Source organism: Streptomyces sp. NPDC006193 (assembly GCF_040613915.1).
In the GTDB taxonomy this organism is placed as follows: domain Bacteria; phylum Actinomycetota; class Actinomycetes; order Streptomycetales; family Streptomycetaceae; genus Streptomyces.
This window is the reverse complement of sequence record NZ_JBEXTB010000022.1, coordinates 1-55,499: the sequence shown is the minus strand read 5'-3', so window position 1 is coordinate 55,499 and position 55,499 is coordinate 1. Positions and strand designations below refer to the sequence as shown.

The following is a 55,499-nucleotide window of genomic DNA, read 5'->3' as shown; positions in this document are numbered from 1 at the left end:
AGCGACGTAGGCGGCAGCGAGGTCGCGGGTCGTCGCCAGCGCATCGGGGCGGGGGGTGCCGGCGAAGCCGGGGTGCGTCGGCGTGAGGACGCGGGAGCGGGTGCGCTCCGCGAGCAGTCCGGCGAAGCCGGTCATCGTGCCCTGGCCGCCGCCGCCGTGGAGAAGGAGGAACGACCGGGTCCGGTCCTGTTCCTCGACCGTGATCTCGACGTCGGCCGGGGCCTCACCCAGGGTGATGGTCGCGGTGCGGACGGGAGACGGCGGGCCGGTCGTTGCTATCGGTGTTGTCCAAGTCATATAAGGAACCTTATACAAGGATCCTTAGACACGCAACCGGAACCCTCGGCTGCGCCGGGCGCCCCGAACCGGACGGCCCGCGGGACTAAGGTTCCTTGTATAAAGATGCGGAAGTATGGTGTCTGCGTGAACACCTCCCTCCAGGACGTGGGTCTGGCCGTCAAGCGCCTCCAGTGGCTGCATCACCGCGAGGCCAATCGCAGGCTGCTCTCCACAGCGGGACTGTCCTTGGTGCAGTGGGATGTACTGCGCCACCTGCACAGCCGGCCGGACGCCTCGCTGCACACCCTGTCCGAACTCACGTTCCAGTCCGACCAGTCGATGGGAGAGCTCGCCAAACGGATGGTGGGCTGCGGACTGCTGGAGCGGGTCCCCGGGCCCGGCCGGGCCGTCCGGCATCGCCTGACCGCAAAAGGCCAGGAGGCCTACGAGCGGGGTTCCGGCGTCGTCGACGACGTGCTGGCCGAGTCCCTGGGCGTGCTGACGACACAGGAGAGGGCAGTGCTGCACGACCTGCTGCTGAGGGCGGCGGAGCACGCGAAGTCCACTTGGTGAGGATCCTCCGCCGCACCCGGGCGGGCTCAGGCCGCCGAGAGCCGGAGTGATGGTGCGCATCGGCTCCGCCGGGCGCGCACAGGCCGAGCGCGCCGGCATGTTTATCCGCCTCCGCGGCGACGGGTTCCCGAATTACCACCCCGGCCTTCGCTGCTTTCGCGGGGCGATGTCTCCGCTTTTCCGGTTTGGACGGCGCCGGAACGGCAATCCGACAAGCGACCACAGACCGCGTCGACGTTGGGATGTGACACGCGATGGCTGACGATCAGAAGGCCAAGGGCAAGATGGAGCAGGCCAAGGGCAAGGTCAAGGAGGCCGCCGGTCGCGCCGTCGGCAACGAGCGCCTGGAGGCCGAGGGCCGCATGGAAGGCGCGGCCGGTGACGCCCGGCAGGCGAAGGAAAAGGCGAAGGACGTCTTCAAGCACTGACGTCCGGCATTGCCGGCGCCACCCACCGGGGCGTGCGTCGATTCGGATCCGGAACGGGCCCGGGAAAATCCGCGGAAGCGGTTTTCCGGGCCCGTTCCGTGTGTGCGGCCACCCGGCCCCCGGTCGCGGCGCACGCGGCCGCCGCCCGCCGTGCCGCCCCCTCACCAGCCGTTCACGGGCATCCGGAGGATTCCTCGTGAACGGCCTTTGACCGGCGGCCCAGCGGGTAGCCGGGGAGTGACGGCGCGACCCGTTGTGCACAGGAAGGGACCCTCACCCCAGAGGAAAAGGGCGACGAGGTATGGACATCCCGCTCAGGACGCACGCGACGACGCAGGCCCGCCCTGCTCCCCTGCGCTACAGCCGCATCTGGGACTCGGGCATATCCAGCATCGCCGAGGCGAGAGACGCCGTCGCGGCCCTGCTCTCCCGGGCCCGGCCCGCACCCGGACGGCGCGCGCTGCAGGACGCCCAGCTCGTCGTGAGCGAACTCGTCACCAACGCGGCCAAGCACGCCCCCGGCCCGTGCACGCTGCGCCTGGAGCTGCTGCCCGACGCCACCGCGTTGCGCGTCGACGTCACGGACACCTCCCGGCAGCCGCCGCGCAGGCGCCCTCCCGATCCCGGCCGGGTCGGCGGCCACGGGCTGCATCTGGTGACGATGCTCTGCCGGGACCTGGGAGTGACCTGGCTGCCGCACGGCAAGCGCGTCACCGCGACCGTGCCGCTCACGCCCGCGGCAGCCGGCTGACCCCGGTCAGACGACCCTGATGCCGACGATGCAGGTGTCGTCGTCGGTGTCCGACCTGCTGTAGGTGAGCAGCCGGTCCAGCTGCTGGTCCAGGGTGCTGGGCGCGGAACGCGCCGTGTCCAGCAGATGGGTCAGGGACTCCTCCACCGAGCGGTCCCGGCGCTCGATCAGGCCGTCGGTGTACATCAGCAGGGTGTCCCCGGCGGCCAGCTGCACCTCCGTCTCCTCGTAGCCCGCCTCCGGCACGGCGCCGAGCAGCATCCCCTTGACCGGGGGCAGCGCGGTCGCCTCCGACTCCCGGACCAGCACCGGGGGCAGATGGCCCGCCCGCGCCCAGCGCAGGGTGCGCCGCTCGCCGTCGTAGAGGCCGCACACGGCGGTGGCGGTGACCGCGCCCGTCAGATGATGGGCGACGATGTTCAGCCACGACAGCAGCTGCGCCGGTCCGGCGCCGGTCACCGCCAGGCCGCGCAGCGCGTTGCGCAGGACGACCATGCTGGTGGCCGCCTCGATGCCGTGCCCGGCGACGTCGCCGACGCACAGCAGGACCAGCCCGGACGGCAGCACGACGGCGTCGTACCAGTCGCCGCCGACGAGGTTCTCGGTCTCGGCGGGCCGGTAGCGCACCGCCACCTGGAGGTCCGGCATCTCGAGCGGGGCCTGGGCCGGGGGCATGATGGCGTGCTGGAGCTGGAGGGCCAGCCGGTTGCGCTCCACCGCCTGCTGCTCGGTGTGGGCGAGCTGGTCGCGGGTCGCGGCGAGGGCTACCTCGGTCCAGTGCTGGGCGGAGATGTCCTGGTAGGCGCCGCGGACGCCGAACAGCTGGCCGTCGGTGTCGAGGACGGGTTCGGCGACCACGCGCATGTGCCGGGTCACGCCGTCCGGGCGCTGCAGCCGGAACGCGGCCGAGGCGGGCCTGCGGTGGTGCAGCAGGGTGCGCAGGAAGCGGCGGAGGGTGACGGTGTCGTCGGGGTGGGCGTGGGCCGGCAGGTCCTGCAGGGCGACCGCAGGGCTGCTGGTCGGACGCCCGTAGAGGTCGAACAGCTGGCCGTTCCAGGTGATCTCGCCGGTGAGCAGGTTCTCCTCGAAGCCGCCGATCCGGCCGAGCCGCTGGGCGTGCTGGAGCAGGCTGGCGAGCCGTGCCGTCTCGTCCTCGATCCGCCAGATCAGCAGCACGCCGGCGCCGTGCCGGCTGATGCTGATGTCGGCGACGGCGGACAGCGGCACCTCGTCGACGAGCGCGGTCAGCCGCATCCGCTGGGCGCGGAACGGCTCGCCGGTGGCGTAGACCCGTTCCACCCGCTGGAACAGCTCGCTGGCGCCGGCGGCCATCGGATAGGCCTCCAGCAGCAGGGCGCCGCCCACGACGGCCCGGGGCCGCCCCGCCGGGTCCAGGAAGCGGTTGTTGACGTGCTGGATGCGGAAGTCGACCAGCTGCCCGGCGTCGTCCAGGTGCGGCACGAGCACCAGCGCCGGGTCGTGCAGCCCGTCCGCCAGGTCCATCAGCTCGACCACGTCGGGCAGCAGCCGGGGCTCCGACTCGGAGCCGGGCGGTGCGCCGAAGGTCTCCAGACTGTGCGCGCACAGCTCGGCGAGGGCCTCCACCTGCCGCACGACCGGCCGCGGCAGCGGGGACTCGGGCTTGGGCCAGGCGATCTCCAGGACGCCGTGGATCCGGCCGCCCGCACCGGCGGGTACGGCGATCCGGGCGCCGTCGGTGTACTCCCGCCGCCCGATCGTGGGCAGCCCGGACGCGGCGAGCGAGGACAGCCACTGCCCGTCGGGCTCGGTCAGGCCGCGGCGGGCCACGGTGACCACGTCGGGCGGCACGTAGTGCCAGCGGGCCGCCTCGCTCGCCGAGAAGCCGGCGCTTCCGGCGAGGGTGAGGGAGCCGTCCGAGCCGGCCGCCCAGATGGCCACGGCGACCGCGCCGAGGGGGCGCAGGGCGTGCTCGAGCAGCGAGTCGGCCATCGCCTGGGTGTCGTGGGCGGCCAGCACACCGCTCTCGGCGGTGCGCAGCCGCACGGCGGCGGACTCCTCGACGGGCCCGGCCGGGTCCGCGGCCGTGGACAGGAACGCCTCGGTGACCTCCGTGACGCGGTCGCGGGCCGCCTGGTTGATGACCTCCACCGCGAACTCCAGCGGGGTCATCCGCGCCTGCTCGGTCAGCTCGGCGAGCTGGCGTGCGGCCTGGGCGGGGCCGCAGCCGAGGCGTTCGACCAGGATGCCCTTGGCGAGTTCGATCAGCGCCCGGCCCTCGGCCTCGGCCTGGGCCGACCGCACCTCCCGGCGCAGCCGTTCCACGGTGGCGGCGAGCCGGCCCACCGGAGTGGAGGCCGGCACGTCGGGCACCGACATGTCCACGGCCGGGAGCTGGACGGGCACGCCGGCCGGCGTGCCCGTCTCGGCGGGCGTTTCGTGCGTGGTCACCGGATCGGTACTCCTCGGCCTGCGGACGGGCGGACGGGCGGGCGGACCGTCATGCGGGGAGCCAGCGCCGGACGCAGGCGATGAGGTCATGGGTGTCCACCGGTTTCGTGACGTAGTCGCTGGCGCCGGAAGCGAGGCTCTTCTCCCGGTCGCCCTGCATGGCCTTGGCGGTCACGGCGATGACCGGGAGGTCGGCGTACTGCGGCATCTTGCGGATCTCTGCCGTGGCCGTGTACCCATCCATCTCGGGCATCATCACGTCCATCAGAACGAGTTCCACGTCCGGGTTGTTCACCAGCGTCTCGATGCCCTTGCGGCCGTTCTCGGCGTGCAGCACGCGGAAGCCGTGCAGTTCCAGGATGCCGCTGAGCGCGAACAGGTTCCGGGCGTCGTCGTCGACGACGAGGACGGTACGGCCGCGGGTGTGCTCGTCGATCAAGTGGGGTGCGGTGAGCTGGGGTTCGTCGCCCCGGACCAGGGTGAGCACCTCCCCGGGCTCCTCGGCCGACAGGTGCAGCGCGATCCGCTCGCGCAGCTCGTCCAGGCTGAAGAGGTACTCCAGCGAACCGCCGGCGGTGTTCTCCGGGAGCGGCTCGGAGCGGTGCGAGCCGTGCACCAGCACCGGGACGCTCGCCAGGGCCGAGTCGCCGCGCAGCGCCTCCAGGAAGCGGGCCGACTCGCCGTCCGGCATGCCCATTTCCACGACGACGCAGTGGCAGGGCTCGGCGGCGAGGGCGCCGGCGGCCTCCTGGGCGCCGACCGCGGTGATGATGTCGACCGGCGGGTCGCCGCCGTCGGCGCGGCTGTGCGCGAGGTCCCCGACGACGCTCTCGGCGACCAGCGTCAGCAGCCCGCGCGGGCGTTCCTCCACGACGAGCAGCCGGCGCGGGCGCTGCCGCTTCGCGCCGGCCGGGGGCAGGTGCCGCGGCAGCTCGGGCCCGGTCGTGCCGTCCGTCCGCTCCAGCTCGGCGGGCTTCGGGGCGGGCCGCGTGCGCAGGGCCTCCTCGAAGTCCGGCCGGGCGACGGGCAGGAAGAGGGTGAAGGTGCTGCCCTTGCCGGGGGTGCTGTCCACGCTGACGGCGCCGCCGAGCAGGTAGGCGATCTCCCGGGTGATGGACAGGCCGAGCCCGGTGCCGCCGTACTTGCGGCTGGTGGTCCCGTCGGCCTGCTGGAACGCGCCGAAGATGGTCTCCAGCTGCTGTTCGGGAATGCCGATGCCGGTGTCCTTCACCCGGAAGGCCACGATGCCGCCGCCGCGCACCACGCCCTCGGGCACCTCGTCGTCCGAGGCGGGCTCGACCCGCAGTTCGACGCCGCCCTGTTCGGTGAACTTCACCGCGTTGGACAGCAGGTTGCGCAGGATCTGCCGCAGCCTGGAGTCGTCGGTGAGCAGGTCGGCGGGGGCGCCGGGAGCCGTGGTGACGGTGAAGTCGAGGCTCTTCTGGGTGGTCATGGGCCGGAAGGTGGCCTCGACGTAGTCGATGAGCTGGCGCAGCGAGACGCGCTCGGGCGTCACGTCCATCTTCCCGGCCTCGACCTTGGACAGGTCCAGGATGTCGTTGATCAGCTGGAGCAGGTCGGAGCCGGCGGAGTGGATGATGCCCGCGTACTCGACCTGCTTGGGGGTGAGGTTGCGGGAGGGGTTCTGGGCCAGCAGCTGGGCGAGGATGAGCAGGCTGTTCAGCGGGGTGCGCAGCTCGTGGCTCATGTTGGCGAGGAACTCGGACTTGTACTTGGAGGCGAGCGACAGCTGCTGGGCGCGTGCCTCCAGTTCCTGCCGGGCCTGCTCGATCTGCAGGTTCTTCGCCTCGATGTCCCGGTTCTGCTCGGCCAGCAGCGAGGCCTTCTCCTCCAGTTCGGCGTTGGAGCGCTGCAGCTCCTCCTGCCGGGCCTGCAGCTCGGCGGAGCGGGACTGCAGCTCGCTGGTCAGGCGCTGCGACTCCTCGAGCAGTTCGTCGGTGCGGGCGTTGGCGACGATCGTGTTCACGTTGACGCCGATGGTGTCCACGAGCTGCTGCAGGAAGTCCCGCTGGATCGGGGTGAACGGGGTGACGGCGGCCAGTTCGATGACGCCGAGGACCTGCTCCTCGAAGACGATGGGCAGCAGCAGCAGCGTGGTGGGCTCCACCTGCCCGAGGCCGGAGGAGATGGTGACGTAGCCGGGCGGCAGCTCGTCGACGGCGATGGTGCGGCGGCTGCGCGCGGCCTGGCCGACCAGGGAGCGGCCGAACGGGATGCGCACGGGCCGGCGGTCCTCCTCGGGCCGGCCGTAGGAGCCGACGAGCCGCAGCTCGGGCCCGGCCTCGCCCTCCTCGGCCAGGTAGAAGGCGCCGTACTGGGCGGACACCTGCGGCGCCAGCTCGTCCATGATGAGTTCGGCGACGACGGGCAGGTCGCGGTGGCCCTGCATGAGGCCGGAGATCCGGGCGAGGTTGGTCTTGAGCCAGTCCTGTTCCTGGTTGGCCCGGGTGGTCTCGCGCAGGGACTCCACCATGGAGTTGATGTTGTCCTTGAGGTCGGCGACCTCGCCGGAGGCGTCGACGGTGATGGACCGGGTCAGGTCGCCCTCGGCGACGGCGCTGGCCACGTCGGCGATGGCGCGGACCTGCCGGGTCAGGTTCCCGGCGAGTTCGTTGACGTTCTCGGTCAGGCGCTTCCAGGTGCCGGAGACGCCCTCGACCTCGGCCTGGCCGCCCAGGCGACCCTCCGTGCCGACCTCCCGGGCGACGCGGGTGACCTCGTCGGCGAACGCGGAGAGCTGGTCCACCATCGTGTTGATGGTGGTCTTCAGCTCCAGGATCTCGCCGCGGGCGTCGACGTCGATCTTCTTCGACAGGTCGCCCTTGGCCACGGCGGTGGTCACCAGCGCGATGTTGCGGACCTGGCCGGTGAGGTTGTTCGCCATGGAGTTGACGTTGTCGGTGAGGTCCTTCCAGGTGCCCGCCACGTTGGGCACATGGGCCTGGCCGCCCAGGCGGCCCTCGGTGCCCACCTCGCGGGCCACACGGGTGACCTCGTCCGCGAACGCCGACAGCGTGTCGACCATGGTGTTGATGACGTCGGCGAGGGCGGCGACCTCGCCCTTGGCCTCGACGGTGATCTTCTGCGAGAGGTCGCCCTTGGCCACCGCGGTGGCGACCTGGGCGATGGAGCGGACCTGGCCGGTGAGGTTGGAGGCCATCACGTTGACGTTGTCGGTGAGGTCCTTCCAGGTGCCGGCGACGCCGCGCACCTGCGCCTGTCCGCCGAGTCGGCCCTCGGTGCCCACCTCGCGGGCCACGCGGGTGACCTCGTCCGCGAACGCGGAGAGCTGGTCCACCATCGTGTTGATGGTGTTCTTCAGCTCCAGGATCTCGCCCCGGGCGTCCACGGTGATCTTCTGCGACAGGTCGCCCTGCGCCACCGCGGTGGCCACCTGGGCGACGTTGCGGACCTGCGCGGTCAGGTTGCCGGCCATGAAGTTGACCGAGTCCGTCAGGTCCCGCCAGGTGCCCTTGACCCCCTTGACGTCCGCCTGGCCGCCGAGCCGGCCCTCGGTGCCCACCTCGCGGGCCACACGGGTGACCTCGTCCGCGAACGCGGAGAGCTGGTCCACCATCGTGTTGATGGTGTTCTTCAGCGCGAGGATCTCGCCCCGGGCGTCCACGGTGATCTTCTGGGACAGGTCGCCCTGCGCCACCGCGGTGGTCACCTGGGCGACGTTGCGGACCTGGGCGGTCAGGTTGCCGGCCATGAAGTTGACCGAGTCCGTCAGATCCCGCCAGACACCGGCCACGCCGGGCACCTGGGCCTGGCCGCCGAGCCGGCCCTCGGTGCCCACCTCGCGGGCCACGCGGGTGACCTCGTCCGCGAACGCCGACAGCTGGTCCACCATCGTGTTGACGGTCTCCTTCAGCTGAAGGATCTCGCCGCGCGCGGGTACGTCGATCTTCTGGGACAGGTCGCCCTTGGCCACGGCGGTGGCGACCTGGGCGATGTCGCGGACCTGCGTGGTGAGGTTGCCCGCCATCGCGTTGACGGAGTCGGTCAGGTCCGCCCAGGTGCCGGAGACGCCGGGCACCTGCGCCTGCCCGCCGAGGGTGCCTTCGGTACCGACCTCGCGGGCCACCCGGGTGACCTCGGAGGTGAACACGGACAGCTGGTCGACCATGCCGTTGAAGACGGTGGCGATGTCGCCCATGAGTCCGGTGGAGTCGTCGGGCAGCCGGGTGCCGAAGTCTCCGTCGCGTACCGCGGTCAGTCCCGCGAGCAGTCTTCTCAGTTCGTGGTCACCCGGGACCGCCTCGGTCGTCCCGGTCGCCTTGCCGGCCATGCGCACCCTCGATCCGCTCCCCAGGAGCCCCCGGGCGAGGGCTCCGAACCGCTGCCGGGAGCTTCTGGCGCCCGGCCGTTGGCGTGTGCATTTCCGCAGTTCACGGATTTGCATGATGAGAAAATACGCCGCAGGCTAACCCACCTCCACGTCGGCGGACAAAGCAATCGGCCACGCCCCTGCTCCGCCGGGAGCGGCCGTCGGACGGCAGGTGTGAGGCGCGCACGGGCGGGTACCCGACAGAGTTCGCCGTGTGCGCCCCTCTCCATGGTGGCAGGCGGCGTCCCGCAGCGCCTGTGGTGACGGTCGTACGTACGCGCCGGCCGGTCGGTCCCGCGGCGCGGCCCCGCCGCCCACCCGGGCGGGCCCCTCGTGCCGGACGCCTCCCGCGAGCGCGCCGGCCAGGCCGGCGGGCCGGTGCGCGTGGACCCACTCGGCGTACGGCAGGGCGGGGTTGGCGGATGTCCGGAAACAGCGGTTCGCCCCGATCGGCTCTCCCCGGACCGGGGCCCGGCCCCGAGCGCGCCCTGGTCCGGCGGCCGCGCTCGGGGCCGGGCCGAACGCGGCCTGAGGCGCCCACCACCGCTCCGGCCCGGCCTCGAGGCCGGCCCGGCGGAAGACCCGCCGCCGAGAGGCCGGGGGTCCGGGCCGGGGTCCGGTGACGTTCGTCACGAGTCCCGGCCGCCAGGGGTCGTCCGGCGGGGCGTCTCCGCCACCCGGCGCGGGCACCGTCCGAGCGGGGCGGCGCGGATGCCGTCGCGCGGGATCGGGGGTGTGGCGCCGGCCGTGCGGCCCCGCGGGGCGGGCGGGGCGCCGGGGGCCGTCGGTGGTGAGCGGCGGCCCACTGACGCGGCTCCGCGCCTCGGCTGCGGTGCGCTCGTCGGCCGGGCGGCGCCGGACGTTGGCGTGGGCCGTCGCACGGGTACTCGGCGCCGCATGAAGGATCACGAGAACGACCGGCAGGACGAGAACGACCGGCAGGACGACAACGCGACGGCGGCCGAGCGGGCCGCGAACCGGCAGCGCGAGGCGGACCGTGAGCGCGCCGCCTCGCAGCCGTTCGACTACCCGTACCCGGAGCGCCGGGCCGGGGTCCGGGCCCGGCGGCACATCAGCGAAGCGGCGGCTGCCGCGGACACGCCGCCGGGCATCCCCGGCGGCTACGGCACCACCGGCGGCGGCCAGCCCGCCGGCCCCGGCGCCGCCCACCCGCCGTCCCGCGCCCCGCAGGACGTGGAGGAGGGGACCCCGGCGGCGGAGCCGGGGAGCGACGACGAAGGGCCGGTCGACCGGTCCGGGCGGTGACGGCGCGCTGCCGCAGGCGGTTCACGGCAATCCGGCCTGCCGGGGCCGGTCGCCGTCCGCTCCGTCCTGCGGCCGGGGCGGCGGGGGCTCGCCCGCGGTGAGGTGTTCGAGCACCTCGGCCAGCTCCTGGCAGGCCTTCTCCACCGAACGCCGGGTGTTGCGCTGTTCGGTGATCACGGCGGACAGCAGCAGCGCGGTCAGGGCCAGGGCCCCGTTGAACGCCTGCAGCTTCGCCATGACCTCGATCCGGTTCAGCCCCGCGAACGCCCCGGCGCCGTCGGTCGCGGCGAGGGTGGCCGCCACGGACGCCGCCAGAGCGCACAGGACGCTGCCCGCGAGCTGGAACCGCAGCGCCGCCCAGATGATGAGCGGGTAGACGAGGAAGAGCATGCTGAGGGAGCTGTAGGCCGCCAGCGGCACCAGACCGCAGGCCACCACGGCCAGCGCCGTCGCCTCCCGCCACCGTCCCCGCGGCAGCGGCCGGCGGGCGCGGTGCAGCAACAGCAGCAGCGGGGTCACGAGCAGCACGCCCATCGCGTCGCCCACCCACCAGGCCAGCCACACGGGCCAGAAGCCGTGGGGGGCGAGACTGCCCGTCAGGACGAGGAGGCCGACGCCGACGGTGGCGCTGATCAGCATGGCGGTCAGCGCACCCAGGAACACCAGGGCGAGGCCGTCGCGCAGCCGGCCGAGGTCGGTGCGGAAACGGGCGCGGCGCAGCAGGAGCGCCGCGCACACGGGCGCGGCGGTGTTGCCGAGGAGGACGCCGAGGACGGCGACGTCGGGTGTGGTCAGGGACAGCACGGTGAAGAAGGCGCCGAGCGTGATGCCCGGCCAGCAGCCCGGGCCGAGGAGCAGCAGGGCGGCGACGGCGACGCCGGTGGGCGGCCAGATGGGGGTGACGACGGCGCCCTCGACCGTCAGCTCGCGCAGCAGGCCGAGCCGCGCCGCCACGTAGTAGCTGGCGGCGACGGCCAGGATCCGGACGGCTCGGCCGCCCGGCCGGCGCAGTTCCTCGGTACCGACCACAGCAGCAATCTCACACCGGTGAGCGGGGGTCGGCGAGGTGAGGCGGGTCCCGTCCGGCCCTTCGGCGGAACGCCGGGCCGCCGCTGCGGCCGGCGCCGTGCGCGGCCGCGCCCCGCGGTGAGCGCCTCAGGGCGCGGCGTCCGGCCCGTCCAGGCCCACGACGAGGACGGCGGCGTCGTCCTCGTGGCCGACGCTCGCCGCGCCTTTGATCACCGCCGCGGCCAGCGCACGGGCCGGCAGGCCGGCGACGGCGGCGACGCCCGCGAGCCGGACCACCTGCTCCAGGCCGTCGTCGATGTCCAGCGAGGGTCCCTCCACCACCCCGTCGGTGAGCAGCACGAACACTCCGCCGGTGGTGAGCCGGTGCCGGGACACGGGGTACCGCGTGCCCTGCTCGACGCCGAGGGGCGGTCCGCCTTCGTCGTCGACGACCCCGGACTTCCCGTCGGCCGTGGCCCAGACGTACGGGATGTGCCCGGCCCGGGCGCTCTCCAGCACCCCGGTGGCCAGGTCGAGCCGCAGAAAGGTGCAGGTGGCGAACAGGTCGCTGCCCAGGGAGAGCAGCAGGTCGTTGGTGCGGGCCAGGAGTTCGCCCGGGTCGCCGGTGACGGAGGCGAGCGCCCGCAGTGCCGCCCTGACCTGGCCCATGAAGGCGGCGGCCTCGATGTTGTGCCCCTGGACGTCGCCGATGGACAGCCCTATCCGGCCGTCGGGCATGACGAAGGCGTCGTACCAGTCGCCGCCCACGTTGAGGCCGAGATTGGCCGGGGCGTACCGCACCGCCAGGTGCAGACCGGGCGCGGTGGGCAGGTCCCGCGGGAGCATGCCGCGCTGCAGGGCGACGGCCAGCTCCACCTGGGTGCGCTGGAGCTCCGCGCGCCGGCGCGCCTGGGCGATGAGCGAACCGAGTCGGGCCAGCAGCTCATCGCCTTCGTCCGTGGAGCGCTTGCGGGGCATGGATCACTTCCGCCGGGGCGGTGACTCACGGGGAGCCGGCCGCCTGCGAGGGGGCAAACGCCTAGATTTTACCGTTTTACGATGATCGCACCCCCGTTCTCGTCCCGCTCAGCGGACCTCGGAGTCGATGCCGGTGATCGCCGCGGGCCCGAGCGGCGCGCTCCGCTCGTCCAGTCCGGCGTCCCTGAGCGCGGAGCCCGCGAGCCGGCGGGCCTCCTGCTCGGCGTGCGGGCCGGTGTCCGCCTCGACGGTCAGGCGGAGGGTGAAGGTGTTGTCGTCGTTGACGGTGAGCACGTCCAGGTCCTCCGCGTCGCCCATCCGCGTGCCGTGCGGATCGGCGGGCCGGAGCGCCCTGGCCAGCCGGGTCCGGGTGTCGGCCCCGATGCCGCTGGTGAAGGTGCCGGGGACGCTGATCACGTAGGTCGTCATGAGACGGTCCTTTCCTTCCTCGGGGTCCCCTCGCCTACCCGGAATCGGGGCCTTCGCACAGCCGGTCCCCCGGCCGGCCCCTCCGCGCCGGGCGGCGCGGCCCGTCCACGCCCCACGTCAGCATCCCTGCGTCTCCGTCCCCCGGACGGTGGATGTGCCCGTGTCGGCCTCCGGGCCGGGCCCACCGCGGTGGGAGATTACGGGTGCGGCCCGGTCCGCTCCTCCCTGTCACCGTCGACCAAGGACACCCGTATGCGTCTGTGTCGTCCGTTCGCCGCCGTTCTCGGCGGACTCGCCCTCGCTCTGACCACCACCGGTTCCGCGCTCGCCGCCGACGGCACGTTCGCCTGGATCGGCCCCCGGGGCAAGGCCTACTCCATCGCGAACCCGCCGGACAGGAAGTGCTTCGACATGGCCCAGGAGGCGCGCGGCGCCCGCAACGGGACGAAGAAGCCGCTCGTCGTCTACACGAAGAAGAAGTGCAAGGGGTCGGCGCTGCGGCTCGCCGCCGGCCGTTCGGCGCCGAACGGCGCACGCTTCGCCAGCGTCGTCTTCAACCCGCGCTGACGTCAGGACCCCGGCGCCCCGGGGGGCGTGAGCCCCCCGTCAGATCCAGCCGTCCAGCGCCCCGATGAACCCGTCGAAGTCGTCCCGGTAGAGGGTGTGCCCGGCGCCCTCGACCGTACGGACCTCGAAGCCCCGCCGGACCAACTCCCCCGCCAGGCCGGGGCGCAGCAGTCCGCCGGCGCCAGCCAGCACCACGAGCGAGGGCACCGCCGGGCGCGCCGGCGTCCGGCTGACGGAGTAGATGCCGGGCAGGACGCGGGCCGTGGCCGGGTCCCAGGCTTCGAGCGCGGCCAGTTCCACGTCGACGTCCGCCTCGTCCCAGCGCGGATTGAGGCCCTTGATCATGGCGCGGCTCGCCCTCTTGAGTGCGGCGAAGTGCGCGGAGGCCTCGACCAGTTGCTCGCGCAGGTCCCATGCGGGGTCGCAGTAGACGGCCCGGGCGGGCGCCAGCCGCTCGACGGCTCCGGCCAGCGCCAGGGCACCGAGGGAGTGGCCGATCGCCAGCTCCGTCCCTGCGGGGAGGGACTCCACGAGGTCGTCCGCCCAGTGCTCGGGGCTGTACTCGCCCCGGCCGCTCGCGCCGTGGCCGCGCAGGTCCACGCCGACCACCCGGTACCCCTTGTCCGCCAGGACCGGTGCGACCCGGTGCCAGGTGCGGTGGTCGGACATGATCCCGTGCACCAGGACGGCGATCCGGTCGCCGGTCCCCCACTCGTGCGTGTGCAGCCTCATCGGCGGCTCCTCCCCTTCTCCCCGCCGGACTCCGCCGGACTCCGCCGGACGCCTTCCCGGCGGACTGTGCCGGGGTCTTCCCACCGGACCCGGAACACGACGTGCCGTCGGATCATGTCATCGCGGCCCGTGCCGGCTCCACTCCGAGGGACGCGGGCGTGTCCCGGGGCCGGGACGGGATCCGGCCGGTGCGATGTGCGGTGGCGGCTGCTCACAGCGGGGAGTGGGCCACCGCGGTCACATAGGCGCCGAACGGCAGGGAGACGACGGCGAGGGCGCCGTACACGGCCGCCGCCTGCGCCGGCCGCGGCCGCCAGGTGCGGGCGAGTGCGCGTGCCATCGGGATGAGCAGCGGGAACGCCGGCAGCAGGAAGCGCGGTTTGGAGGAGAAGGAGCCGGAGCCGCCGATCACGAGCAGGACGAGGACGCCGGAGAAGACGACCAGGGCCAGCGGGGCGCGGTCCAGGCAGAGCAGCGCGAACAGCAGCAGGCCCGCCGCGACGATCACCAGGGCCACCGGGTAGACCACGCCTCCGCCGTACAGGAACAGGGCCCGGAGGAAACGCAGAGAGCCGGCGCCGAAGTCGAAACGGGACTCCCAGGCGCTCTGCACCGTGAAGTAGCCGCCGAGCAGGTCTCCCGTGCGGCTGCCCACCCACAGCACATGGCCGAGCCAGCCCAGCGGAGCGAGGATCGCGCCGGCCCACAGCCGCGCCGGGACCCGGCCGCGCTGCCGCAGCGCCTGGTGCCCCGCGGCGAGGGAGACGGCCACCGCCACCGCGAACCCGCTGGGCCGGGAGAGGCCGGCGAGGGCGGCGAGGGTTCCGGCCCACAGCCAGCGGCCCCTGAGGACGGCGTGGAGGGACCAGGCGGCGAGCGCGGCGAACAGCGACTCGGTGTAGGCGATGGTCAGTTCGACGGCGTGCGGCAGCACGGCCCAGAGGGCGACCAGGGCGGTGGCGGGACCCGGGCCGTACAGGCGGTGGCCGATGGCGTAGACGCCGTACGCGGCGACGCCCGCGGCTGTCCAGGCGATCAGCAGGGCGGCCCGGCCCGGGGTGAGCGGCGAGGCGGCGGTCAGGGCTCTGATGAGCGCCGGATAGAGGGGGAAGAACGCCCAGTCGGTCTGGACGGTGCCCTTCGGGGTGATCCAGATGAGGTGGCCGTAGCCGTGCGTGGCGATGTGCAGGTACCAGCGGGAGTCCCAGGAGTGGGCCAGGTTCCTCACCAGCGGCTGTCCTCGGAGCTCGTTCGTGACGATCACCGCGAGGAGCCCGGCGAGCCGGACGGCCAGGAACAGGGCGAGGGCCGGCAGGGCGCCCTGCGGCGGGCCGGATCCGGCCGGCCGCGGCGGCCGGGAGCGGCCCGGAAGGCCCGAGGGGGCCGTCGGCTCGGGCCGGGGGACGGAGGAGGTGCTCACGGTCCCGACCTTGGTGACGCCGCCGGGAGGGCGCAATCCGCGACCCGGGTGTCGTGCGTACTTCCCCCCTGATTCACGAATCCGGACGCACCTCCGGCACCGTCCACCCCTCCCTGGACCCCCCGAGAGGTGTGGTTATCATATGAGCGCCGCCTAGCTCGAAAGATGGACCCGTGACTGTCAACGACGACTCGTTCACCAACTGGAAGATCCGCGAGGAGATCGCGGAGTCGATGATCCCGCTCATCGGGAAGCTGCACCGCGAGCGGGACGTGACCGTCCTGCTGCACAGCCGCTCCCTGGTGAACAAGTCGGTGGTCAGCATCCTCAAGACCCACCGCTTCGCACGGCAGATCGCGGGCGCCGAGCTGTCGGTCACCGAGACCATGCCGTTCCTGCAGGCCCTGACCACGCTCGACCTCGGGCCGTCCCAGATCGACCTCGGCATGCTGGCCACCATGTACAAGGCCGACGACCGCGGCCTGAGCGTGGCGGAGTTCACCGCCGAGGCCGTCGCCGGCGCCACCGGCGCCGACAAGATCGAGCGCCGCGAGCCGCGCGACGTCGTCCTCTACGGCTTCGGCCGCATCGGCCGCCTCGTCGCCCGCCTGCTGATCGAGAAGGCCGGGTCCGGCAACGGCCTGCGGCTGCGCGCCATCGTCGTGCGCGGCGGCGGCGCCCAGGACATCGTCAAGCGTGCCTCCCTGCTGCGCCGGGACTCCATCCACGGCCAGTTCCAGGGCACGATCACCGTGGACGAGGACAGCAGCACGATCGTCGCCAACGGCAACGCGATCAAGGTGATCTACGCCGACGACCCGTCGCAGGTGGACTACACCGAGCACGGCATCCGGGACGCCATTCTGATCGACAACACCGGCAAGTGGCGCGACCGCGAGGGCCTGTCCAAGCACCTGCGCCCCGGCATCGAGAAGGTCGTGCTGACCGCGCCGGGCAAGGGCGACGTCCCGAACATCGTGCACGGCGTCAACCACGACACCATCAAGCCGGACGAGCAGATCCTGTCCTGCGCCTCCTGCACCACCAACGCGATCGTCCCGCCGCTGAAGGCGATGGACGACGAGTACGGCGTGCTGCGCGGCCACGTGGAGACCGTGCACTCGTTCACCAACGACCAGAACCTGCTGGACAACTACCACAAGTCCGAGCGCCGCGGCCGCTCCGCTCCGCTCAACATGGTCATCACCGAGACCGGCGCCGCCTCCGCCGTGGCCAAGGCGCTGCCCGATCTCAAGGCGAAGATCAGCGGCAGCTCGATCCGGGTCCCGGTGCCGGACGTGTCGATCGCGATCCTCAACCTCCAGCTGGCCCGCGAGACCACCCGCGAGGAGGTCCACGACTACCTGCGGGAGGTGTCGCTGACCTCGCCGCTGAAGCGCCAGATCGACTTCATCACGGCGCCCGACGCGGTCTCCAGCGACTTCATCGGCTCGCGCCACGCCTCGATCGTGGACGCCGGCGCCCTCAAGGTCGACGGCGACAACGCGATCCTCTACCTCTGGTACGACAACGAGTTCGGCTACTCCTGCCAGGTCGTCCGGGTCGTCCAGCACGTGTCGGGCGTCGAGTACCCGACCTTCCCGACGACGGCGGTCTGACCCCGTTCCCGCCCCCGTCCCCGTCCTGAGCGCGCCACGGCCGCCGACCGGCTTCTCCGGTCGGCGGCCGTTCCGCCGGGCGCCCCGCGCCCGGCCGGGGCCGGCCCGGGGCTGCGCCCGCGGCGCACACCCGCAGCCACGGGCGCGGCCGGCGGGTGCTCCCCTCCCCCGGGCTCAGCGCCGTCCCAGTACCTCCGCGACCCGTATGAAGCCGTCCGTGCCGTGGCCGAGGCCGATCACCCGGCGGGCCATGCCCTCCACGGCGCGCATCACGCCCGCGTCGATGCCGTGGGCCTCGGAGGCGGCGACCACATGGGCCATGGTGGAGGCGGCGGAGGTGATCGGGTTGATCTCGCCGGAATAGGAGCCGCTGTCGGCGTCCTGCGCGAACTGAGCGAAGAGCGGCGGCAGGATCGTGGCGATGCCCTGGGCGAAGGGCATCAGTTCGCGGGCGGTGACGCCCTCCGCCCGGGCGAGCGCCACCGCGTGCGCGTAGCCCGCCATCGCGGTCCAGAAGATGTCGAGGAGCGCGATGTCGAAGGTCGCGGCGAGCCCCGGCTCCTCCCCCAGGTGGGTGTGCGCGCCGCCAAGCGTCTCCAGCACGGCCCGGTGCTCCTCGTACAGGTCGCGCGGACCGCTGTGCAGGAAGACGGCTTCGGGCGTGCCGATGCTGGGTGCCGGGGTCATGATGGCGCCGTCCAGGTAGCCGATGCCGTGGGCCGCCGCCCAGCCCGCGGTGTCCCGGGCGCGGTCGGGGGTGTCGGCGCTCAGGTTCACCAGGGTGCGGCCCTTCAGGGCGCGAGTGACGTCGTCACGGCGCAGGACCGCGTCGGAGGCGTCGTAGTTCACCACGCAGACGACGGTCAACTCGGCTCCGCAGACAGCCTCTTCGGCCGATCCGGCACCGGCCGCGCCCCGCGCGGTCAGCTCCCGGTCCCTGCCGGGCGTGCGGTTCCAGACCGTGGTGCGCAGGCCGGCCGCGAGAAACGCGCCCGCCAGCGCGCGGCCCATCGGGCCGAGGCCGAGCACCGTGACGGCAGGAAGATCCGAGGGGGTGGACATGTTGGCAACTCCCGTGTGCAGTGGGGAAAGACGGCCCGACGGCCGGTGGGTGACAGAAGAGGACGACGAGGATGACGCGCAGCCGTGCCCAGGACCCGAACGTCTGCGGAGTGACCGCCGCGATCGCCGTGATCGACGGCAAGTGGAAGACGTCGCTGCTGTGGCTGCTGGAGTCCGGCCCGCACCGGCCCGGCGAACTGCGCCGCCGGCTGCCGGGACTGAGCGAGAAGGTGCTGACCCAGGCGCTGCGCGAGATGGAGGCGGACGGCCTGGTGCACCGGGAGGTGCACGACGTGCTGCCGCCGAAGACGGTGTACTCGCTGACCGGGTTCGGCCGTGATCTGGCCGCGGCGCTTGACCCCTTGTCCGCATGGGGCCACCGCCGTCTGGAGCGGCTCCGCGAGCGCGGAGCGGCGTCCTGACGCGCGCTGCGACCGTCACCTCCCGTCCGTCTCTCCGGCAGCCCCTGACCTTCGGGAAACAGCCTCTCCCGGTGGGGCGGCCCCGCCAAGTACCCACAAAAAAGTGGGTGTCCGACGCGCGCCCGCCGGGCCGGGTGGCCGGGTGTCCCGCCGTGAGCGGGACGCGGGCCGGGCTGCGTCCGACGGCGGCCCCACCGCGCCCGCGCGCCGTTCACCGCCGGGGCGGTGAACGGCGCGACGGGTCGGCGCGGGCGGTCGGTGCGTGGCTCCGGTGCGGGCTTCCGGCGGCTCAGACCAGGTGGGCGAAGACGACCAGGTTGTCGGTGTAGTCCCGCACCGAGCGGTCGTAGTCCCCGGCGCAGGTGATGAGCCGGACCTCGGGGCGGGCGGCGTCCGCGTACACCCGTTTGCTCGGGAAGTCGTCCTTCGCGAAGGTCTCGGCGCTGTCCACGACGAACTCCGCCGTGGTCCCGTCGGCCCGCTTCACGGAGAACCGGTCGCCCCGCCGCAGCTGGTCGAGGTTGGCGAAGACGGCGGCGGAGGTCGCCGTGTCGACGTGCCCGGCGATGATCGCGGTGCCCGTCTCGCCGGGGGCGACGCCCGCGGCGTACCAGCCGACGAGGTTGGTGTCGTCGGCGGGCGGGGGCTGGAGCTGGCCCGAGGCGCCGATGGTCAGGGTGGTGAAGGGGGCGTCCACGGAGATCTTCGGGATGCGCAGGCGGGTGGGCGCGGACCGGGGCATCTCGCCGCCGGCCCGGTGCGACTCGGCCGGGGCGGCGGCCGTCGTGGCCGGGGCGCGGTCCGCCTGCGGCGCCGTCTCGTCCGGGCGCTGGTGCCCGCCGAGCACGCCGACGAGCAGGACGACGGCGGCCACGCCCCACAGCGCCAGCCGCCCGCCGCGGCCGGTGCGCTGCTCGTCCGGCGCCGGTTCGGCGGGGTTCGGGGAGGACGGGTCTGCTGCCATCGGACACCACCTCACTCGGGCACGGCAGCGCGGGGATCGGGACAGGGAACGCGGGGACTGCGCCCCGGCGCAGGGGGCGCGGCCCGCCGGCACGGTGTGCGCGCCGGCGGCGTCCGCAGCCCCTGACGGGCGCCGGTCCGTCAGGACGCCGGCTGGCCGGCCTTCCTGCGGCGCAGCGCGTACGCCCCGGCGGCGCCTACGCCCAGCACGGCGATGCCGCCCGCGGTGACTCCGGGAGCGGCGAGCGCGCCGCCGCCGGTGTGCATGCCGCCGCGCGGCTTGTCGTGGTCGCCGCCGCCCCAGTCGTCCTTGTCACGGCCGCTCTCGTGGCCCTTGTCCCGGTAGGTCTCGGGGTCGTACTTGCTGTTGTCCCGTTTGTCGTGGTCCGAACCCCAGTCGTCCCCGCGCAGCGCGGCCAGTGCTCCGCCGCCCGTGTGCATTCCGCCGCGCGGCTCGTCGTGTCCGCGGTCCCCGTCGTGCTCCTTGCCGTAGTCCTTGTCGTGGTCCCGGCCGGAGTCCTTGTCGTGGTCGGAGCGGTCGGAGTCCTTGTCGTGGTCGTAGCCCTTGTCGTGGTCGTCGCCCTTGTCGTGGTCGCTGTCGTGCTCCTTGCTGTACGAGGAGTCGTCGTGGTCGCCGTCGTGCCCGGCGGGGACGGCGAACGCGGCCCCGGGTGCGGCGAAGGCGAAGGCGGCTGCGGCAGCCGCCGTGGCCAGAAGCATGCGGGCAGAGCGCATAGTGATGTCCTTCCGCCATGGCCGGGCAGCGGATACCTCATCAGCTGGAATGACCCGGCCTCGACATGAACCACCGTCACCGAAGGTCCCGACTCCCACCATCCGGGCCGCCCAGCCGGGTCACCACGCCACCCGTCTGCCCCAGTGCGCCGGCCCCCCTCACCCCGTCCGGGCCGGTCGGGCGGCGCGGCCGCACGGCAGCGGGGGCCGCGCCCGGACCCCCTCCGACCGTCCGTCATCCGGCGGCGACCGCCGTGCCGAGAAGGGGGCGCACCGTGCCCACGACCACCCCCGGGCGCCGGGCCCCGCGGCGGCTGCCCGCCGCGGCGGCCGGCGCCGTGCTCGCCGTGGCCGCCGTCACCGCCCCCGCCCGCGCCGCAGCCGGCGAGGTGCGGGAGTATCCGGTGACCACGGTGGCCGGTGCGGCGCCCGCGGGACTGACCACCGGTCCGGACGGCGCGCTGTGGTTCGCGGAGCACGGTGCGGGCCGGATCGGGCGGATGACGGCCGACGGCGCGGTGACCGACTTCCCGACCTCCGGGCCGGACACCGGACCCGCCGAGATCGTCACCGGGCCGGACCGGGCCCTGTGGTTCACCGAGACCGCCGCCGGACGGATCGGCCGCATCACCGCCACCGGCCGCCTCACCGAGTATCCGGTGCCGACCGCGGGCAGCGCTCCCGGCGGGATCGCGCTCGGGCCGGACCGGGCCCTGTGGTTCACCGAGGCCGCCGGCAACAGGATCGGCCGCGTCACGGCGGCGGGCGCGATCACCGAGTACCCGCTCCCCACCCCGGACGCCTCCCCGCACTCCATCGCGGCGGGCGGGGACGGCGCCCTGTGGTTCACCGAACTGCGCGCCGGCAAGGTCGGGCGGATCACCACCGCAGGCCGGATCACCGAGTTCCCCCTGCCGGGCGGCGGCTTCCCGGCCGGCATCGCCGCCGGACCGGACGGCATGTGGCTGACCGCGTCCGGCACCCGCTCGGTCGACCGGATCGACTACACCGGGCACGTCACGCGGTTCGGGCTGCCCGGCCCCGACAGCCTGCCGAGCGGCATCGCCCGCGGCCCGGACGGCCGCATCTGGTACGCGGACGGGGCGGGGCGCATCGGCCGGTTCGGCGCGACCGGCGCCGTCACCACGTTCCCGGTGCCGGACGGCGGCGCCAAGGTGCCGCTGCGCCTGACGGCCGGGCCCGGCGGCGCGGTCTGGTTCACGGAACTGCTGGGCAACGCCCTGGGCCGGGTCCGGGTCCCCGGCCGGTGACCCCGCCCCCCTTGTTATGACGGCCGTCATAACGCAGGCTGGTGCCCGGCAGGCACGGCAGGCCGAGGCGGTGGGAGGAAGCGGTGGCGGACGGGTGGGCGCGGGCCCTGTGGGAGCGGTACGAGCCGGTGCACGACCTCGTGTACTTCGCGCCGGAGGCGCACGCGGCGGCGGACGGGCTCGGCCTGCGCGGGTACTGGATGGGCTACTTCGCCCTGCGCGCCGCACCGCTCGGCGCGGCGCCGCCGTCCGTCGTGACGAGCTGCTTCTACGTCTTCCACCCCGCCCGGGTGGCCCGGGCGCTCCCGGACGCCTGGGGGTACGCGGCCCCGGCGGACGTGCTGGCGGCCCGCCTGGAGGCGATGGACGCGGCGATGACCCGGCTGTTCGGGGCGGACGCCGTCGGATCCGCCGCGTTCGCCGAGGCCGCGGACCTCGCCTGGGAGGCCGCGGCGGCCGCGGACACCGCGGGCCGGGTGCTGGCCGCCGCCAACCAGGCGCTGGAGCGCCCCGGCCGGCCCGCCGCACGCCTCTGGCAGGCGCTGACCACGCTGCGCGAGCACCGCGGTGACTCGCACATGGCGGTGCTGGTGAGCCTGGGACTCGGCCCGGTCGAGGCGATGGCGCTCAAGGCGGCGGCCGGCGAGTCGGACGAAGCCTTCCTGCGCCGGACCCGGAAGTGGGGGGAAGCGGACTGGGAGGCGGCCGTGGAACGGCTCCGCGCGTCCGGGCGGCTGGCGGCGGACGGCTCGCTCACGCCTGCGGGAGCGGCCGTGCGCGCGCAGACCGAGGCGCTCACCGACGCGGCGGCCGAGAGCCCGTGGACCGCGCTGGGCGCCGAGCGCACCGAGCGGCTGGCCGGGCTGCTGGAGCCGCTGGCCAGGACGGTGGAGCAGGCGGACCTGCTGCCGCCCGGCAACCCCGTGGGACTGACCCGCACAGCACACACCCCCGCCCGCTGAGGCCCCCCGGCGCCGCCGCGCGTGGGGTCGTGGGCCGGGTGGCGGGCACCGGCAGCCGGTGGGGGCGACACGGCACCCCGCACAGCGGCTGCGCCGGCCGCACGGGCGGTGAAGTCGCCCGTGCGGGCGAGGGTTGGGGTCGTACCCTGGGGCCGTGGTCGATCGGGACGAGGATCCGGGGCAGGTGGCGGCCCGGCTCACCGGGCGTCCGGTCAGCGGGGCGCGGAGGCCGCCGGGGTCGCCCGCCGAAGTGCTGCTCGACGGCGGGACACCGGTGATGGTGAAGCGGGGCGACGGTCCGGGGGCGGTGCGCGCCGAGGTGGCGGGGCTGCGCTGGCTGGCCGCGGCGGACGCCGTCCGGGTGCCGGCGGTGCTCGGACACGACGAGCGCTGGATGGTGACCGAGCGGGTGGCGACCGGCCGTCCCGGCCCCGAGGCGGCGCTGCGGTTCGGACGGGCCCTCGCCGCTCTCCACGCGGCCGGTGCGCCGTGCTTCGGATCGGCTCCGCCGGGCGGTCCCGAGGACGCGTACATCGGCCTCGCGCCCATGCGCAACGTGCCGGGCTCCGACTGGCCCCGCTGGTACGCCGAGCACCGTGTGCTGCCGTACGCGCGCGCCGCGGTCGACCGCGGCGCGCTCCGCTCCGGCGAGGCGGCCGTGTTCGAGCGGGTCTGCGAGCGGCTCCCGGACCTGGCGGGGCCCGCCGAGCCGCCGGCCCGGCTGCACGGGGATCTGTGGAGCGGCAACGTGCTGTGGGGCGCCGACGGCGAGGTGCGGCTCATCGACCCGGCCGCGCACGGCGGGCACCGGGAGACGGACCTGGCCATGCTGCAGCTGTTCGGCTGCCCCCAGCTGGACCGGATCCTCGCCGGGTACCGGGAGGCGGCGCCGCCCGCCGACGGCTGGCGGGAGCGGGTGGGGCTGCACCAGCTCTTCCCGCTGCTGGTGCACGCGGTGCTGTTCGGCCGGGGGTACGCGGAACAGGCGCTGACGGTGGCGCGGGCCGCGCTCGCGCGGTGACCGCGCCGGCCCGTGCGGCCGCTCCCCGCGGCTACTCCCCCGCGTCGGGGACGGTGAGCCGCCCGGACTTGATGTAGCGGGCCAGGTTGAGACGGTCGCCGTGCTGTTCGCGCAGCCCCTCCCCCCACAGGACGCTCTGCGTGCCCTCGTGCTTGACCATGCCCGGGCTGACCCCGATCCGGAAGCCGCCCGGCAGCGGCTTGCCGTCCCGGTACGGCACGACGTCGAGCGGACCGGGGCCGTCGGAGGCGTACACCGCGCAGTCGGAGAGGACCGCGACCGGGTACCGGCCGGTGGCCCGGGCGGTGGCGAGCATCTTGCGGTGCATGTTCACCCGGGCCTTGGAGATGACCGCGGCCCGGATGTCCGGGCGCCAGGTCGGCCGGTCCAGCGCCGGCCACCGCTCTCCCGGCCGCCATCCGCTGCGCGCCCGTTCGCGCAGCTTGCCGATGCCGCCCTTGACCGTGGCCTTGATCGCCGCGAGCACGAGCGCGAGGTGCGGGTCGCGGTCCTGGTGGCCGCCCATCGCCGCGAGGTACTCCTCCGGGGTCATGCCGGTGGTGACGCCGAGGTCGGCCATGGTGGCGATGTAGGCGTCGCGCAGCCTGGTGTACCAGGCGTCCAGGTAGGGGCCGTGCTCGGGGCGGACGTAGGCCTCCGACGGTGCGACCCGGTATCCGAGTTCGACCGCGTAGGCCACGGTCGGCGTCGCGTACCAGGCCGGGCCCTCGGGCGGTTCGCCGTCCGGGGTGAAGGGGCTCGGCAGGCGGGGGTCGAGCCGTACATGGGAGAGGTCGACCAGCCAGGAGCCGGGCAGCGCCGGGTCGAACTCGGGGTTGCGCACGTGGACGGGGGCGCCGAGGCCGACGACCGTGCGGTTGGCCGCCGCCGCGAACGCCATGTTGACGTCGATGCCGACGAGGTACGGCTTCAGGCACTCCTCGTCGGTCAGCGGCCGGGCCCAGTCGTACGCCTCCTCGCGCAGCGTCTCGGCCGGGGTGCGCTGGTGGAAGCGGGGCAGGTGGGCGAGGAGCGGGTGGCCGTCCGGCGCCTCGCAGGGCGCGCAGTCGACGGCCTCGGCCAGGGCGCCCGGGTTCGGGGCGGACACCCACCGGCCGTCCTCGCCCTGCACCGCGCGGGTCGGCGGGTGCAGCGCGGTCATCAGCTCCAGACCGGTCACGGCGGTGGAGCCGCGGGGGGTGAGCACACGGGCGGCGTAGGTGCCGAGGACCCGGGCGAGTTCCGCGGGCGGCAGGGTGGCCGCGTCTCCCCAGTGCCGGGTGTCCAGCGCGTGCCAGGACGGCAGGCAGAACTGGACGCAGCTGCGCCGGGCGCCCTGGGCGGGGCGGTAGACGCGGGCCCAGGGTCCGAAGCCGCGCCGGGTGAGCCGCCAGTCGGCCTTCTGCAGCTGCCGGACCGCCTTGTGGGACTCGGCGATCCGGCCGGCCAGCCGTTCCTCGTCGGTCAGCCGCGGGGGCAGCCCGTAGCGCACGCAGGCCGACTCGGTCAGCACGACGAGGGGGTCGGCGTCCTTGCCGTACCGGTGCAGCCGCGGCTGGCCGAGCCGCGCCTCGGCGACGGCCCACTCGACGAGCGCGGGCAGCGACCTGGCGGGCACGTCCAGCACGAGTCCGCCGGCGCAGTAGGCGCTCACCCGGCCGTCCTCGTCCGCGTCGACCACGGCGAGGGGGCCGTGCGCGAAACGGGGGTCGGGGGCTTCGGCGGAGCGGGCGGCGGTGCGCAGCGGCTTGCCGGGGGACGTCCTGCGCCCCGCGGGTCGGCGGGCGGGGCCGGCGTCCCGCGCCGCGGGCCCGGCGGGCGTCCCCGGGGAGGCGGCGGGCGCCCGCACGGCAGTCCCGGCGCCGGAGACGGCGTCGCGGCCGGGCTCCGGCGAGGTCCCGCCGGTGGTTCCCGGGGCGCCGGGAGGGGCGGCCGGCGCCGCCGTGTGCGGCTCGCCCTCGGGCGCCTGCCGCGCCTCCCCGGCGGGCGGGGACGCCGAGTCCGGTCGCCCGGCGGGCACTGCCCGCGCATCGCCGGACGCAGCGGGGGGAGCCGTCGGCGCGGTCCCGGCGGCGGGCGGCGCGGGAGGAGTCGCGTCGGCCGGTGCGGCCGTCGCGTGCGGCGGGCCGGCCGGGGCCGCGGACGGCGGTGACGGGTGGGCCGGGGCCGTGAACGGCGGGGACGGGAGGGCCGGGGCCGTGGACGGCGGTGACGGGTGGGCCGGGGCCGGGTAGCGCTTGGCGAGGCCCTCCAGGAGGCGGCGGTAGGCCTCCAGGCGGTCGCCCTTCGGTTCGGCGCGGCCCGCCTCCCACGCCTGGACGCTGGGCACGCGTACGCCGAGTGCCTGTGCCACCGCGGCCCGGGTCAGGCCCGCCGCCTCCCGCAGCCGCGTCCGTTCCGCCGGGGCGGGCAGCACGGTGCCGCCGTCGACGGCGGCGAGCAGCGAGTCCACCGCCGCGAACAGCTGGTCGGGCTGGTCCGTCATCTCCACATCCGTCTTTCTACCGGACGCCCTGGCGGATCTCTTCGAGCCGGGTCGTCAGCCGCTGATGGCGCTGCGAGGCGGCCTGCGAGGAGTTGAGCCCCTGGTGCCGGGCGATCTGCCGCCAGTCCATGCCCCGCCGCCGCGCCTCCATGACCACCTGGCTCTCCAGCCGATCCAGTTGGTGCCGCAGGCCGCCGAAGAGACTGAGCGCGGCGCCGATGTCGTCGGCCCCGACGTCCAAAGCCGCGTCACCGCCGGCCCTGCGGCGGTCGGCCGCCGCGAGCAGCCCGCCGAGCAGCTCCGCGTCCCGGGCGACCCGGTGCGCCGGCGCCCCGTCGGCGACGACGCCGTCGGCCGCGAGGACGGCCAGCCGCAGCCGGGCCGCCTCCTGGAGCGCGTGGGCGTCGTGCGCGTCGTGGGCGTCCTGTGCCATGCGGGCATGCTATCCGCTCGGCCGAACAGGACGACGGGCCAATGCCCCGACGAATCGAACGACCACCGCGGCCGATGGATCAACGTCTTGTTGTGCCTCTGGACGGCACCGGTCCGTGCCCGCCCTGTCCTCGCGCTGCCCGCGCCCCGCCGCCCCCGTGCCCCGCCCGTGTGCTGCCCGAGCTGGGATTACGCAGCGTAAGGAAACCAATCACCCGTTCGAGTCGTATAAGGACGTGAAAGCCTAATCAGGGAGAGATCATGCAACCGTTCACGCTCAACTACGCGCGCCCGGCTGTGCAGTTGGAGGTCACCGCCCCGTACGCGTACGACTCCGGACTGCAGTTGAACGTCCTCCCGGACGGCAGGATCGCCGCGACCGACCACGCGACCCTGAGAGCACTGGGGACGACGACGTCGACCGCCGGTTCCAAGACGCACTTCGACGACTGAACAGCGGGCCCGGACAGATGACCGTGCTCATCCTGACCAGTGAGGAAGACGTGACGGCGGACATGGTGGTCCTCCGGCTGGGCGAGGCCGGCGTGCCCGTCGTCCGGCTCGACCCCGCCGATCTGACGAACGGGGTGGCGCTGTCGGGCGAGTACGTGCACGGCGCCCGCCACGGACATCTGTCCGTCGGCGGGCGCCTGGTGAGCATGAACGGCCTGCGCGCCATCTGGGTGCGCAGGCCGGGCGATCCGGCCGCCCGCGCCGCCCACCCGTCCGCCTGGCTGACGGAGGAGTCGTCGCAGGCGCTGTACGGCATGCTGCGCTGCAGCGACGCCCGCTGGATGAACCATCCGGACGCCGCCCGGCGCGCCCGTCACAAGCCCTGGCAGCTGCATCTCGCCCAGCGCAGCGGCCTGCCGGTGCCGGCCACGCTGATCACCACGTTCCCGCAGGCGGCGCGGGAGTTCGCGGAACGCTTCCCGGACCTGGTCGTCAAGCCGGTCTCCGGCGCGCATCCGCAGGAGCCGCCGCGCGCGGTGCCGACGAGCCGGGTCGCGCCGGACGCCGACTTCACCGCGGTCGCCTTCGGCCCGACCCTGCTGCAGCGGCGGATCGCCAAGCGGGCCGACGTACGGCTGACCGTCGTCGGCCGGTCGCTGCTGGCCGCGCGCAAGCCGGCCGACCCGGACGCCCCTTGCGACGCCGTGGACGTCCGCTTCGCCCCGTCGGTCTCCCCCTGGCTGCCCGCAGAGGTGCCGCAGCGCGTCGCCGAGGGCGTGCTGCGCTACATGGAGGGCGCGGAACTGGCGTACGGCGCTTTCGACTTCGCGGAGGACGCGGACGGCATCTGGTGGTTCCTGGAGTGCAACCAGTCCGGTCAGTTCGGGTTCGTGGAGATGGACACCGGGCAGCCGATCTCCGCCGCCATCGCCGGGTGGCTCGCCGGACAGGCGGATGAGGACCGCGGGTGTGCGCAGGGCGACCGCAGCGCGGCATCGTGAGGGTGCGGGGAACGGCTCCGGGAGAGGAACGCGACATGCGCATCGGACTGCTGGGAACGGGCCCGTGGGCCCGGACGGCGTACGCTCCCGCCCTCGCCGGGCACACCGGCCTGGAGTTCGCCGGGGTGTGGGGGCGCCGGCCGGAGGCGGCCGCGGCGCTGGCGGAGCAGTACGGCGTCGCCGCGTACACCGACGTGGACGCGCTGCTCGCCGACGTGGAGGCGGTGGCGGTGGCCCTGCCGCCGTCGGTGCAGGCCGGGTTGGCGGTGCGGGCGGCCCGGGCGGGCCGGCACCTGCTGCTGGACAAGCCGCTGGCGGTGTCGGCCGCCGAGGGGCGGGCCGTGGTGGAGGCGGTGGAGCGGGCCGGGGTGGCGTCGGTGGTGTTCTTCACCGCGCGGTTCCAGAAGGAGCCGGAGGCCTGGATCGAGGAACAGGCCGCGGTGACGGGATGGTTCACGGCGCGGGCGCAGTGGCTGGGGGCGGTGTTCACGGGCGACAGCCCGTTCGCGGCCTCGCCGTGGCGGCGGGAGAAGGGCGCGCTGTGGGACGTCGGCCCGCACGCCCTGTCGGTGCTGCTGCCGGTCCTCGGCGACGTACGGCAGGTCGTGGCGGCGGCGCACGGTCCCGCGGACACCGTCCACCTGGTCCTGGACCATGCCACCGGCGCGTCGAGCACGGTCACGCTGAGCCTGACGGCCCCGCCCGCGGCGGCCGGGGCCGACGTGGAACTGCGCGGCGACGCGGGCGTGACGGTCCTGCCGGCGAGTGCGGAAGGAGCGGTCCCGGCGCTGTCCCGGGCCGCGGACGCCCTGGTGCGGTCCGCCCGCACGGGCCGCCCGCACTCCTGCGACGCGGCGTTCGGCCTCCGCGTCACGGAGATCCTGGCCGCGGCGGAGACCCGCCTGGCGGGCGGCTCGGAGAGAAGGCCTTCGCCGACCAGCTGACCGAACTCGACCGGAGCATCTCCCGGCTCGTGCACTTCATCGGCGCGGAGACGGCGCCCCGATCCGTCGGCCGGCGCCCTCGCGGGCGTGTTCAGCAGGACCATCGACTGGCGTTGCCTGCCCGGCCTGCGGGAAGAACCTGAGCCGGACCCGGCGGGGCGGAGGCGGCGGGCGGGTACGCCGTCACCGGGCAGGTCCCGTCCGGAGCCCCGGTGTTGTCGCAGGTCGGTGCGATCAAGTAACGTCACCGGCGTGAACACCGGACCGGCACTGCGCCACACACGGATCGGCTACCCGGTGGAGGGCTGACCGCACGGCGGGTGCCAGGAAGGCGCCCCGGTTCCGCACGCGGACCTCCCCCTGCTCGCGCACCACGAGTCCCTTCTCCGTGCCGAGCCACAGCGAGGTCAGCTGTATGACAGTCACGTTCAACCACACCATCATCGCCGCCAAGGACCGCGACGAGTCCGCGCGCTTCTACCGGGAGCTGCTGGAACTGCCGGAAGCGCCGTCCTGGGGCCTGTTCACCAACATCCAGCTCCACGACGGCGTGCTGCTCCAGTTCGCCGAGCCGCCGGTGGAGATCCAGATGCAGCACTACGCGTTCCTGATCGACGACGAACTGTTCGACCGGGCGTACCGGCGGCTGTGCGACCGCGGCATCACCCACTGGGCCGATCCGCAGATGCGACGCCCCGGCGAGATCAACGATGAGCACGGCGGCCGGGGGGTGTACTTCAAGGACCCCGCCGGTCACGCGATCGAGCTGATCACCCGCCCCTACCTGTAGCCGGGGCAGGGCCCGGCCGGGCGCGCGGGACGCGGCGCCCGGCCGGGCGGCCGCCCCGGGTGGCCGGCCGGGCGCCGCGGGACCGTGCGCGCGTACGGGGGATCCGGAGGCGGGCGCCCGGTCCGCGGTGTGCGGAGCCACCCGGTCACCCGGTCACCGCGCCGTCACCGGTCACCCGGTGGCGGCACCGCCGGCGGCCCAGTAGTTGAGGCGCTCCCGCACGACGGGATAGCCGGCCTTGGTGAAGTTGGCGGCCATCGGGAAGTTGCCCTGGTCGGTGGCCGCGGCGATGAACTCGGCGCCCTCCGCAGCCAGGAAGTGGGTGCACTCGGCGAGCAGGTCGTAGGCGTAGCCGTGGCCGCGGTGTTCCGGCGCCACGCCGATGAAGCCGATGCACGGCCCCGCGGGGTTGCGCGCGGGGATGTGGATGCCGACGGGCTCGCCCGCCGGTGTGCGGGCGATCCGCCACCAGCTCCGCGGCGACGGGAACCAGTGGAAGATGTCGAGTTCCTCCTGCGCCGCCCGGTCCACGCCGCCCTGCTCGATGGCCCGGCGGGCGTGGGCGTCGAGCGTGACGGAGTGGATACGGCGCAGCAGGCCGTGGAAGACGGCGTCGTCCGGTTCGGCGGTGAAGACGAGCCGTCCGGGCCGCTCGGGCAGCCCCAGGCCGGGCGTCCAGCGGTAGATGAAGCGCTCCACCAGGGGCGTGTAGCCGGCCCCGCGCGCGGCCGTGTCGCGGGCGGCCACCGCTGCGCGCAGGCCCGGCGCGGCGCGCCAGCCGGTGGGCAGGTCGAGCTCCAGTTCGGCGGTGTGCCAGGGCGCCGTCCGCAGCAGCTCCGCTCCGGCCTCCTCCTCGCCCTCGGCGACGTCGAACCAGTTGATCACGAGCGGCTCGGGGTCCTCAGGGCGGGCCCACCAGGCGGCGCGGGCCACGGTGCGGCCGTCGCGCAGGGCGACGCGCCGCCAGTCGGGGCGGTAGCGGGTCTGCCGGTGCTTGTCACGGAAGCCCAGCGGGTCGGGCATGGCGTCGAAAAGGTGCGCGCTGCTCTCGTCGAGCGTGCGGATGACCGGATCGGTCAAGGGGTGTCCTCCGGATCGCGTGCGGTGTGCGGCGCTCCCGGCGGATCAGACGTGACACGCCCGCGGCACGGGAAGGGGGGAGCGCCGGATGGTGGTGTCCTGCATGACGCTCGCCTCCTTCTTCCGCGCGTCCGGGCGTGGTGCCCACAGGCTAGGTGGTCCCGGGAACGGGCGTCCACTGCTTTACGGGCGGCACGACGGGGCGTCCGCGGCGTAGCTTGGGGGTGTGGGATCGGTGCGCGGCCGGTCGTGGCGCAGGGACCGGGAGAACCGCGGCTGGCTGCGGGGCGCGCCGCCGCCGTGGTGGGTACGGGTGCTGCCCGTGCTGCTGCTCGTGGCCGTCGGCTCGGCCACGTTCCTCACCCCTGACGCGCGGGATCTCGGGTTCCTGCTGGGCGCGATCCCGCCGCTGGCGGTCCTGTCGTACGGTCCGCTGACGACCGGTCTCCTCGGCGCGGGCGTGCTCCTGGTGCTGGTCCTGCCCGCCACGCACCTGAACCGTCCGGGCAACACGGACCTGCTGACCATCGTGTTCGTGGCGGCGCTGAGCGTGTTCGTGTCCTATGTGCGCAGTCACCGGGACGCCCAGCTGGACAGCGAGCGGGCGATCGGCGAGGCGGTGCAGCGGGCCGTGCTGCCGCCGCTGCCGCGGCGCGTGGGCCGGGTGGGCTGCACGGGCTTCTATCGGGCCGCCCAGGACGGCACGCTGGTGGGCGGGGACTTCTTCGACGTGCGGGCGGGGCCGTACGGGGTGCGCGCGGTGATGGGGGACGTGCAGGGGCACGGTCTGTCGTCCGTGGCCACGGTGGTGTCGCTGCTGGGGGCGTTCCGGGAGGCGGCCCTGGACCAGCCCGACCTCGAGTCCGTGGCGGCCCGCATGGACCGCCGGCTGACGGTGGACTCGGCGGACGTGCGGCACCCGGAGCTGTTCGCGACGGCCCTGCTGCTGGAGTTCGCCACCGGCACGGCCGCGGTGCGGGTGGTGGCCTGCGGCCATCCGACGCCCGTGCTGCTGCACGGGGGACAGGCCCGGGAACTGGCCGTCGCGCCGGGGCCGCCGCTGGGTATCGGGCTCGTCGGCGTGGACGCGCCGAAGGAGGTCACCGTGGCGCTCGGCGCGGGCGACCGGCTGTTCCTGGCCTCCGACGGCGTGTGGGAGGCGCGGGACGCCGCCGACGCCTTCTATCCGCTGCGCGAGCGGCTGGCGGCCCTGGCCGGCAGCCCGTCGGCGGAGCTGCCCGAAGCGGTGTGGGCGGACCTGCTCCGGCGGCGCTACGAGGTCCGCGACGACGCGACCATGCTGGTGCTCGCCCCCGACCCCCCGTCCCCCTGAGCACGCCCTCCCCGCGCCGTTCCGCCGGATCAGCGGGGTGTGCCCGGCGACGCGGCCACCACCGCTCCGAGCCGGGAGCTGAGGGGTTCATCGGTCGCCGGGAGTAGGTCCCGCGCCTCAGGCGGCTTCGCCCCCGCGTGGCTAGGGTCGGTTCCCATGGGGACCACAGGAACTGTTCGCCGCCGGACGTCGGAGCGCATCCATGACACTCTGGAGCGGCTGGTCAGCGAGCGGGATGCATGGGTGTCGACGGCTCACCCTGATCACGGGCCGCATCAGGTGCCGCTGTGGTTCCTGTGGGACGGGCGCGCCGTGTGGTTGTGCACCGCCGCCACGTCCGTGACCGCGCGCAACGTCCGCGAAGAGCCGCGCGTGCGCCTGGCGCTGCCGGACACCTTCGACGTGGTGCTCCTTCAGGGGGAGGCCGAGTGCTTCCCGGACCAGGAGGTGCCAGGGGACGCAGCGGAGGCGTTCGCCGACAGGTTCGGCTGGGATCCACGCGTGGAAGAGGGCGCTTTCCTGTACGTACGCGTGGTCCCGAGGACTGTGCGCGCCTGGCGCGGCGAGCCCGAACTGCGCGGCAGGGTGGTCATGCGCGACGGGAGGTGGCTGGAATGAGGGCCTCTCCTCGCCGGCGCGCCGCTCGTCCGCCGGAAGAGACCTCGCGAGCGGGTGACGCGTCGCCTTCGCCCACGGCACGAACCGGTGAGCGGAGTTCGCACTTCCGCACTTGAACGCCAGGGTTCGCCACCCCTTCCGCCACGCGGAAATCTCCACAAGCATGCAGATGCCGGGTTGGCGCGCGAAGGCACGGAATGCCCGGTGACGGCCGTCGACTGCGCTCGGGCAGGCGAGCGAGGACACCCCGGAGCAGCGCATGACGAACACGATGTGGAAGCGGGGCGTGGAGTGGCTGGCAGCGGCGGCGGCCGACCCGCGGTCCTGCAAATGGCAATGGGACCACGGGGAGGGCATCGCGCTGCTGGAGGCGGGCCGTTTCTGGGACGTCCTCAGCGTCCCCGAGCGGATGGGGCTGCTCGCCCTGGACCTGTTGTGGCGGCCCGGGTCTTCGGTGCCGGGGCCGACGCTGGTGGACACCGCGGCGGGACGCGTCGGGTTCCTGCTGCCGCCCGATCCGTCCGGCGGCTGGGTGGGCGCGGGACTGCGCTGCGCGGGCAGGGGTTCCTGGGTCGCCGTGCCGCCGCCCTACCGGCCCGCCCGTTACCTGGAGTGGCTCGTGCCGCCCGACGGCACCGGCAGACTGCACGCGCCCGGCGCACTGGAGGCGGCGCTGCAGCGGGCGAACGGGGCGCTGGCGGTGCTCACGCCCCGGTGCGCGCCGTAGCGGACGGCCACCCGGCGCGCATCCCGGCGCGTGGGCCGCGCCCGACGCGCGCCGGTGTCCGGGCGCTCCTATCCTGGGAAGGTCCGGCTCCGACGTCTCGCCCAGCGCACGCTCGCCCCTCATGTGCTTGGAGTCAGCCCATGTCGCCTTCCTCCGTACGCCTGCGCAGGGGAGTGCTGGCCGCCGTGCTGACGGGAACGCTGTTGGCGCCGCTCACGGCAGGGGCGGCGCCCGCCGCTCCCGCCGCAGGCACGCCCACCCCCTCCGCGTCGGGACCGGACGTCCGCAGGCTCACCCCCGACGTGGCACACCGACTCGACGCGTCCGTGAAGCGGGTGATGCACGAGGCGGACATACCCGGCGTCACCGTGGGCGTCTGGACACCGGGCCAGGAGAGTTACGTCCGCTCGTTCGGCGTCGCCGACAAGGCGACCGGCCGGAAGATGACGCCGGACCTGTTCATGCGCATCGGCAGCGAGACGAAGACGTTCACCGTCACCGCGCTGCTGCAACTCGCCGACCAGGGGAAGGTCGGCCTGGACGACCCGATCGGCAGGTACGTCGACGGCGTGCCGAACGGCGATGAGATCACACTGCGTCAGCTGGCCGGCATGCGCAGCGGCTTGTTCAACTACTCGGAGGACGAGGACTTCTACAAGGCGCTCACCTCGGACCCCCGGCGCCCCTTCACACCGCAGCAGTTGCTCGGCTACGCCTTCCGGCATCCGGTGCTGTTCCAGCCGGGGGAGAAGTTCTCCTACAGCAACACCAACCTGATCCTGCTCGGCCTGGTCGTGGAGAAGGAGAGCGGTCAGCGCCTCGGTGACTACATCGAGCGGCACATCCTCGACCCGGCCGGCATGAAGGACACGCTGTTCCCGAAGGGCAGCGAGTTCCCCATGCCGCACGCGCAGGGTTACACCGACCAGACCGCGAACGGGAAGATCGCCGACACGGCCGACTGGGACCCCTCCTGGGGATGGGCGGCCGGCGCCATGATCTCGACCTTGGACGACCTGCGCATCTGGGCGCCCACGGTGGCCACCGGACGGCTGCCGGACGGCGGCAGGATGGTCAGTCCGGAACTGCAGAAGCAGCGGCTGGTCACCCCGAGGACGCCGATCCCGGGCGCGGGATACGGGCTGGGCATCTTCGACGTGCAGGGGTGGATCGGCCACAACGGCTCCCTGCCCGGCTACGAGTCGCTGACCATCTACCTCCCGGCGACGCGGACCACCGTCGTGGCGCTGCTCGACACCGACATCGACCACGACGGGCAGGAACCCAGCACGCTGCTCGGCGAGGCGATCACGAAGATCGTCTCCCCCCGGCACGTGTTCGACCTGCCGGCCGCGCCGGCGGCCAGGTGATCGGCGGACCGGCCGCACCGGCTCTGAGCGGACCGGCGGACCGGCGAGCGGACGGCACGTCACCGCACGGCCGGAGCGGGCCCGGCGGGATCGACCTGCGCGGTGGAGCGCGGGCCCGGCGGCCCCGTGCCGGATCGAGCCCGGGGGCGGTCGACCCGGTGGCCACGGCCGGGTCGGCGGCCCAGTGGCTCAGCCGCCCGGCAGGCTCTGACGGGGTGGGGCTCGCCACTGCCGAAGGACGTGAGGGGGCGGTCCGGTCCCGGCCGGCGGCCGCAGGCCGGGACCCCCGCCTCGCTGCTCCCGCGCCGCGCGCTCCGCATGTGCGGACCGGCGGGCCGCGGCGGACATGGCTCCGCCGGCGGCCCGAGGGGGGAGGGCCGCCGGCGGAGATGCCGCGCCCGGGGCGGGGGGAACGACCCCGGGTGGCTCGCATGTCGGTTGCCCCGGTTTCCGGGACGTAGACGTGGTTGTTCCCGAGCGGTTCGGGGAAGCGGAGCAGGGGGACGCGCGTCCGGGCTCGCCTGGCGCCGAGGGCGTCAGCACCAGCACCCGCCGGCCCGCCGGTCCCCGCCCCGCCCGCGCCCACCGGCCCGCCGCTCCCCCGCCCCGCCCGCGCCCACCGGCCCGCCGCACCCCCGCCTCCGCGCGAGGCGGGGGGCTGCCCTGGCCGCCGGCGCGGACGGCTTAAGCTCGGCGGATGGCGAAGTACTTCGACGTGCACCCCGACAACCCGCAGCCGCGCAGCATCGCCCAGGTCGCCGACGCGGTCCGCTCGGGCGCGCTCATCGCGTACCCGACCGACTCCTGCTACGCGCTCGGCTGCAGGCTGGGCAGCCGGGACGGGATGGACCGGATCCGCTCCATCCGCCGGCTGGACGACCGACACCACTTCACGCTGATGTGCCGCGACTTCGCGCAGCTCGGCCAGTTCGTCCGGGTGGACAACGACGTGTTCCGTGCCGTGAAGGCGTCGACGCCCGGCAGCTACACGTTCATCCTGCCGGCCACCCGCGAGGTGCCGCGCATGCTGCAGCACCCGAAGAAGAAGACCGTGGGCGTGCGCATCCCGGCCCACGTGGTCACCCAGGCGCTGCTGGAGGAATTGGGCGAGCCGCTGGTGTCCAGCACGCTGCTCATGCCGGACGAGGAGGAGCCGATGACCCAGGGCTGGGAGATCAAGGACCGGCTCGACCACGTGGTGGACGCGGTGGTCGACTCCGGCGACTGCGGCACCGAGCCCACGACGGTGGTCGACTTCTCCGGCGGTGAGGCGGAGATCGTCCGGCGGGGGGCCGGGGACACCCGCCGCTTCGAGTGAGCGCACGGGGCCGGGCGCGACCGCCCGTACCCCGCGTGACAGCATGGCGCCAACCGTGGCGCCGGGCCGGCCTCCGCCGCCCGCACCCGTCCTTCGAGGGAGGGCCTTCACACCATGTCCGATGTCCAGGCGACCGCCGTCGGCATCCCCACCGAGGACGGCGTCGCCGACGCCTACCTCGTGCATCCCGCCGACGGCCGTCCGCGTCCGGCCGTGCTCCTCTACCAGGACGCCTACGGCCTGCGCCCGCACCTGCGATCGATGGCCGACCGGCTCGCCGGCGCCGGTCACACGGTGCTGGTGCCGAACGTGTTCTACCGCCTCGGCCCGGCGCCGGTCGTGGACCTGCCCGCGTTCATCGACCCGGGCGCCGACCCGACCGTATGGGAGCGGCTCTCCCCGGTGCTGGCCGCGCTGACCCCGGACCTGGTCAAGCGGGACGCGGGCGCCTTCCTGCGCTGGCTTGCCGACAGCCCGGCCGCGGCCGACGGCCCGGTCGCGCTGACCGGCTACTGCATGGGCGCCCGGCTCGCCCTGTGGACCGCGGGCGCCCACCCGGACCGGGTGGCGGCGGTGGCCGGTTTCCACGGCGGGGGCCTCGCCACCGACGCCCCGGACAGTCCGCACCTGGAGGCCCCGCGCATCACCGCCGAGGTGTACTTCGGGCACGCCGACGAGGACCCGTCGCTGCCACCGGAGCAGATGGCGCGCTTCGAGGAGGCGCTGACCGCCGCCGGTGTCCGGCACACCTGCGAGGTGTACGAGGGCGCCCGCCACGGTTACACCCAGGCGGACACGCCCGCCTACGACCGGGCGGCGGACGAGCGGCACTGGGCGGCCCTGCTCGGCCTGCTGAAGCGCGCGTTCTGATTTCCTGGGCGCACCAGCTGACCCCGTGTCACGGCGGCCGCCGGGAAGCGGCCGCCGGCCGGGGCCGGATTCTGTCCGAAACATTGACATGCACTCACCCTTGGTCCGAACCTGAGAGCGCTCTCAGAACAGGTACGGACCAGTCGTACCGCCCCGACCCCACACGGAGGTGGAGAGTGCCCCTCAGGCTCACGCGCCCCGCGCTGCCCCTGGCCGCAGCCGCGGCACTGGTCGGCGGACTGCTCGCGTTCGGCACGCCCGGCCGCGCCGCTGCCGCCGTCCCGGACACCATCCCGCTGCAGATCACCAACAACTCGGGCCGTTCCGAGCCCGTGTACATCTACGACCTCGGCACCCAGCTGTCCACGGGACGGCAGGGCTGGGCCGACGCGAGCGGCGTCTTCCACGCCTGGCCCGCGGGCGGCAACCCCCCGACCCCCGCACCGGACGCGGCGATCCCCGGCCCGGCCGCCGGGCAGTCGAAGACGATCCGCATCCCGAAGTTCTCCGGCCGCATCTACTTCTCGTACGGCCAGAAGCTCGACTTCCGGCTGACCACCGGCGGACTGGTGCAGCCGGCCGTGCAGAACCCCTCGGACCCCAACCGCAACATCCTCTTCAACTGGTCGGAGTACACGCTCAACGACTCCGGCCTGTGGCTCAACAGCACCCAGGTGGACATGTTCTCGGCGCCGTACGCGGTCGGCGTGCAGCGGGCCGACGGCAGCGTCGGCACCACCGGGCACCTGAAGTCCGGGGGCTGGAGCGGCTTCTTCAACGCGCTGCGCGGACAGCCGGGCGGATGGGCCAACCTCGTCCAGACGCGTCCCGACGGCACCGTGCTGCGCGCGCTGTCCCCGCTGTACGGCGTGGAGACCGGCGCGCTGCCGGGGAACGTGATGGACGACTACATCAACCGGGTCTGGCAGAAGTACTCGACGTCGACGCTGACCGTCACCCCGTTCGCGGACCAGCCGAACACCAAGTACTACGGCCGGGTCTCGGGCAACGTCATGAACTTCACCAACTCCTCCGGCGCGGTCGTCACCAGCTTCCAGAAGCCCGACGCGGCCAGCGTCTTCGGCTGTCACAAGCTGCTGGACGCGCCCAACGACGCCGTCCGCGGGCCCATCTCCCGCACCCTGTGCGCCGGATTCAACCGGTCGACCCTGCTGGTCAACCCCAACCAGCCGGACACCACGACCGCGAACTTCTACCAGGACGCCGTCACCAACCACTACGCGCGCGCGATCCACGCGCAGACGGCCGACGGCAAGGCGTACGCCTTCGCCTTCGACGACGTCGGCAACCAGGAGTCCCTGGTGCACGACGGCAACCCGCAGCAGGCGTACCTGACGCTGGATCCGATGAACTGACACGGACAACGGTCCCGCACCCCGCGACGGGTGCGGGACCGCGGGCGACCGGGGCCGGTGCGCGCGCGTGCGCGGCCCCGGGGGCTCCGTGCGGAAGCCGATCCGCCGGTCGAGGACGAGATGACGGCCCGTCTCCGTGCGCCCGGCCGCTGAACGGCCGCACCACACACGGTTGTCACACGCGCCTGCGAGAATCGGGGCGGAACCGACGTCCGCCCGCTGGAGGAGATCGTGCCGTCCACCCCCCGCCCCCTGCGCAGGCTGGGCTTCCTCACCATCGGTCTGTTCGACGCGGCGGACCCCGGCCGGGGCCACGAATCCACCCTGCAGCTCATCGAGCTGGGCGAGCGGCTCGGCTTCGACAGCGCCTGGGTCCGTCACCGGCACCTGCAGTACGGCATCTCCTCCCCGGTCGCCGTACTGGCCGCCGCCTCCCAGCGCACCCGCCGCATCGAGCTGGGCACCGCGGTGACGCCGCTGGGCTGGGAGAACCCGCTGCGGCTCGCCGAGGACCTGGCGACCGTCGACGTGCTGTCCGGCGGCCGGCTGAACGCGGGGTTCAGCGCGGGCCCGCCGATGCACTTCGAGCGGGTCAGGGACGCCCTCTACCCGGACACCGCCGACGCGGAGGACTTCGGCTACGAGCGGGCGCGGCGGCTGGTGGAGCTGGTGCGCGGCAGGCCCGCCAGCGGCTTCAGCGGGACCGAGGGCTTCGAGGTGTTCAGCGACGTCGTCCAGCCCCACTCCCCCTCACTGGGGCGGCGGCTGTGGTACGGCGGCGGCAGCCTGAGCTCGGCGCGCTGGGCGGGCGAGCACGGCCTGAACCTCCTGACCAGCAGCGTCGTCAGGGCGCAGGACGGGGACGGGCCGCAGGACTTCGCCGCGATCCAGCTGTCTCTCATCCGGGAGTTCCGGGCCCGCCACCCCGACGGGGACGCGGCCCGCGTCTCCCAGGGCCTGGTGGTGATCCCGACCGACTCCGCGACCCCCGGGCAGCGCGCCCGGTACGCGGAGTACGCGGCCGGGCGGCTGCCGCGGACGGCCTCCCCGCAGGGCCCGGCGCGGCTGCTGTTCGCACCGGACCTGGTCGGCAGCTCCGCGCAGATCGCCGAACGGCTGCACGCGCACGCCGCGTTCCGCGAGGTCGACGAGGTGGCGTTCGCGCTGCCGTTCACCTTCGGGCACGAGGACTACGCGCAGATCCTGACCGACATGGCGACCGTGCTGGGCCCGGCGCTGGGCTGGCGGCCCGCGCGCTGACCCGCCGCCGGCTCACCACCGGCCCACCGCGGTGCCGGTGACCGGTTCGGACGGCCTGCCGTCCACGCCCACCGGCACGTCCCCGGCGAGCATCACCCGGTGCATGATCCGGGGGGAATCGAGGTGGGCGTTGTCGGCGGGGGCGAGGTGGACGGTGGCCCGGTTGTCCCAGAAGGCGACGCTGCCGGGCTCCCAGCGGAAGCGGACCGTGTACTCGGGCCGGACGGCCTGCTCCAGCAGCATCTGAAGGAGCGCGGCGCTCTCGGGGCGGGAGACGTCGACGATCTGCTCCAGGTAGTAGCCGTTGACGGACAGCACCCGCTCCCCCGTCTCCGGATGGACCCGGACGAGCGGGTGCACGGAGGCGACCTGGTGGTCCAGGAGGTGGCGGACGTACGCGTCGTCGCCGGGCCTGGGCTGGTAGCCGACGCCGAGCCGGTGCTCGGCGCGCAGCCCGTCCACGAAGGCGCGGACCGGGGCGGACAGCCCGGCGTAGGCGGCGGCCAGGTTGGCCCAGGTGGTGTCGCCGCCGTAGGGCGGGACGGTCTCGGCGCGCAGGACGGTCGCGGCCGGCGGGTCGATGCGGGCGCCGTGGTCGCAGTGCCAGCCGCGCAGCAGGGTGTGCCGGCGGCGCCGCAGCCACTCCTCGTGCTCCATGCCGAACCTGCCGCCCAGCTCCAGCCGGTCCGCGGTGGTCTCCACCTCGGGGTGGCCGGCCGGTGAGGCGCCGCCCCGCCGGCCGAGGACGACGGGCTCGCCGAAGCGGCGGGCGAAGGCGACATGGCCGGCGTGGTCGAGGTCCTGCCCCCGGAAGAACACCACCTTCCAGCGCAGCATCGTGCGCCGGATCAGGGTCACCACGGCGTCGTCGAGCGGCCCGGCGAGGTCGACGCCGGTGATCTCGGCGCCGATGTGCCCGGCGGCCGGCCTCACCGTCACGCCCGGGACCGTCGTGCCGGCGTCCGCCGTCCTCGCGTCCGTGTCCGCGTTCCGCCCGGTGTGTCCCGCTGTGCCGCTGTGCGTCGTCATGCGCGCTCCGATGCTCGTCCGGTACCGGCTCCGCACCGATCGTGACACCGCGTCCCCGCCGGGGCGAACAGGTTCCGCCGGCCCGCGCCGCCCGCGGCCGGTCCCGGCCGGCTGATCGCGTGCCCGGCGGCGGACAACCCGGGGGCGTGCCGTGCGCTACTGCTCCTCGATCGGCTCCCGGGTGCCGCCCTGCTGCGGCGCGGCCAGGCTGCCGAGGATGTCGAGCAGTTCGGCGCTGCGGCTGCCCGGTTCGGCGTGGAAGACGACGAGGGTGAGCCGGTCGGCGCCCTCCACGGACAGCTTGGTGGAGTGCAGGTCGAGGTCGCCGACCTGCGGGTGGGTCAGACGGCTGACCCTGCCGCGCCGGGACCGGACCTCGTGCCGGGCCCACAGGGTGCGGAACCGCTCGCTGCGCAGGGACAGCTCGCCCACCAGGTCGCGCAGCCGCGGATCGTCGGCGTCCGACCCGGCTTCGGAGCGGAGGGCGGCCACGCCCTCCGCGGTGAGGTCCTCCCAGTCCCGGCGCAGCGCCCGCTCGGCGGGGTCGAGGAGGACGGCCCGGAGCAGGTTGACGCCGGGGCGGTAGGAGGGGGTGAGCGCGGTGGCGAGGGGGTTGGCGGCCAGGCAGTCGGTGTAGCGGTTCTGCACGTAGGCGGGGTTGCGCGGCCAGCCCTCGATGAGCTGGCGAAGGCTCGCCGGGACCTGCTGGGTGCGGGCCGCGGAGGACACGCCGGGTACGGGCCGGTCGCGGGCGAGGCCGACGAGGTGGGCGGTGGCGTCGGCGTCCAGCCGCAGCACGCGCGCGACGGCCTCCAGCACCTGGACGGACGGGTTGCGGTCGCGGCCCTGTTCCAGCCTGAGGTAGTAGTCGGAGCTGATGCCGGCGAGCAGGGCGACCTCCTCGCGGCGCAGCCCCGGCACCCGGCGCAGTCCGCCGCCGGGCAGCCCCACGTCCTCGGGCCGGACCAGCGCCCGGCGGGCGCGGAGGAACTCACCGAGCGCGTTCGATCCGTGCATGCCACCACGGTACGGCCGCGGGGCGGGCCGTGACTGGCCCTGTCACTCCCAGGAACACGGGGGCTCTGCCACACCGGGAGGCGCGGGCGCAGGGTGGGAAGGCAGGGGCCGCCGACCGGTGGCCCGGACACCTGAGAGGTACGCACATGACTGCACAGCTCGGCGGCACCGTCACCCCGGCCGAGGGCCTGACCCTCACCCGCGTCGGCTACGGCGCCATGCAGCTGGCCGGGCCGCACGTCTTCGGGCCGCCGCGGGACCGGGACCGGGCGGTCGCGGTGCTGCGCGCGGTGGTGGAGGCCGGCGTCACGCACATCGACACCGCCGACTTCTACGGCCCCGTCGTCGTCAACGAGATCATCCGGGAGGCGCTGCACCCCTACCCCGAGGAGCTGCACATCGTCACCAAGGTCGGCGCCCGCCGGGGAGCCGACGGAAGCTGGATCATGTCCCGGCACCCGGAGGACCTGAAGGCGCAGGTGTACGACAACCTGCGGAACCTCGGCGTGGAGACCCTGGACGTGGTCAACCTGCGGCTCGGGGACATGGACACTCCGAACGAGGAGTCCGTCGCGGACCAGTTCGGCGCCCTGGCCGAGCTGCGCGAGCGGGGGCTGATCCGGCATCTCGGGCTGAGCGCGGCGTCGGCCGCGCAGCTGGACGAGGCCCGGGCGATCGCACCGGTGGTGACCGTGCAGAACCGGTACAACCTGGCCGACCGGCAGGACGACGCGCTGCTGGAGCGCACGGCGGCCGAGGGCATCGCCTTCGTGCCGTACTTCCCGCTCGGCGGCTTCACGCCCCTGCAGTCCGAGACGCTGGCGAAGACCGCCGCCCGGCTTCACGCGTCCCCGCAGCAGGTCGCGCTGGCCTGGCTGCTGCGCCGCTCCCCGAACATCGCCCTCATCCCCGGCACGTCCTCCCTGGAGCACCTGCGGGAGAACCTGGCCGCCGCGAGCCTGGTCCTGCCGGACGACGCGGTCACCGAGCTGGACGGCGTCGCGGGCTGAACGGTCCGGTCGGGGGGTACCCGGGGCGCGTGGGGCGGTCGTACGGAAGGAGCCGCACGTGGCAGCGGAGGACCGGCTGCGGACGTACCGCGGCAGACGCGACTTCGGGCGGACCCGCGAGCCGTCGGGGCGGGCGGGCCCCGACGGGGGCGGCGGGCCGCGGTTCGTGGTGCAGATCCACGACGCGCGCCGGATGCACTTCGACTTCCGGCTCCAGGTGGGCGACGTCCTGAAGTCCTGGTCCGTGCCCAAGGGCCCGTCCGCCGACCCCGCGGACAAGCGGCTGGCGGTGCCGACCGAGGACCATCCGCTGGAGTACGAGGAGTTCGAGGGCGTCATCCCGAAGGGCGAGTACGGGGGCGGCACCGTGATCGTGTGGGACCGCGGGACGTACGAGCCGCTCAGCCATGACCGCCGGGGGCGCCCGGTGGACTTCGCGGAGTCCCTGGAGCGCGGGCACGCCACGTTCCGGCTGCACGGCGCCAAGCTGCGCGGCGAATACGCCCTGACCCGGTTCCGCGGCCGGGAGGACGGGGAGGAGGCCTGGCTGCTGGTCCGCAAGGGTCCGGCGCGCCCGGACGCGCCCGGCGCCCCCGACCCGCGGCGGGCCCGCTCGGTGCGCACGGGACGGACCCTGGCGCAGGTCGAGGCGGCGGCCGGCGAGGAGTGACGGACACGGCGGCCCCCGCTCCGCCGGCCCGCGCGGTGACGGACACGGCGGGGCCCGCTCCGCCGGCCCGCAGACCCGCGGTCACGGGCGCGCGTTCCCACCGCTGCCGGCGCGCGTGGCATCGCGGCGACGCCGCCCTGCTGCCGCGCCGGGACCCGCAGGGGAGCCGGCCCCGGAGCCGTCCGGTCCGCCGGCCCTCGCTCAGGCCGCGGCGAGCTCGGCCCAGCGGGTGACGCCGCCGGCGTGGACGCGTATGCCGTGGCGGGTCGCCAGGGCGTGGACGATGCCCTCCCCGCGGCCGTGCTCGTCCGGGTCCACCCCGACCAGGGACTGCCCCGCCGGTCCCGCGTCGGTGACCTCGACCCGCAGGGTGCTTCCGGTGCCGCCGTGCTGCCAGGACAGCCGGAGTTCGGCGGGGGGCCGGGCGTGCAGGATCGCGTTGGTGGCCAGCTCCGACACGACGAGCAGCGAGTCGTCCATGATCTCCGGGCTCACGCTCCAGTCGGCGAGGACCGCCGCCACACGCCGGCGCACGGCCGGTACGGCGCCGGGTACGGGCGGCACCGGGCACACGTGTTCGCATGCCGCCCGAATCAGCGTGTTGGGCTGTGCCGCCATGTCTTCTCCCGATGTGTGTGCGGCCGGTCCGGCGTCGTGGCTGAGCGCGCACCGGCTCCGAAGTACGTTATGGACACATATCGGGCTGGTCAATGAACAGCGGTCGGCATTACCGAACGCCGGCGGGCACGACCGCCCGCCGCCCGCGGAGCGAAGCGTCCGCAGCGGTAATAGGCTCGCCTCATGGCCGGCCCAGTCCAGTCGATCGAACGGGCGGCGGCGATCCTGCGTCTGCTCGCCGGCGGGCCCCGCCGACTCGGGCTCGGCGAGGTGGCGGCCTCGCTCGGACTGGCGAAGGGCACCGCCCACGGCATCCTTCGTACCCTCCAGCACGTGGACTTCGTGGAGCAGGACGCGGCGACCGGCAAGTACCAGCTCGGAGCCGCCCTGCTGCATCTCGGCACCAGCTACCTGGACGTCAACGAGCTGCGTTCGCGCTCCCTCAACTGGGCCGACGCCCTCGCCGCCCGCAGCGGGGAGGCGGTGCGCCTGGGGACCCCCCTGGAGGGCAGCGTCCTCATCGTCCACCACGTCTTCCGGCCCGACGACACCTTCCAGACCCTGGACGTCGGCTCGCTGCTGCCCCTGCACGCCTCCTCGCTGGGCAAGGTCCTGCTGGCCTTCGGGACCGCGGACGTCGATCCGGTCCGGGAGCGGCGGCCGGTGGCGTACACGCGGCACACCCTGGTCTCCCCCGAGCAGCTCGCCCGGGCGCTCGCCGAGGTCAGGGAGCTCGGATGGGCCGCCGAGATCCAAGAGATGAGCATGGGCGAGGCCGGGATCGCCGCACCGATCCGCGGGCACGGCGGCCTGGTCGTGGGCGCCATCGGGCTGTCCGGGCCGGTGGAGCGGATCTGCGACGGCCAGGGCCGCCCCCGCCCGAGTCTGATCACCCTGATCCGGGAAGCCGCACGGGCGATCTCCAGAGACCTGGGAGCCGCCCGCTGGTAGTCCCCGGCAGCCGCCCCTCGATCCGTCGGAAGGCAGACCCGATCATGGCTGAACGGTATGTGGTGTCCGTCGATCAGGGCACCAACTCGACCCGCTGCATCCTGTTCGACCACCGCGGGCGGCTGGTCTCCGTCGCGCAGAAGGAGCACCAGCAGCACTTCCCCCGCCCCGGATGGGTGGAGCACGACGCCGTCGAGATCTGGCACAACCTGCGGCGCGTCGTCCCCGAGGCCCTGTCCGAGGCCGGTGTCGGCACAGAGCGGATCGCCGCCATCGGGCTGGCCAACCAGCGCGAGACGACGGTGCTGTGGGACCGGCGGACCGGCGCCCCGCTGGGCCGGGCCATCGTCTGGCAGGACACCCGCACGGCGCCGCTCGTCGACGACCTCGGACGGGATCCCGGGGAGGAGTTCTTCCTTCAGCGGTGCGCCCTGCCGCCCTCCACCTACTTCTCGGCCCTGCGGATCCGGTGGCTGTTCGACCACGTCAAGGGACTCGAGCAGCGGGCCCGGGACGGCGAGGTGCTGTTCGGGACGATGGAGAGCTGGCTGATCTGGAACCTCACCGGCGGCCCCGACGGCGGCCTGCACATCACCGACGCCACCAACGCAAGCCGCACCATGCTGATGAACGCGCACACGCTCGCCTGGGACGACGAGCTGCTGTCCTTCTTCGGGGTGCCCCGCCCGATGCTGCCCGAGATCAGGTCGAACTCCGAGAGGTACGGCGAGGCCCGCGCGCTGCTGCCGGGCGTCGCCATCACGGCCGCCCTCGGGGACCAGCAGGCCGCCCTCTTCGGCCAGACCTGCTTCTCCCCGGGCGAGGCCAAGTGCACCTACGGAACGGGCAGCTTCCTGCTGCTCAACACCGGCGCCGACGTGGTGCGGTCCCGGCACGGCCTGCTGACGACCGTCGCCTACAAGATCGGGGACCAGCGGCCGGCCTACGCGCTGGAGGGGTCGATCGCCGTCACCGGCGCGCTCGTCCAGTGGTTCCGCGACCGCCTGGGCCTGATCGGCAGCGCCCCGGAGATCGAGACCCTCGCGCGGACGGTGGAGGACAACGGCGGCTGCTACATCGTCCCCGCCTTCTCCGGTCTCTTCGCACCCCACTGGCGCAGCGACGCACGCGGAGTGATCGTCGGCCTCACCTCCTACATCACCAAGGGACACCTGGCGCGTGCCGTCCTCGAGGCCACCGGGTGGCAGACCCGCGAGGTCGTCGACGCCATGAACGCCGACTTCCCGGTGCCCCTGCGGCAGCTCAAGGTGGACGGCGGCATGACCGCGGACAACCTGCTGATGCAGTTCGTCGCCGACGTGCTCGACGTGCCCGTGGTGCGGCCCATGGTCGCCGAGACGGTCTCCCTCGGCGCGGCCTACGCGGCCGGGCTCGCCGCCGGCTACTGGTCGGACCTGGAGGTGCTGCGCCGCAACTGGCACCGGGCCGCCCAGTGGCTGCCCGACATGGACCCCGAGCGGCGGGACGCGGAGTACGACGACTGGAAGCGGGCCGTCGAGCGGTCCCTCGGCTGGGTGAGGCCGCCCCGCTCCCCCTGACCCGGCCCGCTCCCGGCCCGCCGGGCGGAGCGGCGGGCCCGTTCGGGGGAACCGGGGCGCGCAGGGGCGTGCGGGCGGCGGGGCCGGTCGAGACCTTCTGCCGTGACCGCCGTGACGCTGCCGCTGATCCCGCCGATGCTCGCCACCCCCGGCGGCCTCCCGCCCGCCGCGCAGGACGCGCGGTGGGCGTACGAGACGAAGCAGGACGGCCAGCGGGTGATGGTCTACCTGCCCGGCGACGGCGGAGTGCTGCTGCGCGCCCGCTCCGGCGAGGACATCACCGGCGCCTACCCCGAACTCCGGCCGCTCGGCGCCGCCCTGGGCGCCACCCCCGCCGTGCTGGACGGCGAGGTGCTGGCCCTGGACGAGCACGGACGGGCCGACTTCCAGCTGCTGCAGAGCAGGATGGGCCTCGCGCACGCCCCCGCGCGGGCGGCGCGCCGGGCCGCCCTGGTGCCGGTGCACCTGGTGCTGTTCGACGTGCCGTACCTGGAGGAACCCCTCGTGGGGCTGCCTTGGGTGCGGCGGCGGGCCCGGCTGGAGGAGCTGGGCCTGGCCGGGCCGTACTGGTCCACGCCGGGCGCCGTGACCGGGCACGGCGCCGAGGCGCTGCGGGCCACCCGGGAGCACGGCCTGGAGGGCCTGATGTGCAAGCGGCTGGACTCGGTGTACGAGCCGGGTGTGCGCTCCCGCGCCTGGATCAAGATCCGGAACAAGCGCGCCGAGGACGTGATCGTGGGCGGCTGGCTGCCCGGCCGGGGGCGGCTGACCGGGCTGCCCGGCGCGGTGCTGGTCGGCCAGCGCGCCGCCGGCCGGCTGCGGTACGTCGGCGGTGTCGGCACCGGCTGGACCGAGGCGGAACGCACCCGGCTGGCGGAGCTGCTGCGGGGCCTGGCGAGCGACCGCTGCCCCTTCGACCCCGTACCGCGCGTCGCGGGGGCCCGCTGGGTGCTGCCGCGGCTGGTCGGCGAGGTCGGTTACAGCACCCGTACCCGGGCCGGGCTGCTGCGCCAGCCGTCCTGGCTGCGGCTGCGTCCGGACCTGGCCCCGGAGGAGTCGGCGGCCGACCTGCCGGAAGGTCCGGGGTGAGGATCGAGGGGTCTATCGTGTGCGCATGCCGGTACCCGAACTGATCCGTGTCGTCTCCCGCGACTCGCCCATGGCCCTGGCCCAGGTGGAGCGGGTGCGCGCCGAGCTGGCCGTGCTGCACCCGGGTGTGCGCACCGAGGTCGTACCGGTGAAGACCACCGGCGACAAGTGGCTCGGCGACCTGTCCCGGGTCGAGGGCAAGGGCGCGTTCACGAAGGAGGTGGACGCGGCCCTGCTGGCCGGGGAGGCGGACCTCGCGGTGCACTGCGTCAAGGACGTGCCGGCCGACCGGCCGCTGCCCGCGGGGACGGTGTTCGCCGCGTTCCTCGAGCGGGACGACATCCGGGACGCGCTGGTGCACCCGGGCGGACTCACCCTGGACGAGCTGCCCGCCGGCACCCGGATCGGCACCTCCTCGGTGCGCCGGATCGCCCAACTGGCCGCCTCCCACCCGCATCTGACATGTGTTCCGTTCCGCGGCAACGCCAACCGGCGGCTGGAGAAGCTGGCCGCGGGGGAGGCGGACGCGCTGCTGCTGGCGGTGTCCGGTCTGCAGCGCATCGGCCGGACGGACGTGATCAGCGAGGTGCTGTCGCCGGAGACGATGATGCCGCCCATCGGTGCGGGCATCCTCGCCCTGCAGTGCCGGGAGGACGACACCGAGCTGATCGACGCGGTCGGCGGGCTGGGCGACCCGGACACCGGGCGGGAGGCGGCGGCGGAGCGGATGTTCCTGCATGTGCTGCAGGGCCACTGCAACAGCCCGATCGCCGGGTACGCGCGCGTGGACAGCGGTGGTGAACTCTCCCTGCGCGCGTGCGTGTTCACCCCGGACGGCAAGACCCGGCTGAACGCCCACGAGTGGGCGGGCCGGCTCGATCCGGCCACGCTCGGCACCTCGGTCGCGGTGGCGCTGCTCCGGCAGGGCGCGCGGGAGGTCATCGACGGCATCCCGCACTGAGCCGCGCGCCGGCGCGGGCCGGCCAGGGCTCAGGCGGTCCCCGGTTCCGTCTGGTCCTTCAGGAAGGCGCTGACCTGATGGGCCAGGCCGCACTGCCCGGCGCCCGCGGGGGTGGCCGCCGTGGCGGCCTCCAGGACGCCGGTGCCGCCCGCCCACAGCCGGCGGCCGGTCCACTCGTCGTCCACCCGCAGCTGCACCTGCACGTCCACGTGGGTGAGGGCGGCCTCGGGGGCGGCGGCGTACAGCACGGCGGTGGCCCGGCGCAGCGGGTACACGTCGAAGCCCTCGATGAACTGGGAGTTGCGCCAGTCGATGAAGGCGCCCTCGCCGTCCGGGCCGACCCGGACGTCGATCTGACCGTCCTCCAGATGGATGCCGTAGTGCCGCGTGCCCCGGTTCTCCACCGTCACCCGGACACTGAAGTACGTCAGCCCGGCGGCGGCGTCGTCCCGCCCGCGCGGCGGCTCGGCCGGCTCCAGGCGGTGGACGCGGACCCGCAGACCGGCATGCTCCTCGTACTCCTGCCAGTCCCCGACCACGTTCGGCTCGTACACGGTGCCCCTCTCGCCCCTTCGAGAGCTGCTGTCTATCTGTGTGCTGAGCGCACTGTCAAATGAGCAGAATGCGCTGTGGCCAGGCGGTTCACCCCCTTTGATCGGCGATCAAGCGCTGCCCAGGAGGAATCGGCCGCACCGCCGCCCGCGCGGGCGCCCGCGCGTGCCGCACATCACGTCCGCGGTCCGTCCGGACCGCCCCCCGGACCGCCCGGCGGACCGCCCCCCGGACCGCCCGGCGGACCGCCGGCCGGACCGGCGGAGCGGGCGCCGGCGGGCCGGGCGGCGGCGCCGGGGCGACCGACAGCATCGCCGTGACCGTTATGCCCCGATTTGTTTGTTGATGTCCGGCAACGGGAAAGGGTCCCTCAGTGCTTCGGCCAGGAGGCACGTCCGTGGGAGCCGGCCCCGCCGGACGCCCCGGTGTCCTTTCCATGGTCCGAGCGCACCTCCCACGGTGTCTGTTCATCCGGCACCTGCTGAGAGAGGTGCGCGCAATGCCTGTCACCGGCAGCACGAGGCCCCACCCCCATGACGACGCTCCGGACACGGCCGCGTCCTTCGAGCGGCTGGCGCGGCTGCCCGACGGCTCCGAGCGCCGGGCGCTGCGGGACGAGCTGGTCCGGGTCTGGCTGCCCATGGCCGAGCGGATCGCCGTGCGCTTCCGCGGCCGCGGGGAAGCCCTGGAGGACCTGTACCAGGTGGCCGCGCTGGGTCTGGTCAAGGCGGTCGACCACTACGACCCGGCCCGCGGCCGCGCCTTCGAGGCGTACGCCGTCCCCACCATCACCGGGGAGATCAAGCGCCACTTCCGCGACCACATGTGGACCCTGCACGTGCCCCGGCGGGTGCAGGACCTGCGCAACCGGGTCCGCTCCGCCACCAAGGAACTGGCGCAGACCACCTCGGGCCGGGTGCCCAGCGTCGCGGAGATCGCCGCCTACACCCGGCTGAGCGAGGACGAGGTGCGCACCGGCATGGAGGCGCTGGAGTGCTTCTCCGCGCTGTCACTGGACGCCGAGGTGGCCGGCACCGACGGGTACGCCCTCGGGGACTCCCTCGGCGAATCCGACCCGGGGTACGACCTCGTCGTGGACCGGGCCGCGGTCAAGCCGTGCCTCGCGGCGCTGCCCGAGCGCGAGCGGACCATTCTCTACCTGCGCTTCTTCGGCGGCATGACGCAGAGCCGGATCGCCCAGCAGCTCGGCATCTCGCAGATGCACGTCTCCCGGCTGCTCAGCGGCTGCTTCGACCGGCTGCGCGAGGAACTGCTGACGGAGATCCGCTGACCGGCCCGGGCAGCTCGCCGACCCGTTCGGCGAGCCGCCGGCCTGCCGGGCGCTCGCCGCCCGGGGACAGCCGGCTCGGCGCTCGCCGCTCGGGGACAGCCGGCTCGGCGCTCGCCGCTCGGGCCTACTCGCCCTCGGACCCCGGCACCTGCGTGGGGCCGTAGCGGTCCAGGGCGTCCTCCAGCTCGGCGCGGACCTCGGGCGGGATGTCGCCCCGGCGGCCCCAGACGAGGATCAGCTCCGCGATGTTGCGCAGCTTGATGTTGGTGTGCTGGGAGACCTCCTTCAGCACCTGCCATCCCAGGTCCGGAGTGACCCGGCCGAGGGCCACCACCATCCCGATCGCCTGGTCCACGACGGCGTGGGAGACCATGGCCTCCTTCAGCTGCTCGACCTCGGCCTGCAGCGCGGCGATCCGGTCCGGTTCGGTCTCTGCCATGCCTCCATCGTGCGCAGGGGCCTGCACCGCTGCCACCCGGGGTACCCGACAGGCGCCCACCCCGTTCCGGTCGGACACTGGTGTCACAGCGGTGACCGCCGGACCCCGAGAGCAGGACGCAACCGCCATGAACCACGACACTCCCCCCGCCGGAGGACCGCACAGGAAAGAGGTCGTCTCCACGCACTCCGTCTTCGGCGCCCCCTGCTGGGTGAGCCTGACCAGTCGCGACGTCCAGGCCACCCAGGACTTCTACGCGGCCGTCCTCGGCTGGCGCTGGCGCGGAGCCGAGCTCGGCGAACACTTCCGCATCGCCCTGGCGAACGGGGTCCCGGTGGCCGGGATCGCCGCCGTCGCCTCCATGTGGCAGATGGCGGTGGCCTGGACGCCGTACTTCGCCGTGCCGGACGCGGACGTGGCCGTCTCGCGGGCCCGGGAGCGCGGCGGCACGGCGGCGGTCGGGCCGCTGTCCTTCCCGCCGGGCCGGGCTGCGCTCCTCGCCGACCGGGACGGAGCCACGTTCGGAATCTGGGAGGGGGAGCTGGTCACCAACTGGGAGGCGTGGCGGCAGGCGGCCCCGGCGTTCGTCCGGCTGCACACCCGGGACGCCTTCGACGCCGCGATCTTCTACGGCGAGATCCTGGACTGGGCGTCCGGGCTGTCGGGCTGCTGCGAGGTGGAGTACGAGGGCGGCGAGGTGGTGCTGCGCAGCCGCGGTGACGTGGTGGCGCGCATCGACTCCGGTGCGGTGGAGGCCGCCCCGGACCCCTCCGTGCGGCCGCACTGGCAGATCCACTTCGCGGTGGACGACGTGGCCGGCTGCGCCCGGACGGCGGAGAAGCACGGCGGCAGCGTGCTGCGCGAGGAGGAGACCGAGGCGATCCTGCGCGATCCCGACGGCGCGCAGTTCACGGTGACCTCCCGCCGCATCCGCTGAGACCCGCGGCCGCCCGGCACGGGGAAGGCCCCGCGTCCCCTCCTGAACCTGAACCCGGGGACGCGGGGCCTTCGCCGTGCGCGGTGCAGGGTCAGGCCGCGGCGCGGGACGGCCGGGACAGCAGCACCAGGCTGCGGGCCTCCACGCGGAGCCTCGTGCCGGCCTTGCGTTCGCGTTCGTCGGCGACGCCGTCGCCGTCGGCGGTGTCGATCAGGGTGGTCCAGCGCTCGCCGAAGGATTCGTCCGGCAGGCGGAAGTCGACCGGTTCCCAGTAGCCGTTGACGAGCAGCAGGAACGAGTCGTCGGTCATGCGTCCGCCGTAGGGGTCGCGTTCCGCGATGGCGTCGCCGTTGAGGAACACGCCGACCGAGTGGGCGTCGCCGCGCTGCCAGTCCCGGTCGGTCATCTCCCGGGCGTCGGGCCGCAGCCACATCAGGTCGGGCAGCGGCTGTTCGGCGTTGGTCGCGGTCTCACCGCGGAAGAAGCGCCGGCGGCGCAGCACCGGGTGCGCCGCGCGCAGGGCGATCAGGCGCCGGGTGAACCCGGTGAGGGCCCGCTGCTCCTCGGTCAGGTCCCAGTCGACCCAGGACACCTCGTTGTCCTGGCAGTAGGCGTTGTTGTTGCCGCGCTGGGTGCGGCCGAGCTCGTCGCCGTGGGAGAGCATCGGGATGCCCTGCGAGAGGAGCAGCGTGGCCAGCAGGTTGCGCTGCTGGCGGGCGCGCAGTTCGAGGATCGCGGGATCGTCGGTGTCGCCCTCGGCGCCGCAGTTCCAGGACCGGTTGTGGCTCTCTCCGTCGCGGTTGTCCTCGCCGTTGGCCTCGTTGTGCTTGTCGTTGTACGACACGAGGTCGCGCAGCGTGAAACCGTCGTGGGCGGTGACGAAGTTGACGCTCGCGCGCGGCCGGCGCCGGCTGTGCTGGTAGATGTCGGAGGAACCGGTCAGCCGGGAGGCGAACTCGCCGAGCGCATCCGGCTCGCCCCGCCAGAAGTCCCGTACGGCGTCCCGGTACTTGCCGTTCCACTCCGACCACAGCGGCGGGAAGTTGCCCACCTGGTAGCCGCCCTCCCCCACGTCCCAGGGTTCCGCGATCAGCTTGACGCGGCTGATCACCGGGTCCTGCTGGATCAGGTCGAAGAACGCCGAGAGCCGGTCCACCTCGTGGAACTGCCGGGCCAGGGTGGCCGCGAGGTCGAAGCGGAAGCCGTCGACGTGCATCTCGGTGACCCAGTACCGCAGCGAGTCCATGATCAGCTGCAGTACGTAGGGGTGCCGCATCAGCAGGCTGTTGCCGGTGCCGGTGGTGTCGTAGTAGTGGGCCCAGTCGCCGTCGACCAGGCGGTAGTAGGAGGCGTTGTCGATGCCCCGGAAGGACAGCGTGGGGCCCATCTCGTTGCCCTCGGCGGTGTGGTTGTAGACCACGTCGAGGATCACTTCGAGACCGGCCGCGTGCAGCGCCTTCACCATCGCCTTGAACTCGTTGACCTGCTGGCCGCGGCTGCCGAAGGCGGCGTAGGCGTTGTGCGGGGCGAAGAAGCCGATGGTGTTGTAGCCCCAGTAGTTGGACAGGCCGCGGTCCTGCAGGACGCCGTCCTGCACGAACTGGTGCACGGGCATCAGCTCCACCGCGGTCACGCCCAGCGAGGTCAGGTGCTCGAGCACGGCGGGGTGCGCGAGGCCGGCGTAGGTGCCGCGCAGCCGTTCGGGGACGTCGGGGTGGGTGCGGGTGAGTCCGCGGACATGGGCCTCGTAGATCACCGAGTCCGCGTACGGCGTCCTGGGCGGGCGGTCGTCCCCCCAGTCGAAGTACGGGTCGGTGACCACGCCCAGCATGGAGTGGCCGCCGCTGTCGGCCGGGTCGGGGCCGTCCGGGGCGCGCTCGTACAGCGAGGCGTGGTTGTCGATCTGCCCGTCGACGGCCCGGGCGTACGGGTCGAGCAGCAGCTTCGCCGGATTGCACCGGTGGCCGACCGCGGGCTGCCAGGGCCCCTGCACCCGGTAGCCGTAGCGCCGGCCGGGGCCGACGCCGGGCAGGTAGGCGTGCCACACGAAGCCGTCGACCTCGTGCAGCGGGACGGGGGTCTCGGCGCCGGCGTCGTCGACCAGGATCAGCTCGACGCGCTCGGCGACCTCGCTGAACAGGGCGAAGTTGGTGCCCTGCCCGTCGTAGGCGGCGCCCAACGGGTAGGGGTGCCCGCTCCACACGGGCACCCCTTTCCGGGTCTTCCGGGCGGTCACCGGCCGCCCTCCAGGGCGTCGGCGGCGGCCGGTGCGGGCGCGGCGAGTACCGCCACCCGTTCCGCGCGCGGCACCTGCAGGTCCGTGCGCAGGGTGGGCGCGGGCGCGACGGGCACCAGCGGGACGCGCTGGCCGGCGCGGGCCCGCCGGGAGAACCAGATGATCTTCCTGCCGGTCTCGGAGGCGCAGCAGCCCCAGCCGTCGCTCATGGCGGCGATGTCCGCCAGGCACGCCCGCAGTTCCTGGTCCGGGCGCAGATCGGGGTCGTCCCCGCCGAAGGCGGTGATGAGGTGCTGGCCGTTCCACCACATCTCGATCGAGGTGTGCTTGTCCTTGGCGTGCTCGTCGATCGCCCGCAGCAGCATGTCCGCGCCGCGGCAGACGACGTCCACGAGGTTCTCGAGGTCCCAGTAGCGGAGATGGGCGGCCAGGATGCGGCTGACCTGTCCCACCCGTTCCGGGCTGACTTCCACGTCGAGGTGGTAGTAGCAGGGCACTGCGGTCTTCATCGTCGCTTGCTCCTCACCGGCGAAGCTCTCGCTCCCCATGCCCCTTCCGGGAGGGATCCCGGACACACAGCGTGAGCGTTGATCGCTTCTGAGTCATCTCCACGGTGAGGGCACTACGCCATCCGTGCAACACGAGCACCCGGCACACGCAATCGTTGAAGGTCCAACAAGACGGTTCGTCATCGTGCGTGCACCATGAGTGAAAGCCTCGATCGCCGTAACGGTGCCGCGCCCTCCCGCGCGCGGACACCACCCGACCGTCGGGAACGCGCCCAGTCGAGAGCGTGGAAGGTGAAGAGGGCCATGCTGCTACCCGCCAAGGCCGAAGTGGCCCGGCAGTTGCGGCGTTACCGGGCGTGGGAGCGCGTCATGCTCGCCTCGCCCCACGACCGCACGGTCCGGGCCACCTTCGAGGACTCGGGGTACACCCTGTGCGTTCTGATGGGCAAGCGCTGCGCCCGCGAGGCCGCGGACGCGGCCGAGCGTTACCTGCGCACCAGCCTGGTCACCTATCTGCGCGAGCAGGACGGACGGCCGCAGCCGGGCCGGGCGGCCAGAAGGGCGCCGCCACCGGAGCGGCGTTCCACGGCGCCAAGCCCCTGACCTGGCACCGTACAAGGCGTTCCTCTCGGGCCGGCGCGGCCGGCCCGACTTTCGGATCGCGCAGCCCGACCCGGGGGCCCGGCTGCGCGCACGGCGGAGGTGAGATACATGCGCAGGACCCCGGCCATCGGCCGTGTACCGGTACGCGACGTCCGGCCGGCCGTGGAGTGCGGCAGGCGCCCGGCGAAAGCGGTGGCCGGGGAGAGCTTCGAGGTCACGGCCACCGTGTTCCGGGAAGGGCACGACGCCGTCGGCGCGAACGTCGTCCTGCGCGATCCGAAGGGCCGCCGCGGCCCGTGGACGCCGATGCGGGAACTGGCCCCCGGCACCGACCGCTGGGGAGCGGAGGTCACCCCGGACACGACGGGCCGCTGGACCTTCCGCGTGGAGGCGTGGAGCCATCCGCTGGCGACCTGGCGGCACACCGCCGCCGTCAAGGTGCCGGCCGGCATCGACACCGGCCTGGTGCTGGAGCAGGGCGCCGACCTGTACGCGCGGGCCGCCGCGGGGGTGCCCAAGGGCCCGGAGCGGGACCTGGTCCTGGCCGCCGCCCGCGCCCTCGGCGACGACCGCCTCTCGGTGCACGACCGGCTGAGGACCGCGCTCTCACCTGAGGTGGAGGCGGTGCTGGCGCGTCATCCGCTGCGGGAGCTGGTCACCTCCTCCGATCCGATGCCCCTGCTGGTGGAGCGCGAGCGCGCGCT

53 protein-coding genes (1 of these 53 running past the window's edge) are annotated in these 55,499 nt (G+C 74.1%); 32 read left to right on the top strand and 21 right to left on the bottom strand.

Annotated elements, in window-relative coordinates; genetic code table 11:
• Positions 1-297: the 5' portion of an alpha/beta hydrolase gene (locus tag ABZ261_RS20265; protein ID WP_356861007.1), read on the bottom strand. Its footprint begins 513 nt before the window's first position; 297 of the gene's 810 nt are visible here — the first part of the coding sequence; it begins with the start codon at positions 295-297; the stop codon falls past the left edge of the window.
• Between the two features lie 126 nt (positions 298-423).
• On the opposite strand from ABZ261_RS20265, the gene ABZ261_RS20260 reads away from it, so the two are divergent.
• The 3 genes from ABZ261_RS20260 (at position 424) to ABZ261_RS20250 (ending at position 2,031) form a co-directional block, all read left to right on the top strand.
• On the top strand, positions 424-852 hold the full coding sequence (locus ABZ261_RS20260) for a MarR family winged helix-turn-helix transcriptional regulator (RefSeq protein ID WP_356861005.1): 429 nt from the start codon (positions 424-426) through the stop codon (positions 850-852).
• Positions 853-1,106: 254 nt separating this feature from the next.
• On the top strand, positions 1,107-1,280 hold the full coding sequence (locus tag ABZ261_RS20255) for a CsbD family protein (protein WP_356861003.1): 174 nt from the start codon (positions 1,107-1,109) through the stop codon (positions 1,278-1,280).
• Between the two features lie 301 nt (positions 1,281-1,581).
• Complete coding sequence (locus tag ABZ261_RS20250; protein ID WP_356861001.1) at positions 1,582-2,031, top strand: ATP-binding protein; 450 nt, start codon at positions 1,582-1,584, stop codon at positions 2,029-2,031.
• A gap of 6 nt (positions 2,032-2,037) precedes the next feature.
• Here ABZ261_RS20250 and ABZ261_RS20245 read toward each other — a convergent pair whose 3' ends face one another.
• Entirely contained in the window at positions 2,038-4,389 is a 2,352-nt protein-coding gene (locus tag ABZ261_RS20245; protein WP_356861099.1) for a SpoIIE family protein phosphatase, read from the bottom strand.
• Positions 4,390-4,510: 121 nt separating this feature from the next.
• Positions 4,511-8,773, bottom strand: a complete 4,263-nt coding sequence (locus ABZ261_RS20240) for a HAMP domain-containing protein (protein WP_356860999.1) — start codon at positions 8,771-8,773, stop codon at positions 4,511-4,513.
• 936 nt (positions 8,774-9,709) lie between these two features.
• On the opposite strand from ABZ261_RS20240, the gene ABZ261_RS20235 reads away from it, so the two are divergent.
• A complete protein-coding gene (locus tag ABZ261_RS20235) occupies positions 9,710-10,078 on the top strand; it encodes a hypothetical protein (protein WP_356860997.1) in 369 nt (122 codons plus the stop codon).
• Between the two features lie 21 nt (positions 10,079-10,099).
• Here ABZ261_RS20235 and ABZ261_RS20230 read toward each other — a convergent pair whose 3' ends face one another.
• From ABZ261_RS20230 to ABZ261_RS20220, 3 genes are all read right to left on the bottom strand, one after another.
• The gene (locus ABZ261_RS20230; protein WP_356860995.1) at positions 10,100-11,107 is read right to left on the bottom strand and encodes an MASE1 domain-containing protein; all 1,008 of its coding nucleotides are present in this window, start codon (positions 11,105-11,107) and stop codon (positions 10,100-10,102) included.
• 126 nt (positions 11,108-11,233) lie between these two features.
• A complete protein-coding gene (locus ABZ261_RS20225) occupies positions 11,234-12,064 on the bottom strand; it encodes a PP2C family protein-serine/threonine phosphatase (RefSeq protein WP_356860993.1) in 831 nt (276 codons plus the stop codon).
• 108 nt (positions 12,065-12,172) lie between these two features.
• Positions 12,173-12,493 carry a hypothetical protein gene (locus ABZ261_RS20220; protein ID WP_356860991.1) on the bottom strand — a complete coding sequence of 107 codons (321 nt, stop codon included), beginning with the start codon at positions 12,491-12,493 and terminating at the stop codon, positions 12,173-12,175.
• 252 nt (positions 12,494-12,745) lie between these two features.
• Here ABZ261_RS20220 and ABZ261_RS20215 point away from each other — a divergent pair, with 252 nt between their 5' ends.
• Positions 12,746-13,060 carry a hypothetical protein gene (locus ABZ261_RS20215; RefSeq protein ID WP_356860989.1) on the top strand — a complete coding sequence of 105 codons (315 nt, stop codon included), beginning with the start codon at positions 12,746-12,748 and terminating at the stop codon, positions 13,058-13,060.
• Positions 13,061-13,099: 39 nt separating this feature from the next.
• Here ABZ261_RS20215 and ABZ261_RS20210 read toward each other — a convergent pair whose 3' ends face one another.
• Both ABZ261_RS20210 and ABZ261_RS20205 read right to left on the bottom strand, forming a co-directional pair.
• The gene (locus tag ABZ261_RS20210; RefSeq protein WP_356860987.1) at positions 13,100-13,792 is read right to left on the bottom strand and encodes an alpha/beta hydrolase; all 693 of its coding nucleotides are present in this window, start codon (positions 13,790-13,792) and stop codon (positions 13,100-13,102) included.
• A gap of 211 nt (positions 13,793-14,003) precedes the next feature.
• Positions 14,004-15,212 carry a hypothetical protein gene (locus tag ABZ261_RS20205; RefSeq protein ID WP_356860985.1) on the bottom strand — a complete coding sequence of 403 codons (1,209 nt, stop codon included), beginning with the start codon at positions 15,210-15,212 and terminating at the stop codon, positions 14,004-14,006.
• A 173-nt stretch (positions 15,213-15,385) separates the two neighbouring features.
• On the opposite strand from ABZ261_RS20205, the gene ABZ261_RS20200 reads away from it, so the two are divergent.
• Entirely contained in the window at positions 15,386-16,831 is a 1,446-nt protein-coding gene (locus ABZ261_RS20200) for a glyceraldehyde-3-phosphate dehydrogenase (protein ID WP_356860983.1), read from the top strand.
• A 174-nt stretch (positions 16,832-17,005) separates the two neighbouring features.
• On the opposite strand, the gene ABZ261_RS20195 is transcribed toward ABZ261_RS20200, so the two are convergent.
• Positions 17,006-17,893, bottom strand: coding sequence for an NAD(P)-binding domain-containing protein (locus ABZ261_RS20195; protein ID WP_356860981.1), 888 nt, complete (start codon positions 17,891-17,893; stop codon positions 17,006-17,008).
• 71 nt (positions 17,894-17,964) lie between these two features.
• On the opposite strand from ABZ261_RS20195, the gene ABZ261_RS20190 reads away from it, so the two are divergent.
• Positions 17,965-18,315 carry a helix-turn-helix domain-containing protein gene (locus tag ABZ261_RS20190; protein WP_356860979.1) on the top strand — a complete coding sequence of 117 codons (351 nt, stop codon included), beginning with the start codon at positions 17,965-17,967 and terminating at the stop codon, positions 18,313-18,315.
• 289 nt (positions 18,316-18,604) lie between these two features.
• Here the strand turns inward: ABZ261_RS20190 and ABZ261_RS20185 are convergent, their stop codons facing one another.
• Together ABZ261_RS20185 and ABZ261_RS20180 are read right to left on the bottom strand one after the other, a co-directional pair.
• On the bottom strand, positions 18,605-19,279 hold the full coding sequence (locus tag ABZ261_RS20185; RefSeq protein WP_356860977.1) for a class F sortase: 675 nt from the start codon (positions 19,277-19,279) through the stop codon (positions 18,605-18,607).
• Positions 19,280-19,419: 140 nt separating this feature from the next.
• Entirely contained in the window at positions 19,420-20,013 is a 594-nt protein-coding gene (locus ABZ261_RS20180) for a hypothetical protein (RefSeq protein ID WP_356860975.1), read from the bottom strand.
• 275 nt (positions 20,014-20,288) lie between these two features.
• Here ABZ261_RS20180 and ABZ261_RS20175 point away from each other — a divergent pair, with 275 nt between their 5' ends.
• The 3 genes from ABZ261_RS20175 to ABZ261_RS20165 all read left to right on the top strand — a co-directional run bounded on the left by ABZ261_RS20175 (position 20,289) and on the right by ABZ261_RS20165 (position 23,267).
• On the top strand, positions 20,289-21,284 hold the full coding sequence (locus ABZ261_RS20175; RefSeq protein WP_356860973.1) for a hypothetical protein: 996 nt from the start codon (positions 20,289-20,291) through the stop codon (positions 21,282-21,284).
• 83 nt (positions 21,285-21,367) lie between these two features.
• Positions 21,368-22,246, top strand: coding sequence for a hypothetical protein (locus ABZ261_RS20170; protein ID WP_356860971.1), 879 nt, complete (start codon positions 21,368-21,370; stop codon positions 22,244-22,246).
• A 184-nt stretch (positions 22,247-22,430) separates the two neighbouring features.
• On the top strand, positions 22,431-23,267 hold the full coding sequence (locus tag ABZ261_RS20165; RefSeq protein WP_356861097.1) for a fructosamine kinase family protein: 837 nt from the start codon (positions 22,431-22,433) through the stop codon (positions 23,265-23,267).
• A gap of 31 nt (positions 23,268-23,298) precedes the next feature.
• Here ABZ261_RS20165 and ABZ261_RS20160 read toward each other — a convergent pair whose 3' ends face one another.
• Together ABZ261_RS20160 and ABZ261_RS20155 are read right to left on the bottom strand one after the other, a co-directional pair.
• Positions 23,299-25,752, bottom strand: a complete 2,454-nt coding sequence (locus tag ABZ261_RS20160) for a helix-turn-helix domain-containing protein (protein WP_356860969.1) — start codon at positions 25,750-25,752, stop codon at positions 23,299-23,301.
• Between the two features lie 16 nt (positions 25,753-25,768).
• A complete protein-coding gene (locus ABZ261_RS20155) occupies positions 25,769-26,185 on the bottom strand; it encodes a hypothetical protein (protein ID WP_356860967.1) in 417 nt (138 codons plus the stop codon).
• Between the two features lie 260 nt (positions 26,186-26,445).
• Between ABZ261_RS20155 and tgmA the strand changes: the two genes are divergently transcribed.
• The 4 genes from tgmA to ABZ261_RS20135 all read left to right on the top strand — a co-directional run bounded on the left by tgmA (position 26,446) and on the right by ABZ261_RS20135 (position 29,372).
• Positions 26,446-26,637: a putative ATP-grasp-modified RiPP gene (gene tgmA / locus ABZ261_RS20150; RefSeq protein ID WP_356860965.1), complete on the top strand. Its 192-nt coding sequence runs from the start codon at positions 26,446-26,448 to the stop codon at positions 26,635-26,637.
• Between the two features lie 17 nt (positions 26,638-26,654).
• Complete coding sequence (gene tgmB / locus ABZ261_RS20145; RefSeq protein WP_356860963.1) at positions 26,655-27,638, top strand: ATP-grasp ribosomal peptide maturase; 984 nt, start codon at positions 26,655-26,657, stop codon at positions 27,636-27,638.
• Positions 27,639-27,673: 35 nt separating this feature from the next.
• Complete coding sequence (locus tag ABZ261_RS20140) at positions 27,674-28,582, top strand: Gfo/Idh/MocA family oxidoreductase (protein WP_356860961.1); 909 nt, start codon at positions 27,674-27,676, stop codon at positions 28,580-28,582.
• A 415-nt stretch (positions 28,583-28,997) separates the two neighbouring features.
• The gene (locus ABZ261_RS20135; RefSeq protein WP_356860959.1) at positions 28,998-29,372 is read left to right on the top strand and encodes a VOC family protein; all 375 of its coding nucleotides are present in this window, start codon (positions 28,998-29,000) and stop codon (positions 29,370-29,372) included.
• A gap of 171 nt (positions 29,373-29,543) precedes the next feature.
• On the opposite strand, the gene ABZ261_RS20130 is transcribed toward ABZ261_RS20135, so the two are convergent.
• Positions 29,544-30,452 (bottom strand): GNAT family N-acetyltransferase, encoded by a 909-nt coding sequence (locus tag ABZ261_RS20130; RefSeq protein WP_356860957.1) that lies wholly within the window; start codon positions 30,450-30,452, stop codon positions 29,544-29,546.
• A 226-nt stretch (positions 30,453-30,678) separates the two neighbouring features.
• Here ABZ261_RS20130 and ABZ261_RS20125 point away from each other — a divergent pair, with 226 nt between their 5' ends.
• The 8 genes from ABZ261_RS20125 (at position 30,679) to ABZ261_RS20090 (ending at position 39,324) form a co-directional block, all read left to right on the top strand.
• Positions 30,679-31,785 (top strand): PP2C family protein-serine/threonine phosphatase, encoded by a 1,107-nt coding sequence (locus tag ABZ261_RS20125; RefSeq protein ID WP_356860955.1) that lies wholly within the window; start codon positions 30,679-30,681, stop codon positions 31,783-31,785.
• A gap of 156 nt (positions 31,786-31,941) precedes the next feature.
• Positions 31,942-32,403, top strand: a complete 462-nt coding sequence (locus ABZ261_RS20120; protein ID WP_356860953.1) for a pyridoxamine 5'-phosphate oxidase family protein — start codon at positions 31,942-31,944, stop codon at positions 32,401-32,403.
• 259 nt (positions 32,404-32,662) lie between these two features.
• Positions 32,663-33,130, top strand: coding sequence for a hypothetical protein (locus ABZ261_RS20115; RefSeq protein ID WP_356860951.1), 468 nt, complete (start codon positions 32,663-32,665; stop codon positions 33,128-33,130).
• Positions 33,131-33,270: 140 nt separating this feature from the next.
• Entirely contained in the window at positions 33,271-34,500 is a 1,230-nt protein-coding gene (locus ABZ261_RS20110; RefSeq protein WP_356860949.1) for a serine hydrolase domain-containing protein, read from the top strand.
• Positions 34,501-35,197: 697 nt separating this feature from the next.
• The gene (locus tag ABZ261_RS20105) at positions 35,198-35,818 is read left to right on the top strand and encodes an L-threonylcarbamoyladenylate synthase (protein ID WP_356860947.1); all 621 of its coding nucleotides are present in this window, start codon (positions 35,198-35,200) and stop codon (positions 35,816-35,818) included.
• A gap of 114 nt (positions 35,819-35,932) precedes the next feature.
• Positions 35,933-36,688 (top strand): dienelactone hydrolase family protein, encoded by a 756-nt coding sequence (locus tag ABZ261_RS20100; protein ID WP_356860945.1) that lies wholly within the window; start codon positions 35,933-35,935, stop codon positions 36,686-36,688.
• Between the two features lie 176 nt (positions 36,689-36,864).
• Positions 36,865-38,064 carry a glycoside hydrolase family 64 protein gene (locus ABZ261_RS20095; protein WP_356860943.1) on the top strand — a complete coding sequence of 400 codons (1,200 nt, stop codon included), beginning with the start codon at positions 36,865-36,867 and terminating at the stop codon, positions 38,062-38,064.
• 231 nt (positions 38,065-38,295) lie between these two features.
• The gene (locus ABZ261_RS20090) at positions 38,296-39,324 is read left to right on the top strand and encodes an LLM class flavin-dependent oxidoreductase (RefSeq protein ID WP_356860941.1); all 1,029 of its coding nucleotides are present in this window, start codon (positions 38,296-38,298) and stop codon (positions 39,322-39,324) included.
• Positions 39,325-39,336: 12 nt separating this feature from the next.
• Here ABZ261_RS20090 and ABZ261_RS20085 read toward each other — a convergent pair whose 3' ends face one another.
• Positions 39,337-40,353, bottom strand: coding sequence for a TauD/TfdA family dioxygenase (locus ABZ261_RS20085; RefSeq protein WP_356860939.1), 1,017 nt, complete (start codon positions 40,351-40,353; stop codon positions 39,337-39,339).
• Between the two features lie 156 nt (positions 40,354-40,509).
• Entirely contained in the window at positions 40,510-41,370 is an 861-nt protein-coding gene (locus ABZ261_RS20080) for a helix-turn-helix transcriptional regulator (RefSeq protein ID WP_356860937.1), read from the bottom strand.
• Between the two features lie 146 nt (positions 41,371-41,516).
• Between ABZ261_RS20080 and ABZ261_RS20075 the strand changes: the two genes are divergently transcribed.
• Positions 41,517-42,380 (top strand): oxidoreductase, encoded by an 864-nt coding sequence (locus tag ABZ261_RS20075; protein WP_356860935.1) that lies wholly within the window; start codon positions 41,517-41,519, stop codon positions 42,378-42,380.
• A gap of 58 nt (positions 42,381-42,438) precedes the next feature.
• On the top strand, positions 42,439-43,050 hold the full coding sequence (locus ABZ261_RS20070) for a DNA polymerase ligase N-terminal domain-containing protein (RefSeq protein WP_356860933.1): 612 nt from the start codon (positions 42,439-42,441) through the stop codon (positions 43,048-43,050).
• 201 nt (positions 43,051-43,251) lie between these two features.
• Here the strand turns inward: ABZ261_RS20070 and ABZ261_RS20065 are convergent, their stop codons facing one another.
• Positions 43,252-43,668, bottom strand: a complete 417-nt coding sequence (locus tag ABZ261_RS20065) for an ATP-binding protein (protein WP_356860931.1) — start codon at positions 43,666-43,668, stop codon at positions 43,252-43,254.
• A 183-nt stretch (positions 43,669-43,851) separates the two neighbouring features.
• Between ABZ261_RS20065 and ABZ261_RS20060 the strand changes: the two genes are divergently transcribed.
• From ABZ261_RS20060 to hemC, 4 genes are all read left to right on the top strand, one after another.
• Positions 43,852-44,619 carry an IclR family transcriptional regulator gene (locus ABZ261_RS20060; protein ID WP_356860929.1) on the top strand — a complete coding sequence of 256 codons (768 nt, stop codon included), beginning with the start codon at positions 43,852-43,854 and terminating at the stop codon, positions 44,617-44,619.
• A 44-nt stretch (positions 44,620-44,663) separates the two neighbouring features.
• The gene (gene glpK, locus ABZ261_RS20055; protein ID WP_356860927.1) at positions 44,664-46,178 is read left to right on the top strand and encodes a glycerol kinase GlpK; all 1,515 of its coding nucleotides are present in this window, start codon (positions 44,664-44,666) and stop codon (positions 46,176-46,178) included.
• Positions 46,179-46,313: 135 nt separating this feature from the next.
• Positions 46,314-47,267 (top strand): ATP-dependent DNA ligase, encoded by a 954-nt coding sequence (locus ABZ261_RS20050; protein ID WP_356861095.1) that lies wholly within the window; start codon positions 46,314-46,316, stop codon positions 47,265-47,267.
• A gap of 19 nt (positions 47,268-47,286) precedes the next feature.
• Positions 47,287-48,228, top strand: a complete 942-nt coding sequence (gene hemC, locus ABZ261_RS20045; RefSeq protein WP_356860925.1) for a hydroxymethylbilane synthase — start codon at positions 47,287-47,289, stop codon at positions 48,226-48,228.
• A gap of 29 nt (positions 48,229-48,257) precedes the next feature.
• On the opposite strand, the gene ABZ261_RS20040 is transcribed toward hemC, so the two are convergent.
• Positions 48,258-48,782, bottom strand: a complete 525-nt coding sequence (locus ABZ261_RS20040) for a hypothetical protein (RefSeq protein WP_356860923.1) — start codon at positions 48,780-48,782, stop codon at positions 48,258-48,260.
• A 497-nt stretch (positions 48,783-49,279) separates the two neighbouring features.
• Here ABZ261_RS20040 and ABZ261_RS20035 point away from each other — a divergent pair, with 497 nt between their 5' ends.
• The gene (locus tag ABZ261_RS20035; RefSeq protein ID WP_356860922.1) at positions 49,280-50,071 is read left to right on the top strand and encodes an RNA polymerase sigma factor SigF; all 792 of its coding nucleotides are present in this window, start codon (positions 49,280-49,282) and stop codon (positions 50,069-50,071) included.
• A 124-nt stretch (positions 50,072-50,195) separates the two neighbouring features.
• Here the strand turns inward: ABZ261_RS20035 and ABZ261_RS20030 are convergent, their stop codons facing one another.
• On the bottom strand, positions 50,196-50,510 hold the full coding sequence (locus tag ABZ261_RS20030) for an ANTAR domain-containing protein (RefSeq protein ID WP_356860920.1): 315 nt from the start codon (positions 50,508-50,510) through the stop codon (positions 50,196-50,198).
• 127 nt (positions 50,511-50,637) lie between these two features.
• Between ABZ261_RS20030 and ABZ261_RS20025 the strand changes: the two genes are divergently transcribed.
• Positions 50,638-51,447 (top strand): VOC family protein, encoded by an 810-nt coding sequence (locus ABZ261_RS20025; RefSeq protein ID WP_356860918.1) that lies wholly within the window; start codon positions 50,638-50,640, stop codon positions 51,445-51,447.
• Positions 51,448-51,538: 91 nt separating this feature from the next.
• On the opposite strand, the gene glgX is transcribed toward ABZ261_RS20025, so the two are convergent.
• Complete coding sequence (gene glgX, locus ABZ261_RS20020; RefSeq protein ID WP_356860916.1) at positions 51,539-53,683, bottom strand: glycogen debranching protein GlgX; 2,145 nt, start codon at positions 53,681-53,683, stop codon at positions 51,539-51,541.
• Complete coding sequence (locus tag ABZ261_RS20015; RefSeq protein ID WP_356860914.1) at positions 53,680-54,192, bottom strand: pep a2; 513 nt, start codon at positions 54,190-54,192, stop codon at positions 53,680-53,682. Before ABZ261_RS20015 ends, glgX begins: the two co-directional genes overlap by 4 nt.
• 303 nt (positions 54,193-54,495) lie before the next feature.
• Here ABZ261_RS20015 and ABZ261_RS20010 point away from each other — a divergent pair, with 303 nt between their 5' ends.
• On the top strand, positions 54,496-54,795 hold the full coding sequence (locus ABZ261_RS20010) for a DUF5133 domain-containing protein (RefSeq protein WP_356860912.1): 300 nt from the start codon (positions 54,496-54,498) through the stop codon (positions 54,793-54,795).
• A 108-nt stretch (positions 54,796-54,903) separates the two neighbouring features.
• Positions 54,904-55,499, top strand: a 596-nt coding sequence (locus tag ABZ261_RS20005) for a maltotransferase domain-containing protein (protein ID WP_356860910.1), incomplete at its 3' end; no start/stop codon positions are given.

Coding starts and splice junctions, on each gene's coding strand:
- ABZ261_RS20255 (WP_356861003.1), top strand. CDS start 1,107: ATGGCTGACGATCAGAAGGCCAAGGGCAAGATGGAGCAGGCCAAGGGC.
- ABZ261_RS20250 (WP_356861001.1), top strand. CDS start 1,582: ATGGACATCCCGCTCAGGACGCACGCGACGACGCAGGCCCGCCCTGCT.
- ABZ261_RS20245 (WP_356861099.1), bottom strand. CDS start 4,389: ATGTCGGTGCCCGACGTGCCGGCCTCCACTCCGGTGGGCCGGCTCGCC.
- ABZ261_RS20240 (WP_356860999.1), bottom strand. CDS start 8,773: ATGGCCGGCAAGGCGACCGGGACGACCGAGGCGGTCCCGGGTGACCAC.
- ABZ261_RS20235 (WP_356860997.1), top strand. CDS start 9,710: ATGAAGGATCACGAGAACGACCGGCAGGACGAGAACGACCGGCAGGAC.
- ABZ261_RS20225 (WP_356860993.1), bottom strand. CDS start 12,064: ATGCCCCGCAAGCGCTCCACGGACGAAGGCGATGAGCTGCTGGCCCGA.
- ABZ261_RS20220 (WP_356860991.1), bottom strand. CDS start 12,493: ATGACGACCTACGTGATCAGCGTCCCCGGCACCTTCACCAGCGGCATC.
- ABZ261_RS20215 (WP_356860989.1), top strand. CDS start 12,746: ATGCGTCTGTGTCGTCCGTTCGCCGCCGTTCTCGGCGGACTCGCCCTC.
- ABZ261_RS20210 (WP_356860987.1), bottom strand. CDS start 13,792: ATGAGGCTGCACACGCACGAGTGGGGGACCGGCGACCGGATCGCCGTC.
- ABZ261_RS20195 (WP_356860981.1), bottom strand. CDS start 17,893: ATGTCCACCCCCTCGGATCTTCCTGCCGTCACGGTGCTCGGCCTCGGC.
- ABZ261_RS20190 (WP_356860979.1), top strand. CDS start 17,965: ATGACGCGCAGCCGTGCCCAGGACCCGAACGTCTGCGGAGTGACCGCC.
- ABZ261_RS20185 (WP_356860977.1), bottom strand. CDS start 19,279: ATGGCAGCAGACCCGTCCTCCCCGAACCCCGCCGAACCGGCGCCGGAC.
- ABZ261_RS20180 (WP_356860975.1), bottom strand. CDS start 20,013: ATGCGCTCTGCCCGCATGCTTCTGGCCACGGCGGCTGCCGCAGCCGCC.
- ABZ261_RS20160 (WP_356860969.1), bottom strand. CDS start 25,752: ATGACGGACCAGCCCGACCAGCTGTTCGCGGCGGTGGACTCGCTGCTC.
- ABZ261_RS20155 (WP_356860967.1), bottom strand. CDS start 26,185: ATGGCACAGGACGCCCACGACGCGCACGACGCCCACGCGCTCCAGGAG.
- tgmA (WP_356860965.1), top strand. CDS start 26,446: ATGCAACCGTTCACGCTCAACTACGCGCGCCCGGCTGTGCAGTTGGAG.
- tgmB (WP_356860963.1), top strand. CDS start 26,655: ATGACCGTGCTCATCCTGACCAGTGAGGAAGACGTGACGGCGGACATG.
- ABZ261_RS20140 (WP_356860961.1), top strand. CDS start 27,674: ATGCGCATCGGACTGCTGGGAACGGGCCCGTGGGCCCGGACGGCGTAC.
- ABZ261_RS20135 (WP_356860959.1), top strand. CDS start 28,998: ATGACAGTCACGTTCAACCACACCATCATCGCCGCCAAGGACCGCGAC.
- ABZ261_RS20120 (WP_356860953.1), top strand. CDS start 31,942: ATGGGGACCACAGGAACTGTTCGCCGCCGGACGTCGGAGCGCATCCAT.
- ABZ261_RS20115 (WP_356860951.1), top strand. CDS start 32,663: ATGACGAACACGATGTGGAAGCGGGGCGTGGAGTGGCTGGCAGCGGCG.
- ABZ261_RS20110 (WP_356860949.1), top strand. CDS start 33,271: ATGTCGCCTTCCTCCGTACGCCTGCGCAGGGGAGTGCTGGCCGCCGTG.
- ABZ261_RS20105 (WP_356860947.1), top strand. CDS start 35,198: ATGGCGAAGTACTTCGACGTGCACCCCGACAACCCGCAGCCGCGCAGC.
- ABZ261_RS20100 (WP_356860945.1), top strand. CDS start 35,933: ATGTCCGATGTCCAGGCGACCGCCGTCGGCATCCCCACCGAGGACGGC.
- ABZ261_RS20085 (WP_356860939.1), bottom strand. CDS start 40,353: ATGACGACGCACAGCGGCACAGCGGGACACACCGGGCGGAACGCGGAC.
- ABZ261_RS20080 (WP_356860937.1), bottom strand. CDS start 41,370: ATGCACGGATCGAACGCGCTCGGTGAGTTCCTCCGCGCCCGCCGGGCG.
- ABZ261_RS20075 (WP_356860935.1), top strand. CDS start 41,517: ATGACTGCACAGCTCGGCGGCACCGTCACCCCGGCCGAGGGCCTGACC.
- ABZ261_RS20065 (WP_356860931.1), bottom strand. CDS start 43,668: ATGGCGGCACAGCCCAACACGCTGATTCGGGCGGCATGCGAACACGTG.
- ABZ261_RS20060 (WP_356860929.1), top strand. CDS start 43,852: ATGGCCGGCCCAGTCCAGTCGATCGAACGGGCGGCGGCGATCCTGCGT.
- glpK (WP_356860927.1), top strand. CDS start 44,664: ATGGCTGAACGGTATGTGGTGTCCGTCGATCAGGGCACCAACTCGACC.
- ABZ261_RS20050 (WP_356861095.1), top strand. CDS start 46,314: ATGCTCGCCACCCCCGGCGGCCTCCCGCCCGCCGCGCAGGACGCGCGG.
- ABZ261_RS20035 (WP_356860922.1), top strand. CDS start 49,280: ATGCCTGTCACCGGCAGCACGAGGCCCCACCCCCATGACGACGCTCCG.
- ABZ261_RS20030 (WP_356860920.1), bottom strand. CDS start 50,510: ATGGCAGAGACCGAACCGGACCGGATCGCCGCGCTGCAGGCCGAGGTC.
- ABZ261_RS20025 (WP_356860918.1), top strand. CDS start 50,638: ATGAACCACGACACTCCCCCCGCCGGAGGACCGCACAGGAAAGAGGTC.
- ABZ261_RS20015 (WP_356860914.1), bottom strand. CDS start 54,192: ATGAAGACCGCAGTGCCCTGCTACTACCACCTCGACGTGGAAGTCAGC.
- ABZ261_RS20010 (WP_356860912.1), top strand. CDS start 54,496: ATGCTGCTACCCGCCAAGGCCGAAGTGGCCCGGCAGTTGCGGCGTTAC.